The following is a 56,667-nucleotide window of genomic DNA, read 5'->3' on the forward strand; positions in this document are numbered from 1 at the left end:
GGTCTTGGTTCTTGGGGTCCGATTCCGAAAAAAATTTGCGGGGTTCCGCCACAGATTTTCGTGTTGCTAGTCCTAATGACCCTATTAAGATGAGGGTAGTGAAATCACGGACAATCAGAGCAACCGGGGTGGTAGGCGCATGCAAGCAATCGGGCAATCCGCGGAACGCCAGAGCTTCATCGACTTTGTCGTGGCGGGACGGAGATATGCGGTTCGGGTACAGGAGCTGCAAGACATTATCCGGCATGAAGAGATTACCCGCGTTCCGAACGCGGGGGCGCATGTCGAAGGACTCATCGTGTACCTGGGCCGAATCGTCCCCGTTCTTAATCTTCGCGGGCTGTTTCGCCTTCATGGCAGAGAGCGCGGCAGCGAGGGAAGAATCATGGTCGTGCGTCGGTTGGAGCAGACTGCCGGTCTGATGATCGACGACGTGAAGCAGGTGATCGCGTTTTCGGAGATCCAGCCTCCTCCGGATTCGATGAGGGGCGTCGAAGGCCGGTATTTCACCGGCGTCGGAATGTCGGCAGGGGAAGCGGTCGGTCTGCTGAAGCTGGACGAAGTGCTCATCCCGGAACGGGAGCGGATCGGATGAAGGAAGTCGTCAGGGAGAAAGGGAAAACCGTCGTTGTCGACGATGCTCGGATCGATCGGGCGGAGGCGTTGTCTCCGGACGATCTGATGGAGCTGGTAGGAGAGCTCATGGTCGGGCATGCCCGCATCCATCGGGTCATTCTCGAGCAGAAGAAGCGGATGACCGCCGAAGAGACGGCGGCGGAGCTCGACCGGATCGCCGATCATCTGTCCTGCGTCGTTAACGATCTTCAGGAATGCGTGCTGAAGGCGAAAATGCTGCCGGCCAGAGGGTTGTTGAGGCGCGTGGCCGGCGTTGCGGGAAAGCGCGGCGATGAAATCGGGGTAGAGCTGGAAGGCGAGGATACGGAAGTCGACGGGGATATTTTGAAGGAGCTGGAGGCTCCTCTGGCCGATTGGGTCCGCAAGCGATCCGCGGCCAAGAAGCTGAAGCTGTCGATAACGAACGAAGACAATCTGGCCGTCGTTCGGGCGTTCGCCGACGGGATCGGCCTGCCTGCCGAGGCCTCGGAACCGTTAAGAGCCGTCGCCGAGCGCTTGGGCGGGCTTATCGGCTTCGAGTCGCATGCCGGTGAGCGGGAATCCGTCCGGCTGCAGCTTCCGCTGACGAACGCGATGTTCTTCGGTCAGTTAGTGAAGCTGCACGATCAGCTCTTCATGCTTCCGATGAGCGGCATCGAGGGGGTTGCCGAAGTCCGGCACGGAGAGCTCGGCTCGTCCGGTGAAAGGCAGACGTTCCGCTGGGGAGATCGTACGCTTCCCGTCTTCTGGCCGCACCGGCTGCTGCGCATTCCGCGGGTCGCCAGCGCGAAGGAGTCGGTTCCGCTGGTCGTCGCGGGAATCGGGGAACGCAGATTCGCCCTGGCCGTGGACGAACTGTACTGGAGCCAGGAGGTCCGCATGAAGTCGCTGGGCGACTGCGTCGGAAGGGCGCAAGGAATCGCGGGATCGACGATGCTGGCCGGAGGAAAAGTCGCGCTGATTATCGATATGCGCGATCTGGCCGAACTCGTCCTGCCGGAGAGGACATAGTTTTTTCATACCCTGCACATATTTTTTTAACATTTCTATCCTATCATTCCTAATTAACGGATCAATCGCGTTGCAACATCCAAAATAATCGAGGTGCCGACAATGATTATGAAGCAGGAACCGTCGCATTTGGCGGAAATCGTATCGTTCTTTGCCCTTCATCACGGTCTGACCGAGCGGGAGCGGGAGATCGTGTACTGCTTGTCCAAACACGGATACAGCAACAAGCGGTTGGGCAACGAGTTGGGGATTACGGAGAAAACGGTCAAAAATCATATCGCCAAAATCCAGGAGAAGACGAAAGCAAGCTCGACGAGAGAGCTCCTGTCGATGGTGGTGGGGCAATTCATCGTACATTACCGCACAATGGCGGACAAGGCGATGAAGCTGGCGCTCTGAAATTATTAGAGAAGTATGAGTGAAATTAACGGGTTCTTAAAGGTTATCGGATAAGGCTGCTAATAATTATTCTCTAGAATGAGGCTCAAAACCTATTGAAGGAGACTCTCTAGATGTCCAAGCCGACGCCGACAACCTTAAACCTGTTCAGGAAATGGAAAATCCGAAAGCTGTCCACCCGCTTGTCGCTGTCGACGCTGGTAATCGCGTTGGTCATTATCGCGGCGATGTCTCTGGCCCTGTTCATCCCGAACTCCACGCTGTTCAAGAAGCAGATCGACCAAGAGCTGGAGCTCAGGACGCAAGAAATCGCTCTTCGCATGGATGCGGACCTTCAAGGCAAGCTGACGAAGCTGGAGACGCTTGCGGGCATCGGCAGCTATATCGATGCCGATCCGGCCAGGCATATGGAACTGACGACCGCGTTTATGCAAGAGAACCCCGAGTTCCAAGGGTTGGTATTCTCGTTCGATTTCAGCGGGAAAAACGGAATCACGAACACGGGGGACAAAGTCGATTTGTCCAGCCGGGCCTACGTGAAAATTGTGGAGCAGGGGAAGTCCTCGATCTCTGATCCAGTCGTCTCCGCCCTCGACTCCAAGAGCCTCACAGTAGTTCTCGCCGTTCCGCTTATCAAGGATGGCCAGCCGTTCGGTTTCTATGCGAGCGGATACCCGATCGAGGAAGCGACCCGAATTACGGGCGAAGCGAAGATCGGAGATACGGGATACGCGATTCTGCTCGATACGTCGGGCAACGTGGCCAGCCACCCGGACCCTGCGCTCGTCATGAAGAGAACGGTCTACGACATGAATCTCCCCGCCGTTACGGAAGCGTTCGACAATTCCCGGAAGGGCGTTAACGCGAGTTATTCGTACGAATATAACGGAATCAAGAAGATCGGCTTCTCCAGCTCGCTGAAAACCGGCTATGTCGTGCAGCTGTCGGTGCCGGAGCAGGAATTGATGGCGCCGATTACGCAGATGATGCGGACGACGATCGGAGTCGCCGTCATCGTTACGCTGCTTACGCTCATCGTGACTTACTTGTTCGCGAAGAGCGTCGTGAAGCCGATCGTTTACATAACGGGCATTGTGCGGCAGCTCGCCCAAGGCGATCTGAGGCCGCGGCTTAAAGTGAAAACCGAGGACGAGCTCGGCGTTCTGGCCGACAACATGAACGGAATGCTCGATTCCCTATCCGCGATGATCGAACAGGTCAACGACGCATCGGGAAGCGTGGCTTCGTCCGCGGAGGAGATTTCGGCCAGCACGGACGAAGTCGCCAAGGGCAGCGTCGACCAGGCCGATCGCGCGAGAACGATGGCGAACCTGTTCGAGAGTCTGGAAACTTCCATTCAGTCGGTGGCGTCCAACGCCAATCTGGCGAAGGAGTATTCCGAGGAAGCGGTCCAGATCGCGGAGGAAGGCACCGAGATCATTACCCGTTCCATCGGCAAGATGGAGCAGGTGAACGAGCAGATGAAGCATCTGGAACGAGACTCCAGGCAGATCGGAGACATCATCGAAGTGATCGACGGCATCGCGGAACAGACGAATCTGCTCGCGCTGAACGCGGCGATCGAAGCGGCCCGGGCGGGCGACCAAGGGCGCGGCTTCGCGGTCGTCGCCGACGAGGTCCGCAAGCTCGCCGAGCGCAGCGGAGACGCGACGAAGCAGATTACGGAGATTATTAGCGGCATGCAGGGCAGCACGACGAAATGCGTGGAAGCGGTCAGCGAAGGGGTGGAGCATTTCGCACGCACCCGCGAATCGTTCGAGGGCATCGTGCTGAAGGTCAACGAAACTTCGCAGAAGGTCGGCCATATTGCCGATTCCAGCATCGCTCAGACGACGAGCGCCTCCAACGTGCTGATGACGATCGAGTCCGTAGCGTCGATCAGCGAGCAGGCCGCCGCCGCGGCGGAAGAGACCGCGGCCGCGTCGCAGGAGCTGGCTATGCTGGCCGAGAAGCTGTACGATTCGGTGGAGACGTTCAAATATAAGTAAGCGATCAGCTATTTTTCAAGATTTTCTCGGCTGCGCCGGGAACGAGCCGGTTGAGCCACAGGAGCAGCTTTACTTTGCCGATGGGGATTTCCAACCGGTTGTTCCCGTAACAGGTCCAGAATTGGTCGGCGAGCTGATCGGCCGTAATTTTGTTCCGGCCTCTGCCTGCGGTCATGGCGGTATCGACGACGGGCGGGATGACCTCGAACACTCGAATGTTCGTCGACTCCAGCTGGTATCGAAGCGCCTTCGTAAACAAGCGAAGGCCCGCCTTCGTCGCGCAGTACACGGGAGCGGATTTCTTCGGGACGATCGCGAGTCCGGAAGTGACGTTCACGATGGCGGCTTCGTCCCGGCGGGAGAGCAGCGGGAGCAGCCCGGATACGAGCCGGACGGGCGACGTCAGGTTGACGGCGATTTCGCCCGGGATGCGCGGGTCCGGAGCCGGCGTTTTCCCGGAGGCTGCTTGAGCGTCGGCGAAAGAATAATTGAATTGGATGCCGGCGTTGTTGACCAGCACGCTGAGCTCGGGATGTTCGGCGTATAGACGTTCGACGAGCCGATTCGTCTGCTCCTCGTTCCCGAGATCGCAGACGCAGGTCGCCGCGATGCCCGGATATCGGGCCTTCGCCTGAGCGAGCTTCGTCTCGTCCCTGCCGACGAGTATGACTTGATTGCGGTGGCGGACGAAGCGTTCGGTCAAGGCAAGCCCGATGCCCGCTGCCCCGCCGGTGATGAGTACCGTATGGCCTGATAGGCGCATTTGCGCAACTCCCCTTCCTTTTACTCCAATGTAAAAGCGGAAGGGGAGTTTTTCATTAACCTAGGTTAATTTCCTGCGAATTCGGCTCAGAGCTACAGGGGTGATTCCCAAGTAAGAGGCCACGTGATATTGAGGAATGAGAGTCTCGAGCGGGCCATAACGCTCCAGAAACTTCAGATATCTGGCTTCGGCGGAGAGCAGAAGGAATTCGCGTTCCCGCAGCTCCTTCTTCATGTACAGCTGTTCGACGAGGATGCGGCCAAGCCGTTCCCAGCAAGGATGCCTGTCGTAGAGGGCGCGGAAGTCGGAATACCGGACGGTCAGCAGCAGGCTGTCCGCGAGAGCCTGTATGGAGAAATGGGACGGAGAACCCGCCAGCAAGGCGCCGTAAGAAGCGACGAAATCGTGGGCCGAGCAGAAGCTCTTATTGAACTCGCCGCCGTCCGGAGTGGCGTAATACAGGCGGAACAGCCCCTTCGCGCAGAAGGCGATGGCGTCGACGGGTTCGTTTTCCCTGACCCAGTGCGCGTTCTTCGCGACGGTCTGGATCGAGCACAACTTTCGGAAAGCCTCCCATTCGTTCTCCGGAATAGGGGCGATCTGCTGCAGTCTGGCGTAAGCCGATTCCCATATCGAATCCATGTCCGCTCCTCTTTTTGCCCAGCGAGTTGATCGTGTTGTGTTATTCGTCGCGGGAGGCGGGGATTCCTTCATGCGGGCCGGCCGCTTACGTCCGTTCGTCCCGATGCGTCTTCCCCGGGTAGTACATGCGGCTTTCCTCCGGCGTTTCGTTTCTCTTCGCGGTGATTTCGGCGGGCGTAAGCTTGAATACGGCCGTCCGGCTGCCGAGCGAGGAGACGTATTTCTCGACATGGGCTCGGGACAACGGCTGGTCGTAGTAGTCGGGGACGTATTTGTCCAGCATGGCCTGCATGGCATCGGTCGCTTCCTCCAGGTCGGCGACTGGTGCGGCGGTTCCGAAGAGCATGACGCTCATATAAGCGGTATCGGTATGGGCCGGTACGGGAGCCGTGATCGTGCCGAGGTCCTCGCAGACGGTGAAGCAGGCTTGGGCGTTGCGGCGCAGCATATCGACTTTGCGTCCTTCCGCGGCGCCATGGAAGTAGACCGAGCCGTTCGTCCAGACGTAGTTCAGGGGGACGACATAGGGGGAGCCATCGGCCGATAAGCCGAGAAAACCGGTTCTCGCCCCGGACAGGAAGCGGTCGATCGCGTCGGCATCGGTGCACGCCAGCTTAAACATTCGCATCGGAATCATGGTCTGTCGCTCCTTGGGTTAGTTGTGTTACACTCATTGTACGAATCGCCTGACAGGGTTAAAAGGGACAGAAATAATCGTTTTGCAAGGGACAGATGGAGGAAGCGGATGATCGGATTATCGCCGCTGCTGGACAGGGAGAGCGAGGTTCCCGTCTACAAGCAGCTATACCGGTACATACGGCGGCAGATCGAATCGGGTCAATTGAAGGAGAACGACAGGCTTCCGTCGATCCGCCAGCTGTCCGCGCACCTGTTGATCAGCAAGAACACGGTGGAAACCGCATATGAGCAGCTGCTCGCCGAAGGCTACGTGCAGAGCAAGCCGAGAAGCGGGCTGCTCGTGCTCCCGATCCAGCCGATGGCGGAAGCTGCGGACCACTCTCATTCGGCAACGGAGAGCGCTAAGGACTCCGTTGCCGAGACGGCGGGAACGGTCATCGACTTCCAGTACGGAGACGTAGCGCTGGAGAAGTTTCCGCTCGCCGCTTGGAAGAAATGCCTGACGGAAGCGTTGACCGGTAATCGCCGTCAAGTGCTCGGGTACGGGGCGCTGCAAGGGAATGGGGAGCTTCGCCGGGAGATTGCCCGTTATCTGTACGCCGCCCGCGGGATCTTATGTTCTTCGGAGCAGATCTTCCTCGCCGGCGGAACGCAGCAGGCGGTCAGCCTTCTGTGCCAGCTTCTGCTGTCCGCCGAGGCGCCGTTCGGCATGGAGGACCCCGGCTACGACGGCGTGAGAACGGTGCTCGCCAACCACCGGATGCCTCTCGTTCCGATTCCGGCCGACGCGGAAGGGCTTGACGTGGAAGCGTTGAGGAGAAGCGGGGCCAAGGCGGTCTACGTGACTCCCGCCCATCAGTTCCCGCTCGGAGGCGTCATGCCCGTCGGCAAGAGGAGCCGGCTCCTGCAATGGGCGGACGAGGCGGACGGCATCATCTTGGAGGATGACTACAACAGCGAGTTCCGCTACCAGGGCCAGCCCATCCCTCCGTTGAAAGCGATGGACGCCGGGGATCGGGTCGTCTATCTAGGCACGTTCTCGAAGTCGTTCCTGCCTGCGGCGAGATTAAGCTTCCTGGTGCTGCCCGCGCGGCTGTCGGGCGGCTTTCGGGAGCGGCTCGGGACGTACAGTCAGTCGGTGTCGCCGATCATTCAGCAAGCGGCGTTCCTGTTCATGAAGGAAGGTCACTACGACAGGCACGTTCGCAAAATGAGAAAGCTGTATCAGAGCAGGAATAAAACGCTGATCGCCGCGATACAACGGGAGATGGGAGACCGCGTCGAGACGATCGGCCGGAAGGCCGGACTTCATCTGCTGGCGGACGTTCGCGGCAGGGATTGCGCCGAATTGATCGAGAGCGCGGCGCTATGCGGGGTGAAGGTGTATTCGCCAAGGAGCCATTGGATGAATCCGGAGAGCTGCCCGTCCTCGTATGTGATGCTCGGTTTCGGCGGAGTGTCCGAGGAGGCGATCGTCGAAGGAGTCCGACGGCTGAAGAAGGTTTGGTTCATAAGAGACGGAAGTGACGATAAGAGGGAGGAACGGGGTTAATGGGAAAACAATTCGAAGCGCTGCTGCCGGAGCATGAGGCCTTTATCGCGAAGCAGCATATTTTCTTTGTCGGCTCGGCGCCGCTGTCCGAGGAAGGGCATGTCAATCTGTCTCCGAAAGGGTATGACTCTCTGCGCGTGCTGTCTCCGAACCGCGTGGCCTATCTGGATTTGACGGGAAGCGGCAACGAGACGAGCGCGCATATCCGGGAGAACGGAAGAGTCACGATTATGTTTTGCGCGTTCGAAGGGCCGCCGAATATTATGAGGCTGTACGGCAAGGGGACGGTCGTTCTCCCCGGAACCGCCGAGTGGGAGGAACTGTACCCGCTATTTCCCCCGATTCCGGGAGCGCGGCAGATCATTGCGGTGGACTTCGATAAGGTTCAAACGTCGTGCGGATTCGCGGTGCCGTTCATGGCTTACGAGAAGGAGCGGGATACGCTGCGCAAATGGGCGGCGCATCAAGGCGATGACGGCTTGACCGGATACTGGAAGCAGAAAAACGTTCAGAGTCTGGATGGGCTGCCGACACCGCTGGGAGAAGCTTTGGTCAGAGAATAGTCTCTCTTCGGGACGATGCCGGTACTCGCACGAAGGAGTCTAAAGTGCATCGGGGTTGGATATACGGTAGAATGGAGATAAGAAAGCAGATTGGAGCTGTAAACGATGGCGAACGATGAAGTGATCCTGACCAAAGAAGGATTGGACAAATTACAAGCCGAGCTTGATGATCTTAAATACGTGAAGCGCAAGGAGCTGGCCGCCCGCATCAAGCTGGCGATCAGCTACGGCGACTTGAAGGAGAACAGCGAGTATCACTCGGCCAAGGACGATCAGGCGTTCATGGAGACGAGAATTCTCGTGCTGGAGAAGATGCTGCGCAACGCCAAGGTCGTCGGCGAAGGAGACATGGACAATTCCCACGTCCACGTCGGTTCGACCGTTGTGCTGAACGACATCGAATTCGACGAACGGATCGAGTATCGGATCGTAGGCCCGGCCGAGGCGGACGTCAACGAGAGCAAGATTTCGTACGAAAGCCCGCTGGGCAAGGAACTGATCGGCAAACGCGTAGGCGACATCGTCAGCGTGGAGGCGCCGGTCGGCGTCGTCAAGTACGAGCTGCTTGAGATCAAAGCGGGATAAAAACGAGGGGTTGTGCCCTAAGTCGTCTGTCTAGATGACTAAGGGACGGCCCCTCGTTTTTCTGTGCCTCTGTCTTAATCCGCGAAATCAGAAGTTGGGACGGCCCATTTTCCCCGCCTGGAAATCCTTGAACGCTTCCACCAGTTCCTCGCGGCTGTTCATGACGAACGGACCGTGCATGAAGACGGGCTCGTCGATCGGCTCCCCACTCAGGAAAATGATCACTGCATCGTCGCTTAACCCTTCGACGGAAATTTCTCCGCCCTCGTTTCGGAACAGCGCGAAGTCCCCTTCCGTCACCGTCGTTTCTTCGTTGATCTGCACCGTTCCGCGCAGCACCAACGCGCCCGTATTAAAGTTGGCCGGAAGCTCGAAGCTTGCTTTGCCGCCTTTGGTCAGCGCCATATCGAACAGATGGATCGGCGTGAACGTGCTTGCCGGGCCTTTGGTGCCATTGTACTCCCCGGCGATGACGCGCACCTTGCCGCCGTTGTCCGGCAGGTCGACGCAGCCCATTTTGTCCTTCGTCAGCTCCTGATATTTCGGCGGATGCATTTTGTGTTCGCGCGGCAAGTTGACCCATAGCTGAATCATCTGGAACAAGCCTCCGCGTTTCGAAAACTCTTTCTCGTGATATTCCTTGTGGAGCAGGCCGGAGCCGGCGGTCATCCATTGTACGTCCCCGGGACCGATAACGCCATGGCTGCCGTAGTTGTCGTGATGCTCGATATGCCCTTCGTACGCGATCGTCACGGTTTCGAAGCCGCGGTGCGGGTGGGCGCCGATGCCCTTGACCGAATCCGATGGCGGAAACTCGTAAGGGGCGTTATAGTCCATCAAGAGGAAGGGGCTGAACTTCGCTCCGAAATCCTGGCCGGATGGGAAGTAGTTGGACACTCGGAACCCGTCTCCGACCATATGGAACGGCGCCCCCCGATACGTGCCTTGGATGCTGCGGTAAGCTGTCATCATGAATCTCTCCTCTCTCGAATTAAATCTTAAATTAATAAATCTTAATTTTAAGATATATGATCTCGACGATTTCGTCAAGCCCCCCTCGTGACCGCGCCAATAGAGCCGTGACGTGGGCTAATTCGTCGCCAACGTCCCGTGCCAGCGCCCGTAGTACCGCCCCACGAGCCAATCCGCCGCCACCGTACTGTCCATCCGCCGTCAACGTTTGTTGCTTTTTCGTGTGATCGAAGTCACACGGCGCCGGAGGAGCGGTGCCTATACTGGAATCATTCGCATTTACAGAAAGTGAGGAGACAACATGTTAAGTCAACAAAGCATTGCCATCATAAAATCCACGGTTCCGGTGCTGGAGGTTCACGGCACGGCGATTACGAAGCGCTTCTACCAGATGATGTTCGCCGAGAATCCGGAGCTGCTCAATATTTTCAACCACGCCAACCAGAAGCAGGGCAGGCAGCAAACCGCGCTTGCCAACGCCGTCTACGCGGCCGCGCTGCACATCGACAAGCTGGAAGCGATCCTTCCGGTCGTCCGCCAGATTGCGCACAAGCACCGCAGCCTGGGCGTGAAGGCCGAACATTATCCGATCGTCGGCAGGAATCTGCTGGCCGCGATCAAGGACGTGCTCGGAGACGCGGCGACGGAAGAAATCCTGAACGCTTGGGCGGAAGCCTATGGCGTCATTGCCGACGTATTCATCAGCGTGGAAGCGGAGATGTACGAACAGTCGGAGAAGCAGCAAGGAGGATGGGCCGGCTTCCGAACGTTCAAGGTGGCCAAGAAGGTCCGGGAGAGCGACGTCATAACGTCCTTCTATCTTGTGCCGCAGGACAGCCAAGGAATCGCCGAGTACGAGCCGGGGCAGTATATCAGCATCAAGCTGGACATTCCCGGCGAGTCCAACACCCATATTCGCCAGTACAGTCTGTCGGACGCACCCGGCAAGCCGTATTACCGCATATCCGTCAAGCGCGAAGACGCGTTCTGGGATCGTCCGGCCGGCAAAGTATCCTGCTACCTGCACGAGCAAGTCGACGAAGGAAGCACGCTGTTAGTGTCGGCTCCTGCAGGGGATTTCACGCTCGATACGGAGGATGGCCGTCCCGTCGTCCTCATCAGCGGAGGCGTAGGACTGACTCCGATGGTCAGCATGCTGAACACGCTCGCCGAGAGCGGTACGAGCAGACAAGTTACCTTTATCCATGCGGCTCGGAACGGGGATGCGCACGCCATGCGGAAGCAGGTGGAGGAACTGGCCGCTCGTCATCCGAACGTTAGCGTCCATTGGTGCTACGAGCAACCGACGGAGCAGGATCGGGAAGGACGCGTATACGGCAAGGAGGGCTACATCGACTTGCCATGGCTGCAGTCGCTCGTCCCGACCTCCGATGCATGTTTTTATTTCTGCGGGCCTGTGCCGTTCATGAAGACCGTCTATCGGATGCTGAAGGAATGGGGCGTGTCCGACGAGGATGCGCGTTACGAATTTTTCGGTCCGGCCGGCAGCTTGGCTTCCGCCTGAGACCGGAGCACCCGATTGACCGTTTCCCGTCTTAAGCCGACGAACTGCGCGATTTCGTCCTGGGTAAGCAGTTCGGTAAGCGGAACGTCCTTGAAATAGGAGGCAAACCAGTCCCGAAGCTTGCGCAGCTTGTCCGCGGGCGCGACCTCCGTCAACTGGTCGATTCGTTTCTGCATCATTCTTAGCTTATCCTGAAGAAGAAGGGCGATGTCGCGGCATTTGCCGGGATTGGCTTCGAGGTCACGGTACCACGCCGCGGCGGGAAGAACCTCTACTTCGCAAGTGACGAGCGCGATAGCCGTGCCGTAATTCGGGTTCGGACTGATCAATGAATGATGCGGGATGATTTCGTTCGGGACGATGATGTTGACGAGCGTGGGCGTTCCGTCCTCGTGAAGCCTGACGATTTTCAGGAGCCCGCTGACGAGACGATACAGAGATCCCGAATCCCCTTGCCGGAACAGGATCTCGCCTTTATGCAAAATCATGATCGCATGAACTCCTTCGTGCTATTCGGAGCGGAAGCCGTGTCACGGGCTTCTCGCTCTTTTTTGTCCATTATATCAGGTGCGGCGCGATGTGATACAATCGGAGCAAACAAAGAGACGGGAACGATACGCGGATGGAAAAAACAATCGGTTGTCTTCACGCCCACCACTCCAATATCGGGCACATCGACCGGACGTTGGCGGGACTTGGAGCGGAGCTGCTGCACTATGTCGATCCCGGCCTGGTACGCCGGGACTCCCGGGACCCGTCTTTTCGGCGGGAAGATGTCCGCAGGCGCGTCCGGGAACAGGTCGAGTGGATCGGGCACAGCGGCGCGGACGCGATCCTCATCACCTGTACCCAATATATCGCGGCGCTTCAGGAAGATCGTCCTTCGACGCCCGTTCCGGTCGTGGGCATCGATGAGCCTTTCTTCGATTCGGTATGCGGCTTCGAGGGGCCGCAGCTGCTGCTGTTCACGAATCGGGCGACGGTGGAAGGGACGATGGCGCGGCTGCAAGCGTACGCATCCGCAACGGGGCGGCGGCCTGATGTGGATGCGCGGGTATTGGATGGTCTATTCGACCTTGTGATGCGGGGAGAGCAGGAGCGGCATGATCGCGAGCTCTTCGAACGTATTCGGGAGCAAGCGGCATCCGAACCGGGCAAGAGACTGTCCGTTGCCCAATTGTCCATGACTGCCGCGGCGGACAGAGCCGGTTCCGAGCTGGGCGCCCCGATCGGCCATGCACTGGAGAGCCTGGCTGCTCGGATGAAAGAAACGCTCCGAAGGTAAATCATGCTATAATAATGATCAGGCAATTGAGGGGTTCATTCACATTAATCGAAGCGAGGTTTGTTCATGGCTTGGGAAAATAAAATCGCGACTACGCTGCAGTGGACGAAGGAAATTTCCAACAGGGAGCAGAAGGAAGCGGTTGCGGCGAAGATCGCCGAACGCGTGCGGGACGGGGACGTCATCGGCGTCGGTTCGGGCTCGACGTCGTACCTGGCGCTGCTGGCTATCAGCAAGAAGGTGAAGGAGCAGAAGCTGAACGTGCTGGCGATTCCGACGTCCCACGAAGTGTCGCTGACCTGTTCGATCATGGGGCTGCCGACCTCGACTCTGCTGAACGCGAGACCGGACTGGTATTTCGACGGCGCGGACGAGGTCGATCCTAACAAAAACCTGATCAAGGGCCGCGGAGGCGCGATGTTCGCGGAGAAGCTGGTCATGAAGAGCGCTCCCGAGAGCTATATTCTCGTCGACTCCTCGAAGTTCGTCTCTTACCTGGGGGAGAAGTTCGCTGCGCCGATCGAGTTCGATCCCCGCGCGGTGAATTTGGTCGAGACGGAGTTGGCCAAGCTGGGCGTTAAAGACGTGCAGATGCGGATGGCGGTAGCCAAGGACGGCCCGGTCATTACCGAGGCCGGCAACTTGATTTTGGACGTGCGGTTCAACAAAATCGAGGACGGCTACGAGAAAGAGATCAAGTCGATTCCGGGCGTCATCGAATCCGGCCTGTTCATCGGCTACAACCCGGAGATTCTGACGACCTAAAGCCGGAGCAGGGCGAACGAGACCATTGTCGAAGCGAGGAGTCTGTTCATGGGCGCAAGAGAGATTACGGTTCCGACCGATCTGTGCGATACCGCCGGAAGGCTGTCCCCGGATAGCGTCGGCTGGGCGAGGCATCCGATTATTCGTTCCAACGTCGCCGGGAGTCCCCTTCGCAAGAAGAAATGGAACTATTGGTGCGTCACGAGCCCCGAGCTGCTGTTTTCCGTCACGATCTCTCATCTGGATTATGCGGCGGTTCTGTTCGTTTACGCGCTGAATTTGAGGACGCTGCGTTTTCGGGAGAAGACAGTGCTTGCGCCTTTCGGAATCGGCTGTCGGATGCCCGATGAGGTGAACGCTTCGGTTCGTTACGACGGCAAGGAGCTGGCGATATCGTTCGAAGAGCTTGGGAACGCGACGAGAATCAAGGTGGAGGCTCCGAATTTCGGAGGCCGAGGCCGGGCTCTGTCCGCGGATCTGCTCGTTCGCCGACCGGAAGGGCACGAGACCCTGAACGTAGTCGTGCCTTGGAGCAAGACGCGGTATCAGTTCACTTCCAAGCAGGAGGCGCTGCCCGCCCAAGGACAGGTCCGTTGGGAAGAAGAGACGTACGAGCTGTCGGAAGACGAGTCGTTCGGCTGTCTGGACTTCGGCAGAGGCAAGTGGCCTTACCGCGCGAACTGGAACTGGGCGGCGGCTTCCGGCAGATCGACCGGGGGCCGTACGGTGGGCCTGAACCTCGGCGGACAGTGGACGGACGGAACCGGCCAGACGGAGAACGGGTTCGTCGTGGACGGACGACTGTCCAAAATCCATGAAGACATCGTCTGGACGTACGATCGCGGCCGCTACATGGACCCTTGGACGCTTCGGACGGCGGGCTCGAACCGGGTGTCGCTCGTCTTCGAGCCGCTGTTCGAGAGAACAGCGAAGACGAACGCGCTGATTATCCGGTCGGAAGTCCATCAGATGATCGGAACGTTCCGGGGCAGCCTCGTCGCCGACGACGGGGAGACGATCGAGATCGACGGACTCCTCGGCTGGGCGGAGGATCATTCGGCCAGTTGGTGATATTTTCGCAAACGCATGAACCTTATATTCCGACACAGCAAGCCGACTCCGATGAACGACAGGGTCGGCTTATTTGTTTTCACTGGAGGCGTTGAATCGTTCATGAAAAGGAAAATCGCATTCGCAGCGTTGGCGCTATCTCTGATAGCGGCTGCAACGGCGGTCGCCAGCGACTCGCTTAAGTACAAGGACATGCCTGTAAGGAAGTTGATCTGGAACGGGAAACCTGTGCAGAGCAAGGATGTTCCGGTCGTCGTGATGGACGGTCGAGCGATGATCCCTGCGTATTTGTTGCGATCCGTCGGATATTCCGTTACCTCTTCGGGCGATAAGGTTGTTGTGGAGTCGGAGGACAGGGATCGGAAATACTTAAACAATATAGGGATATTGAACTCGTTCAACAAGCTGCTAACGGGGCTGAGAGAGTTGGACGGAGATCTCTTATTGACTGCTGTCGGGCGACAAACGGATGGAGGGGAAATTGGCAAAGAGACTGTAAAAGAGATTAATGAACGGATGAACGCTTTGCAGCAGGAGTATGCGGAAAAATCCAAACGGTTGGATGAACTCATGCCGATCATTGACTATCCGAGCGCCATCCCTAACGGATCTGCTGAAACCATGAATTTATATCGGCAAACGGTCGAGAGTTGGACGAAGTACGCGGCGTCAGGCTCCGAAGAAGATTTGAACGGGTTTCTATCGCTCCTTCGAGAAGCACAGCGAGCGCTTAAGTCTGCTCAACTGGCCGTTGACGATTACGCCAACAAGAACTTTGCAAAACTAGAGCAGTGAGGTCTATCGAAAAAAATACCGTATATGCAACAGACCCGGCTCCGCTCCCCAATTGGACGCAAGCCGGGTTCTTTTTTTACGACCGATTCCGCAAGTAATCCAAAATCATCCGCTGCAAGATTTCAAGCTGCCGTTCCGCTTCGAGATCCGACACGAACGTAAGGATGTTGTTCTGAAGCGACAGCTTCCGTGAGAAAATGCCGAATACGTTAATGATCGTCGTTAACGTCTCGGCGACAGGAACGTCGGAACGGATCGAGCCGTCACGTTGGCCTTCCTGGATGATCTTGCTGTATTCGCGCGACGTTGCCCGGTAAATCTCGTTAAAGCTCTCGATGTCCTCCAGCGGTTCCAGAGAATGCGCCGCGTAGCTCTCGAAATCCTCCATGAACTTGATGTTCGGATTGTCCGGCCGCTTCACGTCGGCGATGAAATAATCCATCAGCCGTTCGATTTTCTCCAGCGCCGTTCCCGGCTCCTCGGTCACCTTCCGGAAAGCTTCGAACGTCAGTTCCGTCCGTTTGGCCGCGACGGCGACGACCAGCTTCTCCTTTTTCGGGAAATACCGGAACAAAGTAGCGATGCCGATATTCGCCTCCTTGGCGACATCCTGCATCGTCGTTTTCTCGATTCCCTTCTGGACGAATACGGTCGTAGCGGCGTCTACGATAGCGATTGCGCGCTGTTCCTTACCGTCGTTTCTCTCCTGCTGATACCTCGATTTCGGATCCATTTCCGCTCAAACCTTCCCTGTCGACTCAAACTCAACGTATGAGTAATTATAAGCGTTCGCCCTCTTCCAGCTCAAGGAGGGTTTGAATTCTTTCTTATCAATGATATAATATGAATCATAGTGATAGTTTAACTATCATTATCTCGAGAGTTCATGAACGAATCGGGAGACGGGAGGCGATCGGCACATCGGAGGCGGTATCGTTCAACGGTTTCGCCGCGAAGGGAAAGCGTTTCCAATATTGGGTTGCGTGCAGACAAGCCATTCACGATTCGAAAATACAAGCAGCATGACAAACAAAGGAGATGCGTAAACATGGGAGTACTGGACAACAAAGTAGCGATCGTAACGGGCGCAGGCAGCGGCATGGGGCGCGAAGAGGCGCTGTTGTTCGCGAGGGAAGGCGCCACCGTCGTCGCTACCGATATCAACGAGACTGCCGTGCAGAATGTCCTCAAGGAGATTGAAGCGGAAGGAGGTCAAGGAATCGCCTTCGCCCATAACGTGTCCTCCGAGGAAGAGTGGAAGCGGGTCGTGGACGCCGTCGTCGGCAAGTACGGCAAAGTGGACGTCCTCGTCAACAACGCGGGCATTTCGCTGGCGGCCGGACTTCTGGAGACGACGATCGAGCAATGGAACAAGGTCATGAACATCAACTTGACCAGCGTGTTTCTCGGCATGAAATATGTCATTCCGCACATGCAGGCGAACAAAGGCGGATCGATTGTCAACATCTCCTCTATTGCCGGTCTGACCGGAAGCAGCGGCGCGGGCGCGTATACGGCGTCGAAAGGCGGCGTGCGCATGCTGACGAAAGCGGCGGCGGTCGACTTCGGCAAGGACAACATCCGCGTCAACTCCGTGCATCCGGGCTTTATTGAGACGCCGATGAGCGCCGAGTTCGTCAACAACGAACAGATGCTGCAATGGTTCCTGATGCAGACCGCGCTGCCGAGAGTCGGCCAAGCGTCCGAAGTCGCGCAAGCGGTGCTGTTCCTGGCTTCCGACGCGTCGTCCTACCTGACCGGAATCGAGCTGCCCGTCGACGGCGGCGTCACCGCAAAATAACGAACCCCGACAGCGAGAGGAGACGATGCAAATGCCAGCGAATAAGCCGAAGCAATGGGACCGCGAAGTGGACGTAGTCGTAATGGGGACAGGGGGAGCGGCGCTCGTGTCCGCGATATTGGCCCACGACCAGGGCGCGAAGGTGCTGATTATCGAGAAAGCGGATCAGATCGGCGGAACGACCGCCTTTTCCGGAGGCGTGCCGTGGATTCCGATGAACCGCTATATGAAGGAAGCGGGCATCGAGGACTCGCGGGAGGAGGCGCTGAAGTACGCCAAGCGTCTGACCGGAGGCAAGGAACCGGACCCCGAGCTGGTCGAGACGTTCATCGACAACGGCTACAAAATGATCGACTATCTGTACGAGCATACGCCGGTCAGATTTTCGATTCCGAAAGGGTATCCCGAGTACTACGCGACTCTGCCCGGGGGCAAGCCGACGGGCGGACGCTCGCTCGATCCGGTGCCGTTCGACATGAACCAGATCGGGGAGTGGGCGTACAAGGTGCGCAACAATCCGGCTTTCCCGCCTCTGACGCTGGAGGAGGGAGGAGCGGTTGGCGGCATAGACTTCGTGAAGATCGCGGAACGGATGGAAAATAACATCGTGACGATGGGACGTTCCTTGATCGCTTCGCTGTTCAAGGCGGCGCTCGATCGCGGCATCGAGACGTTGACCGGAACGCCGGGCAAGGAGCTTGTCCTGAACGACGCGGGCGAAGTGATCGGTCTCGTCGCCGAGCAAGGCGATTCCAAGCTGTACATCGGCGCGCGCAAAGGGGTCATTCTCGCTTCCGGCGGCTTCGAATGGAATAAGGAGCTCGTGAAGGCTTTCTTGAAGGCCGAGGTCACGCATCCGCTCTCTCCGGCGGGCAACGACGGGGACGGCCTTGTCATGGCGATGGAGGCGGGAGCGGCGCTGGCCAACATGAGCGAGGCGTGGTGGTATCCGGCGATGCAGGACCCGACGTTCGAGTACGAGGATCGCGTCCTCAATCAGCTCGGAGGGGGACGCATGGGTCCCAACAGCATCATTGTCAATCGCCATGGGAAACGTTTCGTCCATGAGGGCGTGACGTACAACGATATGCCGAAGGCGTTCTACGAGTATGATCCGGTCGCTTTGGAGTGGCCGAACGAGCCTCCGGTGTGGATGATTTTCGACCAGCAGCTGAAGGATCGCACGATGATCGTGACGATGATGCCGGGCGAAGACGCTCCCGATTGGGTGGACCGAGCGGACAATCTTCGGGATCTGGCCGCCAAGATCGGGGTCGACCCGGACGGGCTGGAGCAGACGGTCGCCAGATGGAACGAGAACGTGCGTCAAGGCGCGGACCCGGACTTCGGCAGAGGGACGACCTTCTTCGAAAACCTCGGCGGCGGAGGAGGCAATTCGGAAGCGAACCTCGGGACGATCGAGCAGGCTCCTTTCTACGCGCTTCCGGTATACGCCGGAACATTGGGTACGAACGGCGGCCCTCGCATCAACGCCGACGGGCAAGTGATCAGCTTGCGGGGCAAACCGATTGCGGGACTGTACGCTGCGGGCAACGCTTCGATGGGCATCATGGGGCAAGCGTACGCCAGCGCGGGCGGGACGCTCGGACCGGGAATGACGATGGGTTACTTGGCGGGAATCGCGGCGGGACGTTCGGTGTCGAGGGAGATTTGAGGTCGGACGAGGATACGCGAGGGAACTGACTGATTGAACTTGGTCGCCAGACGAGGAAGAGTGAGGGGCAATAGACAGATCTGACCTGACCGTCAGACGAGAAAAAGGAGTTGAACCGTTATGCCAAACGGAATTCATACGATAGAGCTTCCTGTCGCGATCGATAGGATATGGGACTTTGTCAGCGATATGAACAAGTGGGCGCCGCTTGTACCAGGTTACATCGAGCACGAAATTCTGAGCGAGCGCCAATCCACATGGGCTTTCAAGGGCGATCTTGGCTTTATGAAGAAAACGGTCAAGCTGAAGATCGACATCAAGGAGTGGCTCGAGCCGACGAAAGTAACGTTCGACCTGTCGGGACTGTCCGACAACTTCGGGGGCAACGGGTATTTCGAGGCGGAGGCTGTGAACGCCAATACGACTAAAATGACCGGTTACCTGGACATTACGGCTAAAGGCGCGATGGGACCGATGGTCAACTCGATTCTCAAGTCGTTCGTGCCGAAGACGGCTCAGGAGCTCTCCGAAGCGATCGCCGGACGGATCGAGGAAATCGAGAACGTCAGAGCATAAACGAAAGGCGCCGTTCCGGCAGGGGACGGCGCTTTTCGTGTGGGGAAGGGAGGGCGGCGAACAGCTAACGTTCCGCCAGACCGTCGAAGCGCCCCGCCCCTACCCTTTTAGCCAGAGTCACGCCTCGTAGTGGACGAGATACGGCTGAAGCGCCGTATTGTAGTAGCCGACGCTGTACTCGGCGACGTCGCCCGAAGGCTCGCGGGAGTAGCGGGAGCGTCTCAGCAGATGCGTGCCCGGCTCCAGCTTCAGCAGCTCGGCGACGCGGGCGGGAGCGATCGCGATCTCGAAATGGTCGCGAAATTTCGCCAGCGCGATCTCCTGCTCCTCCAGCAAGCCGTACAACGATTGCTCATCCGAATCAAAGGCCGCTACGTCGCCCGTGCGCGAAGTCAAATAGTGCGTGTAATGGATATACGGCACATCGTCGAGGAAGTACAAGCGTTCGATGCATACGCACCGGTCCCCGAACAGCCGATAAGGCTCTGAGCCTTCTTCGTTGCGAACCGTCTCAGCCTGGAGCAGCCGCTTGCGAATGCGGTGGCCGTCCTCGACGAGAATTTCGGTGAAGCTTTTCTGCTTGGACAGCCTGGAGGTGGACGTGTTGCGCAGCACCTTCGTGCCTTTGCCGCTGCCTTTCTCCAGATAGCCTTCTTGCACGAGCTCCTGAATTGCGTTGCGCACCGTAATTTTGCTGACCTCGAATTCCTGCTCCAGCTGAGGCTCCGAAGGGATCAGTTCCCCGAGCGGATAGACGCCGTGCAGAATGCGGTCCTTAATCATATTTTTGATTTGTTGGTATAGCGGTTTCCGATCCCGTGACAAGGCCATAGCGGAATATCCTACCTCTCTACGTCGCCTGCCGCTTGCGTCATCGCGCGCACGATTTCCCGTTCCGATGCCATCGGCGTATCCCCGACGGTCGTATGGGCCAGCATGGCTGCCGCTGCCGCGTAACGAACCGTGTGATCCGGAGCGAAGCCGGACAGCTCTCCGTGCAGAATTCCGCTCGCGTAGGCGTCTCCAGCCCCAATTCTATCATAAACGGCGAAGGTCAGCGTATCCGAATAGTTGAACCTTCCGTCCTTGTACAGGTAGCCGCGCAAAGAATGCGTGTTGTCCCCGTTCACGGAACGATGCGTTCCCGCCGCCGCGGAGATGCCATAGCGGCTTGCGACCTGCGGGACCAGCTCCTCGAGCTGCTCTTCGCGCGTCGTTCCGGTTGCAGGCAGTCCCAACACGTACATTGCATCCTTCTCGTTCATCAGCACGATGTCCGCCAGCCCCAGCATTTTCTCGTAAAAAGGCTTCGCCTTCCCGTATCCGTCCTCGCCCCAGAGCGAGGGGCGATAATTGCAGTCGAAAGCGACCAGTCCGCCCCGCGCCTTCATCGCTTCTGCGAAATTAAGCATATGGCTTCTTACCGCGTCGTTCATGGCCAGCGTAATGCCGCAGAAGTGAGCGACGTCGAGCTGTTCGGCGATGCCGGCGAAATCGTAGGCGTCTTCCGGAGCCGTATTGAAGCTGCTCTCCAGCCGGTTCGTGTAGGTGACTCGGCTCGGCCGCGCGCCGAAGCCGTTTTCGAGAAAATACATGCCGATATAGCTGCCGCCCCGTGCTGCGAACGACTGGGCGATGCCCAGCTTGCGCAGATTGGCCGCCGCCGCGTCGCCCAGCGGATTGTCCGGAAGGCGGGTAACCAAGTACCCGTCGTGTCCGAAGCGAGCCAGCGCGGAGATCACGTTCACGCCCGTGCCGGAGAAGGAATAACCGAGCGTGCTCGCTTGGGACAGCAGATCGTATCCGGGCGCCTGCAGGCGCATCATCACTTCTCCGAAAGCCGCGATTCGCTTACCCATTGGCTCCGTCCACCAGTCTCTTCGTGATGGCCAGCAGCTCCTTCACGTCGGCGACGTTTGTCTTTCCCGTCTCCTTGTCGATAATCGAGGAGTACACGTGGGGAATCACATGGGGCACTCCGGCGTCCAGGCAAATTTGCAAAATCTGCTCGTAGTTGTCCATCTCGATGCCGCCGGTCGGCTCAAGGGCGAATCCTTCCTCGCCGCACGCGACTGCGACGGCTTTCAGCTCTTCCACCCGGCTAAGTCCGTTCATCGGAAAATACTTCAGCGCGTTGCCGCCCATATCCCTCACGAGAGCGATGGCGGACTTGACCGGAATGATCGCATGCTCCGATTGGGCCGCGCTGAACGGGCCTGTGGAGATGCTGACATAGCCGGGACGGCCGGTCGGCGAGACGAGCGCGTTAATCCAGCTGTCGCGTCCGCCCAGATTGGCGCGGGTCGCGCCTACGGCCGGGAACACCTGGTTGATGTGGCTGCCCGCATAGCTCTTGGCGATCTCCACGACGACCGCCGCCTGGCGGTTGTCTCCCGCGCCCAGACCGATCGATACGGCGTCGTCGATCGCTTCTCCGTACTGCTTCATCGCCGCAGCCGCCTCTTCGGCATTAGGATAAGCCTTGGACAGCACGCCGACGAGGACGTGGCCTTCGGCTGCGTCGAATACTTCCTTGGCGTTCTCGATATCTTTGGCCAGCACGTTCAGAGCGACGCGGTCGTTGTACAAGCGTTTGGATAAGTTGGACATTTTAAAGACCTCCCGTAAGTTCTCGAATTCTGGATGCGATAACCTCGATATCGTCGCCTTGAAGCGGACGGGGATCGATATCGAAATAGCCTTGCTTCACGCCGTAGTCCCTCGTGTAGACGGCGATATCGCCGCCTTGCAGCCCGGCGACGACTTGTCCGGCGTTCGTGCCCGACGCGGTCGGATCGATCTTCACCCGGGCGCGGAAAATCGCTCTTCCCGCCTCGTCCTGAACGATGGACACCTGCACGCCCGGAACGTCGTTCAGCGGCATGAGCGTCTGCAGCGCGGCTTTCTCCCGCTCGCTGTTGTCCTTCTTGTCGACGTATTCGTCCAGCGCCTGCAGCAAGCCGAAGGAAGACTCCTTCCCGACCTTCATGCTCCGGCCGATGCCGTGAAGCTGGACCTTCAGCCATTCGATATATTGCCGCTTGCCGCCTACGATGCCGGACGTCGGTCCTTCGATCGCCTTGGAGCCGCTGTAGATGGCAAGATCCGAATAGCGCACATACTTCTGCAGATCTTCTTCGGCCGCCGCGTCCACGATCAGCGGAACGCCGCGGCGCTGCGCGACTTCCCAGGCTTCCTCGACGGAGATCATGTTTTTTTGCACGCAGTGGTGCGATTTCACGTACAGAATGGCCGCGGTGTTCGGCCCGATCGCATCTTCGATGTGGAAAGCCTTGCCTTCGTTGGCGTATCCGACCTCGACCAGCTTGCCTCCGCCCAGATACACCATCGTCTCCACCGGAGCGCCGTATTGAACGTTATGCCCCTTCAGAATGATGATTTCGTTCATGGCGATCGGTTCCTGGTGCAGGCGTTCGCTCAGCCGGCGATTGCCTTTCGTGACGACGGCGGCCACGGACAGCGCGATGCCGCTGGAGGCCGAGTTGACGACGACGGCCGCTTCGGAGCCCAGAATGCGCGCGATATAATCCCCGGCCTTGTCGACGAGATCGGCGATCTCGACGTACTGCTGGCCGCCGCGCTTCATCGCCTCCATAACCGTGTCGGTCGGCGCGGACACGCCGAGAATGCTCATGCGCCCGCTGGCGTTGATCACCCTTTTAAGCCCGTACTTCGCATTTAATGAACTTGTCACCGGCAATCACTCCCCTTGGTTCGATAATCTTATGAGCGTTTCGTTCTTCTCCCTCGGAATCGATCAGCGTCGCAGGTTTGTCCTCGACCGAGAACAGAGTCAGATTGGCCGGATCGCCGACCTGAATTCGTCCGAGCTCGGGCTTGCCGAGCCAGCTCGCGGCGCGGACCGTCACGGACGCGATAACTTCCTCCAGAGAGTAACCCAAATGCAGAAACTTGGACAGCACGTTCGCCAGGCTGTACACAGGCCCGTTCTGCCGATTGCCTCTGTAGATGTCCGTGCTGATCGTATGCGGGCGGATTCCCGCTCTCCCGGCGGCTTCGGCCGTTCGGAACGAGAAGCTGGCCGTGCCGTGCCCGATATCGAGCCTTACGCCTCTGGCCAACGCGTCTTTCAGCGCCTGGATCGGCTGCCCGCTTTCGTCGAACAACCCGTTTTTCTTCCCGTGAAAACAATGAGTGACGACGTCTCCCGCCGACAAGAGACCCATGATCTCGCGAATATCCGGCGGACCCGAGCCGATGTGGACCATGAGCGGCAATCCGGTTTCGTCGGACAGCTTGCGGGCCAGCCAGAGCGGCTCCAGACCGCTGTCCCCGACGACGCTGCGGCTGATTCGCGCCTTGAAGCCGACGATCGAATCCGGATATTCGGAGGCGGTGCGAGCGGCGAGAGCCGGATCGATCCACTCCAGCCTCGACAGCTCGTCGATTCTGGACAAGCCGATGCGCGAGACGTTCAGGAACGCGAACAGCCGGGTCGCCGCTCGTTCTCCGCTGGCGATCAGCTCTCCGATCCGATCGGCCCCGCAGCTTCCGGCGTCGACGATCGCCGCGACGCCGTGCTTGACGCCGATCTCGTCGATGTCGTCTCCGTACGGATCGAATTCCGGGAAGGCGTGGACGTGCAAGTCGATCCAGCCGCTGGACACGTAAGTTTTTCCTTCGTAATCCGTACCTGCTATGTCCGAATCCGCCGACGGCGTTCCTCCCGGAGAAACATCCGCGATAATCCCGTTTTCTACGGCAATATCGACAAGAGAACCGTCCGTCAGCCGAAGATTGCGCAAAACTAGCTTCTGCAAATGATATCACCCGATTTCTGTTCAAGATGTCTCTTTAAACAATATAACGTTATAATGTTTAATTGGTCAATATCAAAGCCAACGGATGGTTTGCTCAAGCTTCGGGAAAAGTAACGGGGACAAGAGACAAAAGGGAGGCCTTTTTACTTATGAAGAGATTGGCAATCATCGCGATTCTGCTGCTTCTGGCCGCTTGCGGCAATCAAGGCCACGACATGAAGCAGCAAATGAAACAGCAGTCCAAAAGCCAGCCGCAGCTTCAGGTCAGCGCGACGGATACAGAAGTTCCGGTCAACAAATACGTCGTCCAGAGCAACGAGTCCATCCAGGACATTGCCAGCAAGTACCATGTCAGCATCGAAGATTTCCTCCGGGCCAATCCCGACTTGCTTAAGCTTGTAGGAGGCGGCGGGGGCAATTACGGGAACCCGAACCAAGGCGCCGGACAGGGCTGGGGAGACACGGGCCAGGGGCAGACGGGCGCACCGCGGACGGGAACGCCGCAGACTGGAGCTCCGCAGAGCGGGACGGGCAATCCGGGAGCGGGCTTGAACGAACCTCTTCCTAACAACAGGGAAGTGACGATTCCGTCCAGTGATTCGATGACAGGTTATGAGCTCGAAGTGCTGAACCTGACTAACGCGGAGCGTCAGAAAGCCGGCCTTAAGCCTTTTTCCGGCGATTACTCGAACTTGAACCGATCGGCGAGAGCCAAGTCGGAGGATATGGCGAAAAACAACTATTTCTCCCACACGTCTCCGACGTACGGCGATCCGTTCGCTATGATGCGCAATTTCGGCGTGCAGTATCAGTCCGCGGGGGAAAATATCGCCAAGGGGCAGCCGTCTCCGCAGCAAGTCGTCCAAGCCTGGATGAATTCTCCGGGACATCGCGCCAACATTATGAATGCTTCCTATACCCATATGGGAGTCGGATACGTGGCGAATAACGGTCAGCCGTGCTGGACGCAGCAGTTCGTTTCCAAATAACGTTCGTCCACGGAGGATACCCGGCAGACCGTTCAGGTCCCGGGTATCCTTTCTTCGCGTCGGCGGGTCAGCTTTGCTCTACCAGCATGTCCATCAGATGCCGGGCGCTCTTGGAGAGATGGCGGTCCCGCAGCCAGACGACGCCGATGTCGCTGTGGAAACGCGCGTCCTCGATCTCGATTAGCGTGATGCTCGGAGGCTCGAACGAGTTCATAACCGACTTGGGCAGAATCGCCGCTCCGATTCCCGCAGCGACGAGCGAGATGGCGATGGCAACGCTGGAGCATTCGCTGACGATTCTGGGCTCCAGGCCGAGCTGCTTGAATTGCTGGAACACCTGGTTGTGCATTCCGGTCGTCCGATCCGTCTTCAAGGTGAGAAAAGGAAAACGGGCCAGCTCCGCCATCGTCATCGCCCGTCTGTCCGGCGGGCGCCATTCGGTCGGAAGCAACGCGACGAAAGGATCGGACGGCAAGGGGAGCGCCGAATAGTGCTGCGACTGAAAGTCGGATTGGAACGGGAGGCGCGTGACGATGAATTCGAGATCGCGATTTTCCAGCAGCTCCCCGAGCAAGAAATGATCTCCCTCCTGAATCTTGAAGGTGACCTGCGGATACTTCTCCGTGAATCTGCGGAGGACGGGGGGCAGGAGCGAGACGCAGGAGACGACCGCCCCGATCGACAGGACGCCCTGCACGCCCTCTCCCAGCTCCTGGACGTAGGTGATCGTATCTTCGAATTGCTTCATCAGGGCAAGCGCGCGGTCGCGCAGCATTTCTCCGGCTTGGGTGAGCTGCAGCCGCTTGCCGTTGCGGTCGAACAGCACGACGCCGAGCTCCTGCTCGATCAGCTTGAGCTGGCGGCTGAGCGGAGGCTGCTCCATATTGAGCTGCTTGGCCGCGCGGGTAATCTGACCTTCGTGCGCAATCGCGAGAAAATAACGAAGCTGGCGCATGTCCATGTCGAAAACCTCCATACTTTAAAGGTATGCATCACCGATAAAACAGATATTATCAATATACATCCGCCTCTGGTATCATTCAAATATAAAGCGCGTTCAATCAAGGAGGAATATTCGGACATGGTTCACGCAATCCCGGTACAACGGACGAACGCACCCAAGGAGAAGCCGGAAGCTTCGACGCTCGTCTTCGGCAAGCATTTCACGGATCATATGTTCATCATGGAGTACGACGCCGGCCAAGGGTGGCACGATCCCCGCATCGTCCCTTACCAGCCGATCTCGCTCGACCCGGCCGCGAAGGTGTTTCACTACGGCCAGACCGTTTTCGAAGGCATGAAAGCCTATAAGACGCCGGACGGCCCGGTGCTGCTGTTCCGGCCTTTCAAAAACCTGCAGAGACTTAACCGATCCAACGCCCGCCTCAGCATCCCGCCGATCGACGAGGATTTGGCGATGGCCGCGTTGAAGGAGCTTCTCAAGGTCGACGAGGACTGGATCCCGACCGATGAAGGCACGTCGCTGTACATCCGCCCTTTCATCATTTCGACGCATGCTACGCTTGGCGTATCTCCGTCGGAAAGCTACTATTTCATGATCATTCTGTCTCCCGTGGGCTCGTATTACGCGGAAGGCATCAACCCGGTCACCATCTACGTGGAGTCGGAATACGTACGCGCGGTGACGGGCGGTGTAGGCAACGCCAAGACGGGCGGCAACTATGCGGCAGGGCTTAAGGCGCAGGAGGAAGCTTCCGGCAAAGGCTATTCGCAGGTGCTGTGGCTGGACGGCGTGCACCGCAAATATATCGAAGAAGTCGGCAGCATGAACGTCTTCTTCAAAATCGCCGGCAAAGTCGTCACGCCTGCGCTGAACGGAAGCATTCTCGACGGCGTCACGCGGGATTCCGTCATTCAGGTGCTGAAGCATTGGGGCATCGAGGTCGAGGAGCGGACGCTCTCCATCGATGAACTGGTCGAGGCTTACCGCAAGGGTACGCTGGAGGAAGCGTTCGGCACCGGAACGGCCGCCGTCATCTCGCCGATCGGGGAGCTGAACTGGCAGGGAGACAAGCTGACGCTGAACGGCGGACGCACGGGCCCGCTGTCTTCCAGAGTGTACGACTTTATGACCGGCATCCAAAGAGGGGCGGTTGAAGATCCGTTCGGCTGGGTCGTAAAGCTGGATTAGGCGGCACGCGATAAATCTCTTGAAATTATTGCGACTATAGACTTATAATTGATATCGATGCGTGACGTAAATAGGTAACGATATTCAATTATTCTAGTCATATATACATCGAGGAGACGCATACACGAAAAGGCAAACCCTTCGAAAGAGGGGGACGCAAAGCTATGGGCCTAAAGAACTCTCCAGTTCAATGGCTGCCAGGCCGCCGAATGGAGCGTTAAGACACCATCCCATTCGGGAGGGTGTCTTTTTTGTTGTCGCGAGGTGTTGAGCTTGAACAAGCAAATATCCGAAGCCGAGCTGAAGAGGTTGATCCATCAGCTGGACATCGGCGGCGAGGACGCGGACGGGGAGGAAGACGCCTCGGCCGCGCCCGGCGAGAGGGACGAGAACGGACAACTCGTCAAGCAGGACGGTTCGATCCGGATTCGCAACCAGCAAATCCACGTTCAGGATCCGATCGCAGGGGGAGAATATGCCGTCATCTATCCGATGAGCCCGGTCAGACTGTTCGTCAACGAGCAGGAAGTCGTCTGGGAGGCCCCGGTGCGGGCTTCGGACCGGATTTCCTGGAAGGTGGAAGAGCAGCCGTTATTCGAGATAACCATTTCCGAGGACAAGCTGCTGGCCCATCTGCGGCTGTTCGCGACGGAGCGCTATGCGTCAAGGCTCGTCGACGCCGGACCCGATCGGAGGGTCATCGTGCGCGCGGAGGACGACGAGAGCATCGTGCTGAAGACGGTGCAGCTCGCCGACGTGGTGGCGAAGCTCGAGGAGATGTCGATCAAGTCCCGGATCGAATTCGCCGCCATTCAGCGAGAGCTGCTGGAGCCTACCTACGAGCCGATTGTCGTGGCCAGCGGCAAGGCGCCGGCGGATGGCGAGGACGCCAGGCTTGAAATCTATTTCGACCAGCAGGTGCGCAGCGAGTTCTTCGAAGTGGACGGCGCGATCGATTTCCGCAACCATCTCCGCATTCCGACCGTGCAGAAGGGCGATCTGATGGCGCGGAAAATTCCGATGGTGGACGGAACCGCCGGATACGATGTGCTGGGCAACGTCACGCTGCCGAAGCCGCCCAAGGATCTGTTCATTCTGGCCAAGCCGAACGTGGAGCTGACGGCGGACGGAAGAGTGATTGCGAGAAAGCAGGGAAGGCCAAGAATCACGGGCGGGAAAATCAAGACGCTGGACGTCTCGACCTCGTACGTCGTTTCGGGCAACGTGGACATCTCGACCGGCAACATCGTTTTTTCAGGGGATGTGATCGTCTGCGGCGACGTTACCGACAACATGATCGTCGAGTCGCTCGGCAACGTATACGTCTACGGCCATGTGTTCAATTCGACGATTACGGCGACGGGAAGCATCAACGTGCGGGGCAACGTCATTTCGAGCCGGCTCTACTCCGGTTATTTCGGCGTGTTGTTCAACCGTCTCTATCATACGTCGAAGCAATTGTGCGATTCGATAGAGAAGCTGCTCGCGGCCTCCAAGCTGCTGGAGGAGGCGCTCGAAGCGAAACGGCAGCCGGTGCGGTTCGGCCAGATCGTGCAGCTTCTGCTCGAGACGAAGATGAGGGATATTTTGCCGGCGATCAAGGAGCTGCAGTTCGTCATCTCGAACATTCGCAATATCCGGCAGACGGAATACGAGAAGCTGAAGGAAATCTCGGAAATGTTCACGAAGCCGACGAAGCTGATCGAATCGGCGACCCGGGAGTTCGTTCAAGGCTTCCTCGCCCTGCTTCAGGACACTCACGGGGAAGTGGCCCGGATGCAGGAGGAGCAGGTGGAGATCAGCATCAACCAATGTCAGGGCGGCGAGCTGAAATCCAACGGGGACATCGTCATCCATCGCGACGGCGTGCTGCTCTGCGAGCTGTTCTCCGCCCGGAACATCGTCTTCCTCTCGGAGCAGGGGATCTGTCGGGGCTCGCGTCTTGACGCCGGCGACAGCATCCGGGCGTCGATCGTCGGCGGACAGACCGGGGCCATCTCCGTGCTGAAGGCCAGGCGCAAGGTGCAAATCCGCAAAATGTACTCGGGAAGAATTTGTGTCGGGAAGTACTGCAAGGACGTCTTCGAGCCGATCGAGCAGACGATCTTCGACGTTCAAGCCTTGAAGAGATATTCCGAACCGGACGACAAGCGTGCAACATAATGACAAGCAGATGGTGGGATAAAACATGCTGGCAGGTCAACTGAAGACATACGTCGGAATGAGGGTCAACCGCAATATCTACAACGGCAGCGGAACGTTGATTGTTCCCGTCTCCCGGGTGCTTACGGATCGCGACGTCAATCTGCTTGCGAGGCAGGGGATCGCCTTGAGCGAGCAGGATGTGGAGGCCGTGTCGGTCGTCCATCTGGTCGATTCGGCGGTTCGGGAGGTGCGGGAGCTGTTCGAATACGCCAAGCAGACGGACCGGATTCCGTTCGCGCGCGTCCGGGAGCAGATCGTTCCGCTCATCCTCGAGCTGAGCAATCACCCGAACTTGAATCAGATTTTTCGTTATCTGGAAGTCCATGACGAGTATGTCTATCGCCATAGCGTCGCGGTGGGGATACTGTCGAAGTTGATCGGCAAGACCAAAGGATTCGACGACGGGGAGCTGCTGGAGCTCACGATCGCGGGCTTCCTTCACGATATCGGAAAATCACGGGTGCCGGGAGCAATTCTGAACAAGCCGGGGCGGCTGACGGAAGAGGAGTTTCGCATCGTGAAGGAGCATACGGTGTTCGGCTACGAGATTTTGAAAAAGTCGGACGGCGTCCCCGAGCGCTACGCTTACGTGGCGCTGCAGCACCACGAGCGCGAGGACGGGAGCGGCTACCCGCTCGGTCTCCGGGGAGGCTCGATCGACGTGTTCAGCAAGATCGTCGCCGTAGCCGACGTGTTCCACGCGATGATGTCCAAGCGGGTATACAAGAGCCCTCTCCCGCTCTTCCAGGTGCTGAAGGAGCTGGCGGACAACGTCTACGGCTCGCTCGAGCCCGGGATCACGATCGCCTTCCTCAAGCGGATCATGGACATGCTGATCGGCAACCGGGCGGTGCTGACGGACGGGCGCGAAGGCAGAATCGTCATGGTGAATGCGGGCGATCCCGTTCGCCCCGTCGTCGAGGTGGACGGGCAGTATATCGATCTGAGCGTGGAGCGTTCGATCGAGCTGGACAGAATCATCTAGTAGAGCGCCCCCGAAGTAACGTAACCAATCTAGGCTGACTCAGGCTTGCTGAGTCGGGTTGGAGCATCGAAGGGGACGTCAGAGTAGCTGCAACCGCGCTGAGTCGGGTTGGAGCAGCGAATGAGCTGGTAGAGTCGCTGCAACCGTGCTGAGTCGGGTTGGAGCATCGAACGAGCTGGTAGAGTAGCTGCAGCCGCGCTGAGTCGGGTTGGAGCGACGAATGAGCTGGTAGAGTAGCTGCAACCGCGCGGAGTCGGGTTGGAGCATCGAAGGGGACGTCAGAGTAGCTGCAACCGCGCTGAGTCGGGTTGGAGCGGCGAATGAGCTGGTAGAGTAGCTGCAACCGCGCTGTGTCGGGTTGGAGCGACGAAAGGGCCGGTAGAGTAGCTGCAACCGTGCTGAGTCGGGTTGGAGCATCGAATGGGGCGTCAGAGTAGCTGCAACCGCGCTGAGTGTGGTTGGAGAGTAAGATTGCATCGGCTTCGAGCGCAATCGCATTTTACTTCTGGAATGCTCTACTAGGGCGTGTGCGCAACCCACTCAGAGGCATCTATCGCCGCCTTTTCGCCCCCCCTGCTGCGTCTCTTTTGCTTGACGTACTTCCGGTACGCCTTCACAAAAGTTCCTTGCATGGAACGAAAATTCGGCAACATCTGTTATCCTCGGAGGTTGCAGACACGCCCTAGGCTTCGGTCACAGCTTCAGCCACCAGACGCCCGCGCATTCGGGCAGGCGGGAGAGCTTGTCGGCCGCGACCCGGTCGGCGAGTTCGTCCCCGAAGAAGAAGCGGGTCAGCCGTTCGGCTTGGCCGGCGTCGTCGAACTCGTAGTCGGTCCGAATCCAGCGATGGGAGAAGCCGTACGCATCCGTCAGCTTGCGATAGTAGGGAAGCAGAAACTCCGGCGGAGTCGGGATTTCATATCCGGTGCCCATCGTCTCGAAGAGGATGACCGTGCCTCCCGGACGAAGGACGCGCTTGATTTCACCGATGACTTGCTCCAGGTTTCGCTCCCAATCGGGAACGTTGACGCTGGCGAGATAGCAGACGCTCCAGCCCGCGACGATCAGATCGGCGCTGCCGCCCTGCAGCGGAAGCTCGCGGTGGTCGGCGACCCGGACCGACCAATTGTCGAGGCCGGCAGCCCGGAGTCGTTCGGCTGTGACGCGGAGCATCGCCTCCGCGGCATCCAGGGCGACCAATGAGTTGGCAACCGGGGCAAGCGCGGCCGACAACCTCCCGGTTCCGGCTCCCAAGTCGACGACGTCCAGTCCTCTGACGGGGACGATTTCCTCGATAACGGACAGCAGGTCGGGCTGCCTGGCGATCATTTCGTGATATTGCGCGGCTTCTTCGCGATAAATGGCCTCATGATTCGGCATAGCTATTTTCCTCCTTATAGGCGATTAAGACGTGCAGGCGCTCGTTCAGGGAGTGGAGATCGGCGGTATACCCGTGTTCCGCGAACCAACGGGACAGGGCGCGGGCGGAAGGATAACCGGAGCGGACTTGGGCGTGCTCCTCGGCGTCCATCAGATCGGCGATCGCGATGCGCCCGGGCGGTTTCAGCACCCGGTCCATCTCTTCCAGAGCGAGCCCCTGCTGGTCTCCGGTCAGATGATGGAACGCGAAGCTGGAGACGACGAAGTCGAACTGCTCCCGAACGTACGGAAGCGCGAGGAAGTTGCCGAGCCTCGTCTCCATGGCCGGGTGCTTCGCCTGGCACAGCCGGAGCATCTCGCGGGACTGGTCGACGCCGGACATCGCGCACCCCAGCTCCAGAAACTTGCCCGCCAGATTGCCTGTTCCCGTTCCGATGTCGAGTCCCCGCTCTCCCTTGGCCGGACGGATGAGCCGGACGATCCGCTCCAGCGCTTCCCCGTAATCCGCGTAATTCCCCTCGCTCGCGGCCACCCGCTCGTCGTGGGTCGGCGCCAGTCGGTTGAAGTCCCATCGGTCCTTCCAATTGACCCGTTGTTCCCTGAGCCGCTTCGAGGCGCTGGCCAGTCCGAAAATATGCTCGAGCGGCAGCGAGCGTTCGTTCTTCAGCAGCTCGATCATACGGTCGGTCGTTTCCACGATTTGCTTGATCTGCAGCCACTCCGACATCAGAATCGACCGCTGGAGCTCCAGGTAATACTGGAGCTCCTCCATGCCGTCGGCTTCCCATTTTTCCAGCGCCTGCTTGATGTCGGACAGGGACATGCCCGATTCTCGCAAAGACACGATCGTTTGCAGCCGCCATATATCTTGCTCCGAGAACGTGCGGTAACGGTTGGCTTCCTGCTTGGCGGGCGACAGCAGGCCCTTTTTCTCATAAAAGCGAATGGCCCGCGGAGTGATGCCCAGCTTGTCCGCCGCTTCTTTGATATTCACGCCGATTCCCCCTTGGCTTCTATTCTAAACGTTGTCCCAACGTCAAAGTAAAGGGGGAATCAGACCTAAGATGTTGCAAGTTGTTAAGCGGCGCTACGGGCGGGTCGCCGCGATCGCGCACGCGTAGGAGACGAGCAGGAGAAGGGCCAGCGCTCCGAAGGCGATCAAGGCGCTCCCGGCGTGGAGCAGGCGAAGCGAGACGAGCGGACCGAGCGTGGCGCCGAGGAACAGAATAAACGAGTACATCGCCATCGCGGCGCCTCGCGCCGATCCGGCCTGCTGGCCCGCGAGGGAGACGAGCGTCGGGATGAGCACGGAGATGCCGGCGACGAAAACGACGCTGGAGACGACGAGGGCGGCCAAGCTCGCGGATAAGCCGATCGCCGCCAAGCCGACTGACGCTCCGAGCAGCGCGGCCTTCAGCATGCGCGGCAGCCCGAAGCGGGCGGCGAGCGCCCCGGTGAACGGGGAGAGCGCCATGCCGACGATGCCGGCGGCCCGCACGAGCATGATCCCGTCGGCGTCCAGGCTGTAGGGCGGAGCGGCTAAGACGCTTCCCAAGGCCGCGTACATGCCCACGAAGACGAGGAACAGGGTCAGGGCGATGAAGAAGAGCAGCGCGAGTCTCTTGTTGCGAAGCAGGGCTCCGATCTGGCGATAGATAGGGAGCCTCTCCGATTCGCCTCCTCCGCGGCCGCTCGCCGGAGCGAACAGCCCGAGCAGAGCCGCCGAGATCAGATAGGCGGCTCCGAGCACGTAGAACGCGTACGGCCAGCCCGGCGCCGGGAGCATCAGACTGCCGAATACTTGGCCGACGATGCCCGCGAGCAGGAAGCCGGTGCTGAGAAAGCCGACGGTTGCGATCCGTTTGTCCGCCGGGTAAACCTCGGCGATATAGGTCAGCGCGTTGGGCGCAAAGGTCGCAGCGACAAACCCCTGCGCCGCCCGCATGGCGATGACGCCGGGCAGGCTGTCCATCAGGCCGATCAAGGGCGTGACGAGACCCAGAATGGCAAGTCCGGCCACCATGATCCGCCAAGTGCCGTAACGCGCCGCCAGCGGGGCAAGGAGGAGGAAGCCGGCGGCGTAAGCGAAGGAGAAGCCGCTGCTGGTCCATGCCGCGAGCTCGGCGGAGACGGCGAAAGTTTCCGCGAACATGGCATTCATCGGCAGGGCGACGTACAGGCTGGAGACGACGGCGACGCCGCACCAGACGAGCACCGCGGTGGCGACCGGAAGCCGGTACAGGGAGAGGGCTTGCGCTTCGGCGGCTGATTTGGGCATGCGGGAAGCTCCTTTCGGGTTCGTGTTCCGGGCGATTGTCATTTTTTATATGACGGAAACGATGACCCTGATCACTACAAACCAAAAAAATCCAAAAATATAATGGGGAGGCAAGTCCAAATCGATTCAAGGGAGCGATCAAGGGAATGGGCAATTCGACAGTCGCGCTCGTCACCGGCGGCAATCAGGGAATCGGCTTCGAGATTTGCCGGCAGCTGGGGCGGAAGGGGATCACGGTAATCATAGGCGCCCGGGATGCGGGCAAAGGCGAACGGGCGGCGGACAAGCTGGCTGAGGAAGGAATACGGTCGCATTCGGTTCAACTCGACGTAACCGACCAGCAAACGGTCGAGAAGGCCCGGGAATTCGTGGAGGCCGAGTTCGGCAAATTGGACGTGCTGGTCAACAACGCGGGTATCTTCCTGCCGGAGGGGCTGCCGAGCGAGACGGACGTGAACCGGCTCAAGGAAATCTACGAGACGAACGTGTTCGGCGTGTTCCGGGTCACGCAGGCGATGCTTCCCCTTCTTCGCAAGTCCGAGGCCGGGCGGATCGTGAACATGTCCAGCTCGCTCGGCTCGCTGAGCCTGAACGGAGATCCGGATTTCGAACTGGCTTCCTTTCTCGTTCTGGGCTACAACTCCTCGAAGACAGCGGTCAACGCGCTTACGGTATTCTTCGCGAACGAGCTGCGAGGCACGAACATTCTCGTCAATTCGGCCGACCCCGGCTACTGCGCGACGAATATGACGAATTACGCGGGAGGCCGGTCTGCCGAGGAGGGAGCGCGGGCCGCGGTCAGGCTGGCGACGCTGTCCGACGGCGAAGCTACAGGCGGATTCTTCGACGAGAAGGGCAGGGTAGCTTGGTAGTATGGCAGCCAGAGAGTTGGAAACCGGAAACTAGAGACCTTAGAGACCTAGAAGCTGGAGGCGTGCCGCCTTGCCATCTTGCGCGAAACCGCGGGGGCGTGTAAGGTAACGTTAACGAACGGTTGACGATGGCAAGGAGGCGGCATGAACATCGATATTTACGGAGCGCTTACCGCCCTGGCGATTGCGGCGGCTCTGCTGGCCGCGGCCTCGATCGTGTGGACGAGCTGGCGCAACGGCATTACGCCGATGCCTTCGTCGTTTCTCGTACGGAGAGCGGTAGTCGAGGAATTGAACCGAACGGGGCAAGGAGGCCTGCTCGTGGAGGCGGGATCGGGATGGGGGACGCTCGGCATCCATCTCGGAAGGCGCTGCAAAGGTTGGAGAGTAGAGGGAGTGGAAAATTCGCCGCTCCCGCTTGCCGCGTCGAAGATTGCGGCCTGGCTGGCGGCGCGGAAGCGGAGGAGAGCGGGCGATGCGGATGGGTTTGCCGTCTCGTTCCGCAAGGGAGATATCTACGACGTCTCCTACCGGGAGGCGAGAGCCGTCGTCTGCTATCTGTACCCGGGAGCGATGAAGCGCCTCTCCCCGCTGCTGGCGGAGCAGCTGAGTCCCGGCGCATTCGTCGTCAGCGTCTGCTTCGCGCTCCCGGACTGGCAGCCGGAGCGGGTCATCACATGCGCGGATCTGTATCGGACTCGAATCTACGTATATAAGTGCGCGATGTCGAGTCTGCTTCCCGAGAGGCTGCGTGATCAAAAGCGAACTTTTTGAACTACCTATCGAAATAGGGAGCCGCCCCTCGGGTCTGAATCGACCGGGGAACGGCTCCCTATTCGTTATTTAATCGCCGAGGCTTTGTACACGCCGGAATCGATCATCTCTTCGACCGTCACGAGCTCGTAGCCTTTCGCCCGCAGGTCTTCGATGATCTTGGGCAGCAGCTTGACCGTGTGCTCGAGCGCGTTCTTGCGTCCTCCGAAGGAGTGCATCAGAATAATTCCGCCGTCGCCGGTATTGGCCATGACGTTCTTGTACATATCCTCGACAGAGCTTCCCGCCCAGTCTTTCGTATCCACGGTCCAAGCGACGTGCTTCATGCGGTCGTCGTGGATCGTTGCCAGCACGTCCTTCGACACGGCGCCATAAGGGGCCCGCATCAAGCGCGGGGTCGTGCCGGTCGCCTCTTCGATGATCTGCTGGGCTTTGTCGATCTGCTCGGCCCGCTGCTTGACGGACAGCTTCGTCAGGTCGCCGTGGGACCAGGAATGGTTGCCGACGGCGTGGCCTTCCTCGACGATGCGCTTGGCGATGTCCGGATATTTCTTGACTTGGGTGCCGACGAGGAAGAAAGTCGCTTTGGCGTCGTAGTCCTTCAAAATATCGAGGATACGCACCGTATAGTTGTTGTCCGGACCGTCGTCGAACGTCAAGGCGACGCGGGGACGCGGCTTGGTGTCTTCCTTCGGCTTATCCGGCGAAGGGAGCGGTTTGCCGCCTTGCTTCGGGGGCTGGACGGCCGTCTCCGCATCCGGCGACGTCGTCCCCGGCGTAGCCTCCGCGAGAATCGCCGTCTCTTCGCCGGGCTTCGCCTCGGGAGCGATCGCCGCCGCATCGGCGGAGCCGCTGCCGGTCAGACCGACGGCCTGCCACTCCCGGAACGGGGAGCATCCGGCAAGAGCCGCCCACAGCATCGCAATACAGAGCGCGCTAAGACAAGCGCGCCCGGAAATTAGTCGTTTTCCCCACATGGCCTTATCCTCCACATTTCCTCATCCCAACCACAAAAGAGGGGCGCTCGGGGATGGCCGGCGCGACTGGGATCCCCATCCCCGAGCGCGCCGACCGATTACGCTGTCCGTTCTCTTTGGTTATCTTATTAGACGTAAGAGAGGGGGAAAAGTTAGAGGATTTCGGCGCGATTTTTAAAACTTTTTGTCGGAAGCTCGTCCTCAGAAGCGAGAGTTCGTCCCGAGAGGCTTCGTGATCAAAAGCGGACTTTTTGAACAACTTCTAGAAGAAGGTTCGGAACAGCTTCCTTTTTCGTTCCGGCAGCGAGGCCGGTTGGACGGGAGTTTGGACGGAAGGCAGGCGAAGCTCTTCGCTCCTGGCCGCCGCCGTCATCGCGGCCGCCCGGCTCTCCAGCGTCTCGACGGCCGCGGCGAGCTGAACGAGGGTGCGGCGGAGCTCGTCCAACTCGGCGCGGTGCTGGCGCACCTGGGCGGAGACGACTTCGTCCGCCTTCTGTTCGAGGGAGCGCTCGACCTCGAAGATGCGCAGCAGCAGCTCCCGCTTGCCTTCGGAGAAAGGCTCGGCGACGGGAGAGGCCGCGCTTGCCGGAGCGGGAGGCTCGGGAAGGGAAATCTGTTCCAGCGTGCGTCCTCCCTCGATCTCGCTCTTAATATATTCAAGCAGGCCGAACTCGCGCTGAGAGAACACATAGTGTCCCAGCGGATCTTTACGGAAGGAAGAGGGATAATGGGATGCCCAGCGCTTGACGGTCGTCTGGCTCACTCCGAGACGTTCCGCCGCTTCTCTCGTTTTCAGGTTACGCATCGCATTCGCTCCAATCGCAATGTTCTTTTTTAACCCTATTCGAGATTCGTTCGCATCCCCCTGCGGGGGTGACAAAGGTAGTGGTTATTCGCCAAACAAAGTGCAAAATCGCGGAGGGGCCGGATTATACGAGGGTCGATGTCATGGTACAATAGAGGCAAACGTTCGATTTGGAGGCACAACCTCATGGCAACCGATCCACTCTCTCAATTCGAGAAAAAGGTCATCATCCGCACTATCGAGCGCCGGGACTTCGCCAAAATCATCGAGCTTCAGAGCAGCTGTTTTCCGAATATGTCGCCTTGGCTGCCGGAGCAGTTGGAGAGTCACGTGCGCATTTTTCCCGAGGGGCAAATCTGCGTCGAGCTCGACGGAGAGATCATCGGCTCCTGTTCCAGCCTGATCGTGAACTTCGACGATTACTTCGAGCAGCATACGTATACCGAGATTACGGACAAGGGATATATTCGCAATCATAATCCGCGAGGGCGCAACCTGTACGGGATGGAGGTTATGGTGCACCCCGACTACAGGCGCATGAAGATCGGCAGACGACTCTACGAGGCGCGCAAGCGGCTGGCCGAGCATCTGAACCTGAAGAGCATCATCGTCGGCGGGCGCATTCCCGGCTACCACCATTACAGCGACCGCATGACGCCCAAGGAGTATGCGGAAGAGGTGCTGCAGCAGAACATCTACGATCCGGTGCTGACGTTCCAGATGATGAACGGGTTTACGCTGAAACGGATCATTACCGGCTACTTGTCCGACGACGCCGATTCCAAGAACTATGCCGCGCTGCTGGAATGGAATAATATCGAATACAAGCCGAGCATCGACAAGCTGCATTATAAAATGTCGTTCCCGGTCCGCATCTGCGTCGTCCAGTACATGATGAAGAAGATCGATTCTTTCGAAGAGTTCGCCACCCAATGCGAGCACTACGTGGACGTGGCCTCCGACTATAAATCGGATTTCGCCGTCTTCCCGGAAAACTTCACGATGCAGCTGCTCTCCTTCCTGGAGGAGCGGTCTCCGAGCCTGGCGATCCGCAAGCTGAGCACGTTCACCTCCCAATACATGGAGCTGTTCTCCGATCTGGCGGTCAAGTACAACGTCAACATCGTCGGCGGCTCGCATTTTATCGAGAGCGGCAACCGGATGTACAACGTCGCGCATCTGTTTCGCCGGGACGGCACGATCGAACAGCAGTACAAGCTGCATATCTCCCCCAACGAGCGAAAATGGTGGGGCATCAACGGAGGCTCCGAGATCGGCGTGTTCGATACGGACTGCGGCAAGGTGTCGATCCAGCTCAGCGGCGACATCGAGTATCCGGAGCTTTCCCGGATCATGGCGGAGCAGGGGGCGCGGATTATTTTCGTGCCGTTCTGTACGGAGGACAGGCAGACGTTCCTGAAGGTCAAATATTGCGCGCAAGCGAGAGCGATCGAGAACCAGGCGTTCGTCGTGACGGCGGGGACGGTCGGGAATCTGACGCACGTGGACAACGTGGACATCCAGTACGCCCAATCGGGCATCTACGCGCCGGCGGACTTCTCCTTCCCGCGGGACGGAATCGCCGGGGAATGCAGCGAGAACACGGAGACGGTCATCATGGCCGAAGTCGACATGGAAGTGCTGGAACGATACCGGAAGTCGCAGGACACGCTGTCGTTCCAGGATCGCAGGACGGACCTCTATTCCTTGAAAATTCGAACATAGACCGCAAAGGAGCATTCAAGAGCATCCATGAAAAAGCTGACCATCGCCACGACCCAATACGGGTTGAAGGACATTACGTCCGAAGAGCAGTTCTGGGCCGGCATCGCGGACAAAGTCCGGAAAGCGGCCGCTGAGGGAGCGGAGATGATCGTGTTCCCCGAATACGTGACGGCGCATCTGCTCAGTCTGAAGCCGCCGATGCTGCATGATGAGGCTTGCGCCTACTTGGACGGGCAGTCCGAACGATACGAGCGGTTTTTCCGCGAGCTGAGCGGCGAGGCGGGGATCGCGATTTTGGCAGGGACGCATATTTGCCGGGCGGACAGGACGTGGGGCGGAGAAGAAGCCGGGCTTGCGGGCGCTGTCGCCGGGGGCGATGGAAGCGCCGGCGCGAGCGGGGGGAGCGATGGGCCGAACGCGGAGAAGAACTCGGGAGCGGGCGTTGGTTCCGGTTCTGGTTCGGGTTTGAGCGAAGCTTCGGATTCGAGCAAGGAATACGTCAACGAGGCGTTCCTGTTTTTCCCCGACGGGAGGCTCGAGAGGCAGCGCAAAGTCCACCTCACGCCGGAGGAGCAGATCCGCTGGCCGCTCGTGCCGGGAGAAAGCCTTAACGTGTTCGATACGCAGTGGGGCAAGATGGCGATTCTGACCTGTTACGACGTCGAATTCCCCGAGCTGGCGAGAGTCGCGGCGCTCCGGGGCGTGGAGACGATTCTGTGCCCGTCCTACACCGACAGCGCGCACGGATATCATCGGGTACGGTTCTGCGCCCAGGCGCGGGCGGTCGAGAACCAGCTCTTCGTCGTGCTGAGCGGGCTCGTCGGCGCGTTGTCCGAGGACCGTCCGCAAGTCGACACGGGCTACTGCCAGGCAGGCGCCTTCGCGCCGTGCGACTTCCCGTTCGATCCGGACGGCGTTCTGGAGACGGGCAAGAAAAACGTCGACGCGACGATCCTCGTAGAGCTGGACTACTACCAGCTGCACGAGAACCGCGCGCGGGGGGCGGTCGCGCCTTTCTACGACCGGAGGTCTGAGATTTACAGGCAGGAGATGAAGAAGCTGCGGTATTAGATGAGTTGGGGAAAGTGCGTTACAACGGCGTTAATATGCTTTAGGGGCATTTCCTAAGAATAAATAAAGCTCTCCGCTTGGAGAGCTTTATTTATTGGAGGGGGGAAAGTATATCGATTTAAGATGGTCTGAAAAGTATCGTCAATCGACCGTTTAATACAAATAAAAACAATTTTCCTTTATTTATCCATGTTACTTTTGTATAATAGCAAATAAAAAAGAGGGTTGTTCTTTTCGTGCGGGCACTGCCTCGTCACTAAAGAATCTACCTCTTTATATCAGGTTTATGGTTTCACAACTTATTCTTTTTTATTATATGCGTTTACTTTAATGCTGTCAATGCTCCCTAGGAGCCTTCAGGGTGGTTGGAATTTAATCTGAACTTGGTTCTATCCATACGGTAGGAGGCGTTGCAAATGCTCACTGGCAGTAATGACAGGATGCTGGCTCACAGAAAAGTTAATGAGGAATTTATGTTTTTTTATCAGCGCTGGCAGGAGTTGCTTGATCATCGTACATTGGGAATGTATAGATATAACATTCTTAATTCTTGCGCAGCCTGTTTGGAATTGGTCGATGTCATTGACAAGACCTTGGCGGGTCTTTTAACTTCTCGCCAGAACGTAGATGATTGTAAGGCTGAGACTTTAGCAATCTTGAAGCAGGACAACATCCTGGAAAAATACAACAAGCCTTTATATAACGCATTATTGCGAATAGTTTCTTCAAAAATAGAGTCGAAGCAAAAGAATGAGTTATCAGATGATAAGAACAACGCCTTTTACATATCCATAAACCGACTTAAATATCAGTTGACGACACCCGGCAGGATACTGCAAGAAAATTACCTGGATTATCTGATTCGAGAAATAAAGTTTGGTATCGATAACGGTAATATTCCTTTGTTGGATAGACATATTTCTGCACTCGTAAGTCAGTGTATTAATAATGGATGGTCCGCTAAGGGACTATTTATGCTGTCCAGATGTTTTGAAGGAGAAGCGACACTAGAAGAAAAGTGGAATGACTTTTCGGGCAAATTGACGACGCAGGCGAGAGAACTATTCGAAGTGTACTTTGGAATTAATATAGAAACACGTCAGGGGATAACTGCTGAAGTTGTCAGAAGCATTATCCAGTCATTAGCCATGATAATACGAAGGGGGAGCGAGATTATAGACGGCGATCCTGCGAGATCGAATTTATACAACAAACTTGACTCTTCTAGGCATTACATTGTTGTTTCAGTGGATGCGACGGATTTATATTCGGCGACCCTGTCGGCAATCAACCAGTTGAATAAGCAACTCAGTGTTGCAACTTTTTATAATACGATCAATCCATGGATTGCAAATTCGCCTCAAATCGTTACCTTTTGCCCGAGCACGCAGTTAGCGGAGGCTTTAAAAATTACAGATGTGTTTAGGACGTATGACTACGTAGATAGTACTAACAATGTTTTTGAGGACACCAAGAATATCCTGATCAATCCGGAAAAAGCACACATCATGGCACGACTGCATGCCGCATTTTCTTATACTAACCTGAGCAGAACATCGCTATTTCAAGAAACAAAATATATTTCTCTTTGGATAGCGATCGAGTCTGTCATGCGAACAGGGCAGTATCCTGATATTATTTCGCATATCAAATGCGTTCTTCCCGAAACACTTTCTGTTCGATACGTTTATAGGATTATTCGCAACTTTTCAGAGGATTGTATAAGATGTGGATTCAAGCAAGAGCCTGCATTAGCCGTCAACATGGAATCGACGGATAAAAAACAATTAATCGCAATACTTATTACAATTTTTCGTGACCCAGATCTCTACAATATTTTAGAGCAAAATTGTCAAATCAATAAATTACTTAATTATCGTTGTACAGAGATTCATGCTTTACTCAACAACACTCAACTGATTATTAGTAAGTTTGAATCTTACACGACCAAAATTCGGTGGCATATTCAAAGGCTCTATCGAATTAGAAACGAAATCACCCATTCTGCATTTTTTGATGACAGGTCTTTGACAATTTATATCGAGCATTTATATACCTATCTGGCGCAATTGGTTAGTGAAGTGGTCTATTATGTAGAGCATAAGCAGGTAAAATCAGTGGAAGAAGCTTTCTCCATAATCCTTGAAAACTACAACACATATTTAGATTTGCTAAAGACAGGGTACTTCGTGCCGCAGGATGTACTGCCAAACGGAGTCGTCGAGATTATTAGCTAATTTATTGAGCAGGTCTAACGTGTATCCGAAAATGTCATATATCCTATGCAGTCGAAACCCTCAGTCTTTTCTATTTCTCCCCCGACATAACCGGAGGAAACCAAAGCGTCCGAAGGTTGACCCACCCTTGGGAGTTAAAAGTAACGCCGCGGACGGTGGGGAGGTAGGCGGTCGGCAGCGGCTTCTCCGACAGAATGTGCAGGTGGCGTTCGCGGATGAGCAGCGATTCGATCTTGTCCAGGCTGCGGTGCCGGACCGCCGGGTCCGGCTCCCTGAGCGCGCGGGATAACAGCCGTTCGATGTCGATGCGCGTATGGGCGTCGACATGCTCGGCCATCGTCCGGTACAGGTCGTAGAGCCGCAGCTCCTGATCCTGGTCGCGCAGCAGCGAGAACAGAATCAGATCCGATTCCAGCCGGATCGCGCCTTTGAACTCCTCCGGCGAGACGGCCGCCACCTCGCAGTCGTAGCCGTGCCGGCTGAGCGCTTCGGCCAGAGCCTCGGCATCGTCCCTGTACGGCAAGATCGTTGCGATCCGCAGGCGCACCGGGTCCTGAGCGGATGGGATCGGTGAGGATTCCTCGCTCTCTGTCGCAGCCTTATCGCTTATGCTTTTCTCGTTTTCGCCACTCTCTCCAATCTTCTTAAGGCAACCAAACAAATGCTCCCGAAGCGCCGGATCGGTCAACGGTCCGGCTTTCTGCGTGTTGCAGGTGACGAACTTGCGCACTGTCGTCTCCGAATGAATCCGGCTCCAGCCCGAGTCTCCGGCGGCCGCGTTCGGGATGACGTGGAACGGGGACACCTGATCCGGCTGATCCGCCTGATCAGCGCTGCCCGCTCTCTCTCCGCCGCTCTCCTCCGCCATCGCTTCAGCCGCCCACGGCACATGAACGATCTCGACCCGGTCGAGATGCGCCCTCCCCTGAAAACAAGGCCCGAAAGCCTCCATCACGCACACCGTCCCGTTCATCTGCGTCACCTTGAACGGTCCCGTTCCGACCGGCTCCGTGCCGAAACGGTAGCTTCCGAGCTGGTTCAAGTCCTTCGGCACGACCGCCGCTCGGCTCGTGCACAGGAACGGGAGGAACAGCTCGTTAGGCTCCTCCAGCTCAAAGCGCACGACCGTCGGATTAAGCGCGCGCACCGACTTGATCTGCTTGTAGATAAAGCTGTACAGCGTTCTGCGCGGAGACCGGACCAGCCGTTCGAACGTATATACGACGTCGTCGGCGTTCAGCACCTTCCCGTGATGGAACAGCACTTCCTTGCGCAAGTAGAACGTCCACAGGGTGCGCGTCTCGTCCGTCTCCCAGGCGTGGGCGATGCTAGGCTTGATATCGTCCCCCGAATCCGAGCGGCGCACGAGCCCGTCGAACACGTGGCTGGCGACGAACGACTCGGCCAGCAGATTCATGTACAGAGGATCGACCGTATGGAGCGGCTGGCGGATCGGAATGCGAAGCGTATCGATCTGCCGGTCCTTGCTCGTCTCGACGTGGTGCCCGAAGTAGGAGAGCAGCCGGCCCTGCAGATGCTCCTGCAGCGCGGAGGAGTTCCGGTGAATCTGGATCTGGCCGATCGCGCGGGCGACGTCCTTGCGGTTGATCGCCTGCAGCATCGCCTGCGCCGCGATGTCTTCCGCTTGCGCGAGGAAGCTCAGCGTCGAGCGTCTTCCCCTGCCGCGCGACGATTCCCAGGCGATCCAGCCGTTCCGGCTCATCGCGCGGACGATGTTGGCGGCGTTGCGCGGCGTGCAGTCGAGCAGCTTGGCGATCTCGTCCAGCGTCGTCGACGCCGAATCCCCGCCCCCGAACCGGGAATGCAGCAGCAGAAATTGTTGATGCAGCTTCATCGATCGCGTCCCCTTTCCATCCTCCGCCTGTCCTGACCGCTCATTAAAATAGGAAATTTTCCAACGATTAGTTTCTATTTATCTTCCTATTTTAACACCTACAATAGGCATTAGATACGAGAAAACGGAGGGATCGCCTTGTCTGCATCTCGCAAACCCCTGCTCGGAAGCTCCATGATCGCGCTGCTCGGCGCTTTCGCGCTGGCCGCCGTCCATCAATATTTGTTTTTCGACCATGATCCGGGAGTTTCGTTCCCGTTGTTCATCGCGCTTCTCTACGTCTACCTGTTCCACGATTGGAAAGACCGGCTGAAGGAGACGACCGGGTTCGGCTGGTTTCTGTTCGCGGTGATAGTGCTGCTTTCTCTGACTTACGGCCTGTTTCACAATCCGATCTTTCGAGCGCTTAATCTGCTGGCGATTCCGAGTCTGGTTTTCGTCCATCTCGCCGTGCTGCGCGGTGCGAATCGAATCCCATGGTGGGACGTCGGCATCGTCGGAGAGGCGCTCGCCCATCTGATTCCCCGCAGCCTGCTTCAGATTCCCCGGCTGTTCCGGGTGCTGCGGATCTCGCTGTTCAGAAGGCTGGACAGCGAGCGCCAGAAAACCGCGACCAAGGTCGCCATCGGCCTCGTTTTCGCCACCCCGCTGCTGCTCGTCGTCATTCCTTTGCTGGCTTCGGCGGACGGCGCGTTTAACCGGCTGCTGAGCGGCGTTCCGGGGTGGATCAGCCGTTTCTCCCTGGGCGAGCTGTTCGGAAGAGTGCTGTGGATTCTCGTATTCGGCATCCTGTTCGCGATCTATTTCTGGAGCTTCGCTAAGCCGCCAAGACGCCGAAAAGCCGCATCGCAAGCGGACGTCATGCCGCTCCTCAAGCCGAGCATCGATTCCGTCGTGCTGACGACCCTGCTGCTGGCGGTCAACGCGGTCTACGTGCTGTTCGTGGCCATTCAGTTCACCTATCTGTTCGGGGCGTGGGACGGTCTGCTTCCGGACGGAACGACTTACGCGGAGTATGCCCGCAGAGGCTTCGGCGAGCTGGTGGCCGTATCGGCGATTAATTTCGCGCTGCTGATCGTCTCGCTGACGTTCTCGGGGACGAGGAGGGGCCTTCTCAATACGCTGCTGTACATCCTGGTCGTCTGCTCGGGCGTCATGCTGTACTCCGCCTACATCCGGCTGGCCATGTACGAGGAAGCTTACGGATATACGTACATCCGCTTTCTGGTTCATGCCTTCATGATCTATCTGGCGTTCCTGCTGCTGATCGCGGCGCTGCGCATTCGCACCTCGCTCGTGCCGATGGCGAAATGCTTTATCGTCCTGAGTCTGGCTGCGTACACGCTGGTCAACTATGTCGGCATGGACCGGCTCATCGCCGAGAACAACCTCTCGCGCTTCGAGGAGACGGGGCGAATCGACCGGTATTACTTGAACAAACTGTCGGCCGACGCGATTCCGACTCTTGTCGATTTCGCCGTGAAGCGCGAGGACGCGGAGATGAAGTCGCTGCTGAAAGCCGACCTCGGCGAGCTGAACCGCCAAAGCCGGGATTGGCGTTCCTTTAATCTGTCTGTGTATTCGGCCAAGAAGGCCGTGCAAACGATGAACCAACCCTAGGGCGTGTATGCAAACCCACTCAGAGGCATCTATCACCGCCTTTTCGCCCCCTGCTGCGTCACTTTTGCTTGACGTACCCCCGGTACGCCTTCACAAAAGTTCCTTGCATGGAACGAAAATTCGGCAACATCTGCTGTCCTCGGAGTATGCATACACGCCCTAGATCACCCCATTCGGGGAAAAAGGAGACGAGGAACTTGGGCTACATATCGGAATTGCGTGAAGTTGTCGGGACGCGCCCGTTGATCATGGCCGGCGCTTGCGTGCTGGTGTTCGACAAGGACGGGCGCTTGCTGCTGCAAAGACGCTCGGACAGCGGCGATTGGGGAACGATCGGCGGAGCGCTGGAGCCCGGAGAATCGCTCGAGGAAGCGGCGGCGCGGGAGCTCTGGGAAGAGGCGGGACTGACCGCGAAGCGGTTTCGTCTGATCGATTTATTTTCCGGCAAGGACATGTACTACCGTTATCCTCACGGGGACGAGGTCTATAACGTGATGGCCGTGTTCGAGGCGATCGAGGCCGAAGGAACGCCCGAAGTGAACGACGGCGAAGGATTGGAACTCGGATATTTCGATCTGAACGAACCGGTCGCGGAGCTGAACCCGTTTACGGGACTCGTCCTCGCCAAGCTCGGATATCCGGCTCAAGCCGCGCGAAAGGAGGCATAATCGCCATGTACGTGGAAATGTGTATAATGAGGACATCGAGCGCAAGGAAGGATGAGAAGATGCTGGCGGTAACCGAATACAGCGTGGAGCTGGTGAAGGACCCTTTCCGGATTTTGCCGGGGAAGCGTTATGAGTTCGTGATCGAGCTTGATCTCGACGAGGAGGACGAATTGTATTCCGCGAACGGGATCGAGATCAAAGCCGTCTACAAGGTGGACGGAGAGCAGGCGGGCGTCGTGAGCTACGGACTGTACGAGAAGTCGACGGGGCGCTACATCGACGCCGAGCTGGAGGACGAGGAAGAGGCCGCGCTGGCTGAATTTTGCCAGGCTCATTATGCGGAAGGCGAAGATTAAGCGAGACATCACGAAGCGGCGGACACCGGCATTTGCGAACCGGCTTCGCCGCTCTTTCTTTTTTGAAATTTAATGCAGTGTTCGCGTAGACGCGAACGGACGGAACGGTTAAGATCGTAGGTACGCGCACAGAAACTGGAAAATTGGGAGGGTGATGACACTGTCGTTCGTGATTCGCCTGAAATGGTTTTTCAAGGAAAGATGGGGCAGCTATTCTCTGGCCATCGGATTAATGACGCTGGTCAGCCTGCTGTCGATGATTCCTCCCCGGCTGATCGGGAACAAGATCGACGTGATGGAGAAGGGGACGCTGACCGCCGCGGAATTGAGCCAGACCGTTCTGACGCTCGTAGGCCTTGCCCTGATCACATACGTCTTCGTCTACATATGGATTACGAACCTGTTCGGCAATTCGGTGCTGATCGAGAAGCTGCTTCGAACCCGGCTGCTCCGGCATTTGACCCGGATGCGCCCTTCGTTCTTCCAACGCCACAGCACGGGACAGCTGATGGCGCTGGCGACCAACGACGTGTCGGCGATCGGACAGACGGCCGGATACGGCGTTATGACGCTCGTCAATACGCTGGTCGGCATCTCGGTCGTCATCGTGATGATGCTCAGCTTCATCAGCGCCAAGCTGATGCTTGCCGCGCTGATTCCGCTGCCGCTGCTCGTGGTGATCATCAGCAAGCTTGGAGGCGTTGTGCGGGGAAGGTTCATGGCGGCGCAGGAATCGTTCGGCCGCATGAACGATCACGTCCTGGAAGCGATCTCGGGCATCCGGGTTATCCGTTCCTATGTGCAGGAGAAGGACGACTTGGGGGCATTCGACCGGCTGACGACCGACGTGATGGATAAAAATCGCAGAGTCGCGATCTTGAACGCTCTGTTCCATCCTTTGATCTCTTTTATCGTGGGCGCGAGCTTCGCGATCGGAGTCGGCTACGGGGCTCACCTGGTTTTCCGGGGGGAAATCTCGTTCGGCCAGCTCGTGACCTTCAATATTTATCTGGGGATGCTGATCTGGCCGATGATCGCCTTCGGCGAGTTTATCAATGTGCTGCAGAGAGGCAGCGCTTCGGCGGGGCGGCTGGACGACGTGCTGGCCGAACGAGCGGACGTGAAGGACGCGGCGGACCCGATCGAACTTGGCGTTCCTGAGTCGATCGAAATGAAGGCGCTGTCTTTCACATATCCGAGCGCTTCAGTTCCCAGTCTGATCGACGTCTCCGTGCGACTGGAGCGCGGGCAGACGCTGGGCGTCGTTGGCAAAACCGGCAGCGGCAAGAGCACCTTGCTGAAGCAGCTTCTCCGGCAATATCCGCTGTCTCCGGGCATGCTGTTCGTATCGGATGTGCCGGCGGAAAACATCGCGCTGGAGAGAATGAAGACCTGGATGGCCTACGTCCCGCAGGAGCACCTGCTTCTCTCCAAGACGATCCGCGACAATATCGCGCTCGGGAAGCCGGACGCGACTCCAGAAGACGTCGCCCGCGCGGTCGAGATGGCGTCCTTCTCGGCCGACATCGCCCAACTGCCGCAAGGGCTGGAGACGTTGATCGGCGAGAACGGCGTCATGCTGTCCGGCGGCCAGAAGCAGCGCCTGTCCATCGCCCGCGCGCTGCTCGTTGACGCGGAGGTGCTGCTGCTGGACGATTCCTTGTCGGCGGTGGACGCAAGGACGGAGAGCCGCATCGTGGCGAATATCCGGCGCGAGCGCGCCGGCAAGACGACGCTGATTACGACGCATCGTCTGTCCGCCGTCAGCCACGCCGACTGGATCGTCGTGCTGGACGAAGGGCGCATTAAGGAAGAAGGCACGCACGAGCAGTTGATGCTGCTGGGCGGATGGTACAGGCAGCAGTGGGATCGTCAGCAGATGGAAGCCGGCTTGGAAGAATAAGAGGACAATCAGGATCGGAGGTCCGTATGAATTCCCAACGATCAACGGGGAGCAGGCTGCTCTCTTATGCGCTTGGTTACAAATACCGGATTATCGGCGCTCTGGCGGTTTTGCTCTGCGCGGTAGGCGCGGAGCTGGCCGGGCCGTTCATCATTAAGGAGATTGTCGACGGGCATTTGACGCCTCCGACGGGCAATCTCGGTCCCGTACTGACCTTGCTCGCATTGTACATGGGTTTGGTTTTGCTGTCGGGCGTCTTGAATTTCTCGCAATCTTATCTGCTGCAGACGACGGCGCTCCGCATTATCAAAAATATGAGAATGGACGTCATGCGGCACATTCAGCGCATCCCTCTCCGCTATTTCGATAATACGCCTGCGGGGCAGATCGTCTCGCGCGTCGCCAACGACACGGAGGCGATCCGGGAGCTGTTCATGAGCTTCATGGCGACGTTCGTCGTCAGCTTCGTTCATTTGCTCGGCATCTACATCGCCTTGTTCATACTGGATGCGCAGCTTGCGTTGTACACGCTGGCTCTGCCGCCTGTGTTCGTGGTCATTATGTACTTTCATCTGAAGTTTTCCAAGAAATACGTCTCGATCATGCGCGCGCGGCTCAGCGATATGAACGCGATGATCAACGAGTCGATCGTCGTTATGCCGATCCTTCAGGCTTTCCGCCGGGAGAAGGCGACGCTGGAGGAGTTCGAGCGGCTGAACGAGGATCGTTACGTGGCTCAAGTGAAGCAGTTTCGGATCTTCTCTCTCTCTTCGCGGAATATCGTCGGAACGATCGGCAGCTTGCTTACCGCGTTCGTCATCTGGCACTTCGGCAATCTTTCGGTTGCCGGAGCCGCGGTTTCGTTTGGCGTGCTGTACGCGTTCATCGACTATCTGGGGCGCATATTCAACCCGATTATCGGGATTTTCGACCAACTCATGAACGCGCAGCGGGCATTCGTCTCCGCGGATAAAGTGTTTGCCATCCTCGATATGGAGGGCAAGGAGGTCGAGGAGGCTTCGGGAGGGGCCAAGCCGGAAGGGGAAGTGAAGTTCGAGAACGTGACGTTCGCTTACAACGACGACGATCATGTGCTGAAGAACATTTCCTTTACCGCCCGCCAAGGGGAGACGGTCGCGCTCGTCGGTCACACGGGATCGGGCAAAAGCTCGATCATCAATTTGCTGCTGGGCTTCTACGAGCCGGGCGCGGGGCGGATTACGATCGACGGCGTCGACATCTCGACTCTGTCGAAGCAGCAGCTTCGCAAGCACATGGGCATCGTGCTGCAGGACCCGTACCTGTTCGCGGGGGACATCAAGTTCAACGTCAGCCTGTACAACAAGGACATTTCGCTGGAGCGGGTCAAGCAAGCGCTGGCCGACGTCGGCGCGGCTTCGTTCGTCGAGCAGCTTCCGCGCGGCTGCGACGAGCCGGTCGTCGAGCGCGGGAGCACGCTGTCGTCCGGCCAGCGGCAGCTCATCTCCTTCGCGCGGGCGCTGGCGTTCGACCCGTCCATTCTTATTCTCGACGAAGCGACTGCCAGCATCGACAGCGAGACGGAGGGCTTGATCCAGCGCGCGCTCAAAGTCGTCAGCGAAGGCCGGACGACGCTCGTCATCGCGCACCGGCTGTCGACGATCCGCGACGCCAGCCAGATTCTCGTGCTGCACCGCGGCGAGATTGTCGAGCGCGGCACCCACGACGAGCTCATGGCGCTTCGCGGCCGCTACTTCAAGATGTACCAGCTTCAGACGGGGGAGAAAGCTTCTTTGCCGGCTTGAACGGCCGCATAGCCGGCAAGCTCGACGAAGCCGCTGCCGCAGACGGCGCGTCCGCTAGTCAGGTCGGTGCCCGATACGCGGCACGCGCCTTCCCAGATTGCCCGCAGCGGGCCGATGATTGGCATTTCCTGCTGCGGGAACGCGGCGGAGACGCGCAAGTCGAGGCGCAGATCGGGCGCGCGAATCCGCCATTCAACCGGGTAGATCAGCCCGGTTCGCAAGCTTCTCCAGGAACGCAGCGGCTTGATGTCCACGTTCTTCGTCGTATAGGCGCGGTCGTTCAGGATCAGGATCGCTTGCGCTGACCGGGCGTCGTCTGAACCGCGGGACGGATGCGGCGCGCCCGGGCGCTGCTGAGCATCGGGCTTGTGGAACTCGCTTGCAAGCAGTTCGCGACCGTCGTCCAGCTGCAAGCCGAACCAATTCCAGCCCTCTCCCTTGAGCAGATCGTAATTGCGCCCCCACTGATGGTCGAACCACCCCGAGCCGGTCAGCGGCTCGTCTCCCTCGGAATGACGAACGCATCCGCTTACGCGGTAGCGCGTGCACGAATAGTAATACAGACCGTTCAGAGTTCCCTCGCCGTCGATCAAGGAATGAGGCTTATCCGGCGCGAATTCGAGCTCGATCGTCCCTTCGGGATCGTCGATGCGCAGCGAGAAGTCCGCCTTCGCGTCATCTTCGAAAGCGAGCTTGGCCTGTCCGTAACGCACGACTGTAGGTCTTGAAGTGACGGAGACATCTTTCATCCACTGGTGAGGAGAGGGGAGCTTGCCCTGAAGCAGCTGCCCGTACTGATTCATCGTATACCGGTCTCCCGGCCTAAACAGGAAGTACATCGGGAGATACATTCCGGTCATCTGGTAGAACAGAGGACGGTCCAAGTACGACCTGGCGATAAACTGAGGTTTATCCAACCGGATTAGCGAGTAGATCAAATAATGACCTTTGCCGACCGGCAGCTCTCCTACGCGGAAGAAAGCGGTCATCAAGGCATACCGGCTTCCGCCCTTCCCCGACAAGATCGCATAGCAGTACCACCACTCCAGATTCGATTCCGGATGCGGGGCCGCGTCCCGGGGGATCGCCAACTCTTTTCTCCATTCGCTCATGAGGAGCCTATCCACCTGCCTTGGCCTTTGCCCGTAGGCTAATGCTACAGCGTATGCGCAAAGGCGCAATCGGCGACTGCGGAGAAAGTCAGAGATCATCGGAACAGCGGTCAACGCCAGCCCCCAAGCCTTACCGGCTCAGTTCCCGCTGCATGAGCCTGTAGCTCTCGATGATGTACTCCCGAAATTCCTGAGCGGCGAGGGACAGGTAGTGTCGCTTCGACCAAGCGATCCAGGTCGTTCTCCTGAAGTCGATGTTGTCGATCCGAAGTTTCTTCAGCTGTGCACGGGATCGAGTCTTGAACGCAAGCTCCGGCAGGAACGCAACCCCCAGCCCTTGCCCGACCAGGCGGGAGATGCCTTCCGGCTCGTCCACCTCGAACGTAATGTTAGGCTGGAAATTCGCCTGCAGGCACAACTCGTCCATCAAATCCCGGAAGGAAAACCCGCAGTTCATGCTGATGAACGGCTCGTTCGCAAGCTCTTCCAGAGCCACGCTGTCTCGGCCGGACAGCCTGTGGTCGGGACTCGCGGCGATCCACACTTTCTCCGTCATCAACTCCTGCCACTCCAAGTCCGGTCTGTCATCCCGAATGGAGCTGACGCACAGATCGATATCCCCGTCCTCCAGTCTCTTGATCACCTCGGCCGTCGGTCCGAGCGTCTGGCGGAAGTGAACGGAGGGGTGACGTTGAATGAACGTGCCGATCAGCTCGGGGAGCACGCTCGTAATCGATACGCCCAGCTTGATGCTGCCCCGGTTCAACCCCGCCATCTCGCGAATTTGCCGCTCTCCTTCCTCCAGCTCCCGGAAAGCCCGATCCACTCTCTCCAGATAGATTCTGCCGAACTGGTTCAGCCGGATTTGCCGGCCTTGCCGATCGAACAGCGGTACGCCGACCGCTTCCTCCAATCTGGCGATCGTCTTGCTCAGCGAAGGCTGGGCGATCTGCAGCCGCTCCGCCGCCTGCGTCATATGCTCGAGCCGAGCAACGGTTTGAAAATATTTCAACTGAAGCCATTCCATCGTCGGATGAGCCCCCTTTCTCCATATAAATAGCCTGTAGTCTATTAATCTATAGTTAATTATGTATTATACATCGATTAATTCGCTTTCTATAATAGGCTTTGTGAAAAAATCCGTTTCGGGAAAGAGGTCAATCATGAATCAACAGCCAGGCAACGACAGCATCTGGAACCAGCCGAAGGCGGTATGGGCGATCGGGTTCGCTTCCATCATCGCTTTCATGGGGCTGGGCCTCGTCGATCCTATTCTTCCGGCGATCGCAGAGAAGCTCGACGCTTCGGCGAGCCAGGTGACTTTATTGTTTACCAGCTACAATCTCGTGATGGCGATCGCCATGCTGATCACGGGCGCGATCTCGTCCAGGCTCGGCATCAAATGGACGCTGATGTGCGGGATCGTCATCATCGCGCTGTTCTCGGCGCTTGGCGGCAGCTCCGGCGGCATCTGGGAGCTCGTATGGCTCCGGGGCGGCTGGGGGCTGGGCAACGCGCTATTCGTGGCCACGGCGCTGTCGGCGATCGTCTCATTCTCCCGCTCGGGCGTAGCCAAGGCGATCATTCTGTACGAGGCCGCTATCGGGCTCGGAATTTCCGTAGGGCCGCTGCTTGGCGGCAGTCTCGGCTCCATCTCCTGGAGAGGGCCGTTCTTCGGTGTGGCGTGTTTGATGGGGCTTGCGTTTCTGCTGCTCTTGTTTATGATGCCCTCCCGCAATCCGGCCGCGGCATCGTCCATGACGACCGCTCCGGCACAGGCGCCTGCCCGAAAGACGTCCATTCTGGACCCGTTCCGCGCGCTGAAACATCCGGCGCTGCTCATTCTGGGCATCGCGGCGCTTCTGTACAACTTCGGCTTTTTCACGCTGCTCGCGTATTCCCCGTTCGTCATGCATCTGGACGAGCACGGCTTGGGTTACGTTTTCCTCGGCTGGGGGCTGCTGCTGGCGGTTACTTCCGTGTTTATGGCGCCCGTGCTGGAGAGAAAGCTGGGCACGATCAACGCCATGTGCCTGATGCTGACCCTGTTCGCTCTCACCCTTGTCGCGATGGGAATCTGGACTTCGACGAGGGAAGTCGTCATCGTCGCGGTCATACTGGCCGGCGGCTTCCTCGGCAACAACAATACGCTCATCACGACGGCCGTCATGCAGGCCGCGCCGGTCGAGCGCTCGACCGCTTCCGCGGCGTACAGCTTCCTGCGTTTTCTCGGAGGGGCGGCGGCGCCTTATTTCGCGGGCAAGCTGGCCGAGTGGTACAACCCGCATATCCCTTTTTACGTCGGCGGCGCCTTCGTCCTCGTATCGGTTCTGTTCATTCTGGCGACGCGGAAGCACTTGCGCCGCATCGACTCATCCGTATCCGCTCATTAACTTTCTCCAGACGTTCGACCCCGGACGAAGCCGGATGTGCTAGGCAAGCCAAAGAATGGTACACTAGAGGAGGAGTACCCATTTTGGCTCGAGAGCCTAGGAGGGAATACGAAGCATGAACGCATTTGAATGGTATAATCCGACCAAGCTGGTCTTCGGAGCGGACAAGGTCGGACAGTTGGGGGAATTGATCGAACCCTACGGAAAGCGGATCTTGCTCGTATACGGCGGAGGAAGCATCAAGAAAACCGGACTGTACGACGATGTGATGTTCCAGCTCCGGGAAATTGGGGCGACGGTCCACGAGCTTTCCGGAGTCGAGCCGAACCCGCGTCTCTCCACGGTGAACCGGGGCATAGATATTTGCCGGACGGAGGACATCGAGTTTATCCTTGCGGTCGGAGGCGGAAGCGTGCTGGATGCATCGAAGGCGATCGCGGCGGGCGCCGTGTACAACGGCGACGTATGGGATTTCACGATCCGCAAGGCGGTCATTCAAGATGCGCTGCCGCTCGGGACTGTGCTGACGCTCGCGGCTACGGGCTCCGAAATGAACGGCAACGCCGTTATCACGAACTGGGAGACGAAGCAGAAAAGGGGACTCGGCAGCAAGCTGGTCTACCCTCGCTTTTCCATATTGGATCCGAAGCTGACCTATACGGTACCCCGCGATCAGACGGTGAACGGGATCGTCGATATTATGTCGCACGTGTTCGAGCAGTATTTTACACTGACGACCGACATTCCGCTTCAGGAGCGGCTTGCCGAATCCGTTCTGCTGACCGTCATCGAGAATGGGGAGAAAGCGCTGGAGGACGGGACGGACTACGACGCCCGAGCGAACCTGCTGCTGGCGGGTACATACGCGCTGAACGGCACGCTGCCGAACGGAGTGACGACGGATTGGGCGACGCACGGCATCGAACATGAGGTGAGCGCTGTCTACGACATCGCGCACGGGGCCGGGCTGGCGATTTTGTTCCCGAACTGGATGAAATACGTGTACAAGGAGCGGATAAGCAAATTCGTACAGTACGCGGTGCGTATCTGGCAGATCGATCCGGCGGGAAAGAGTGACGACGAGATCGCGCTGGCAGGCATCGAGGCGACGAGAGCGTATTTCACACGGATCGGCGCTCCGGCGACGCTCGGGGAGGTCGGCATCAGCGACGAGCATCTGGAGCGGATGGCGGAAGAAGCGACGCGGTTCGGGCCGATCGGCTCGTTTAAGCTGCTGTCGCAGGACGACGTTCTGAGCATACTGAAAGCAAGCTTGTAATCTCAATAAGACGGAGGCGTTCCGCGGCGCGGCCGGGGGACGTCTCTTCGATATGTGGAGGAAGCAAAGATGGCGCTGACATTGGACGAAGTGATGGGCAAGCTGGAGGAAATGGGAACGGAGCAGACGAAGAAAACGTTCCTGAGACACGGGGCGAGCGAGCCTCTGTTCGGCGTGAAAGTGGGAGATCTGAAGAAGCTGGTCAAAGACGTGAAAAAGGATCAGCAGCTGGCCCGCGACCTCTACGAGACGGGCAACTACGATGCGATGTATTTGGCGGGACTGACCGTCGATCCGCGGACGGCGACCCGAGAGATGCTGCAGCAGTGGGTACGTAAGGCTTATTGGCACGCTGTCGCCGAATATACCGTTGCCGGGGTAGCCGCCGAGAGTCCGTTCGCGCTGGAGCTGGCCAGAGAGTGGATCGATTCGCCGGAGGAGCTGATCGCGACCTGCGGGTGGAGCACGTACGCCAACTATGTCTCCATCACGCCCGACGAGCGCTTGGATCTGGAGGAGATAAAGGCCTATTTGCATCGCATTGGAAACGTCATTCACGAGGAGCGCAACTGGGTTCGGTATACAATGAATGGCTTCGTCATTGCGGCAGGCTGCTACGTGGCGCCGCTGAGCGAGGAAGCGGAACGCGTCGCCGGTAAGATCGGCCAAGTGCAGGTGAACGTCGGACAGACGGCGTGCAAGGTGCCGCTCGCCACCGATTATATCGTCAAAGTGCTGGAAGCGGGCAAAACCGGAAGGAAAAGAAAAACCTGTATTTGTTAACGTCCGAGCCGAAAAAACAACGGATAATCCGTCAATTGTCGAATATATAGAAGGAAAAGGCAGACCGTTTGTTGAATGCGTTTACATTCGAAGTTGGCGGAGGGTGTTGTGTCGATGCGGCAAAGATTTGTGAATACCCCGATGATGTACGCATTCGGGATGCTGGCCATGATGATTCCGAGCCAGGCGTTCAGTACGTTTTACAGCTATTATTATGTGGATAAGCTTGGCCTTGGCCTTGGACTGGCGACGCTGGCCCGCACGATTTTTATGATCTGGGATGCGGTTAACCAGCCGCTGTTCGGCTACTGGTCCGATCGGACCAAATCCAAGTATGGACGCCGGAGACCGTGGATTTTCATCGCAATTCCGTTTTTTGCGCTGGCGTTCATCATGGTGTTTTCTCCTCCGGAGAGCCT

At 58.1% G+C, this 56,667-nt stretch carries 53 protein-coding genes and 1 riboswitch (1 of these 54 cut by a window edge); of the genes, 33 read left to right on the forward strand and 20 right to left on the reverse strand.

The annotated features are described in order from the left end of the window. Positions 1-139 precede the first annotated feature (139 nt). The 4 genes from B0G52_RS16180 (at position 140) to B0G52_RS16195 (ending at position 4,034) form a co-directional block, all read left to right on the forward strand. Complete coding sequence (locus B0G52_RS16180) at positions 140-595, forward strand: chemotaxis protein CheW (RefSeq protein ID WP_094046121.1); 456 nt, start codon at positions 140-142, stop codon at positions 593-595. Then, the gene (locus tag B0G52_RS16185; RefSeq protein WP_094046123.1) at positions 592-1,626 is read left to right on the forward strand and encodes a chemotaxis protein CheW; all 1,035 of its coding nucleotides are present in this window, start codon (positions 592-594) and stop codon (positions 1,624-1,626) included. Before B0G52_RS16180 ends, B0G52_RS16185 begins: the two co-directional genes overlap by 4 nt. A gap of 102 nt (positions 1,627-1,728) precedes the next feature. Beyond that, positions 1,729-2,025 (forward strand): helix-turn-helix transcriptional regulator, encoded by a 297-nt coding sequence (locus B0G52_RS36445; protein ID WP_094046125.1) that lies wholly within the window; start codon positions 1,729-1,731, stop codon positions 2,023-2,025. 113 nt (positions 2,026-2,138) lie between these two features. Continuing rightward, on the forward strand, positions 2,139-4,034 hold the full coding sequence (locus B0G52_RS16195) for a methyl-accepting chemotaxis protein (RefSeq protein WP_094046127.1): 1,896 nt from the start codon (positions 2,139-2,141) through the stop codon (positions 4,032-4,034). Between the two features lie 4 nt (positions 4,035-4,038). Here B0G52_RS16195 and B0G52_RS16200 read toward each other — a convergent pair whose 3' ends face one another. From B0G52_RS16200 to B0G52_RS16210, 3 genes are all read right to left on the reverse strand, one after another. After that, positions 4,039-4,797 (reverse strand): SDR family oxidoreductase, encoded by a 759-nt coding sequence (locus B0G52_RS16200; RefSeq protein ID WP_094046129.1) that lies wholly within the window; start codon positions 4,795-4,797, stop codon positions 4,039-4,041. Between the two features lie 60 nt (positions 4,798-4,857). Next, positions 4,858-5,439 carry a Crp/Fnr family transcriptional regulator gene (locus B0G52_RS16205; RefSeq protein ID WP_158223735.1) on the reverse strand — a complete coding sequence of 194 codons (582 nt, stop codon included), beginning with the start codon at positions 5,437-5,439 and terminating at the stop codon, positions 4,858-4,860. A gap of 85 nt (positions 5,440-5,524) precedes the next feature. Continuing rightward, positions 5,525-6,076 (reverse strand): pyridoxamine 5'-phosphate oxidase family protein, encoded by a 552-nt coding sequence (locus tag B0G52_RS16210; protein WP_094046133.1) that lies wholly within the window; start codon positions 6,074-6,076, stop codon positions 5,525-5,527. A gap of 108 nt (positions 6,077-6,184) precedes the next feature. Here B0G52_RS16210 and pdxR point away from each other — a divergent pair, with 108 nt between their 5' ends. The 3 genes from pdxR to greA all read left to right on the forward strand — a co-directional run bounded on the left by pdxR (position 6,185) and on the right by greA (position 8,778). After that, entirely contained in the window at positions 6,185-7,630 is a 1,446-nt protein-coding gene (pdxR, locus tag B0G52_RS16215; RefSeq protein ID WP_094046135.1) for a MocR-like pyridoxine biosynthesis transcription factor PdxR, read from the forward strand. Continuing rightward, a complete protein-coding gene (locus tag B0G52_RS16220) occupies positions 7,630-8,193 on the forward strand; it encodes a pyridoxamine 5'-phosphate oxidase family protein (protein WP_094046137.1) in 564 nt (187 codons plus the stop codon). Before pdxR ends, B0G52_RS16220 begins: the two co-directional genes overlap by 1 nt. A 105-nt stretch (positions 8,194-8,298) precedes the next feature. After that, a complete protein-coding gene (gene greA, locus B0G52_RS16225) occupies positions 8,299-8,778 on the forward strand; it encodes a transcription elongation factor GreA (RefSeq protein ID WP_094046139.1) in 480 nt (159 codons plus the stop codon). An 87-nt stretch (positions 8,779-8,865) separates the two neighbouring features. On the opposite strand, the gene B0G52_RS16230 is transcribed toward greA, so the two are convergent. Next, complete coding sequence (locus tag B0G52_RS16230) at positions 8,866-9,750, reverse strand: pirin family protein (protein WP_233162724.1); 885 nt, start codon at positions 9,748-9,750, stop codon at positions 8,866-8,868. Positions 9,751-10,051: 301 nt separating this feature from the next. Between B0G52_RS16230 and hmpA the strand changes: the two genes are divergently transcribed. After that, positions 10,052-11,275, forward strand: coding sequence for an NO-inducible flavohemoprotein (gene hmpA, locus B0G52_RS16235; protein ID WP_094046143.1), 1,224 nt, complete (start codon positions 10,052-10,054; stop codon positions 11,273-11,275). On the opposite strand, the gene B0G52_RS16240 is transcribed toward hmpA, so the two are convergent. Further along, positions 11,233-11,763: a Crp/Fnr family transcriptional regulator gene (locus B0G52_RS16240; RefSeq protein ID WP_094046145.1), complete on the reverse strand. Its 531-nt coding sequence runs from the start codon at positions 11,761-11,763 to the stop codon at positions 11,233-11,235. The genes hmpA and B0G52_RS16240 overlap by 43 nt on opposite strands. A 134-nt stretch (positions 11,764-11,897) precedes the next feature. Between B0G52_RS16240 and B0G52_RS16245 the strand changes: the two genes are divergently transcribed. From B0G52_RS16245 to B0G52_RS16260, 4 genes are all read left to right on the forward strand, one after another. After that, the gene (locus B0G52_RS16245) at positions 11,898-12,560 is read left to right on the forward strand and encodes an aspartate/glutamate racemase family protein (protein ID WP_094046147.1); all 663 of its coding nucleotides are present in this window, start codon (positions 11,898-11,900) and stop codon (positions 12,558-12,560) included. A gap of 66 nt (positions 12,561-12,626) precedes the next feature. Next, complete coding sequence (gene rpiA, locus B0G52_RS16250) at positions 12,627-13,325, forward strand: ribose 5-phosphate isomerase A (protein WP_094046149.1); 699 nt, start codon at positions 12,627-12,629, stop codon at positions 13,323-13,325. 48 nt (positions 13,326-13,373) lie between these two features. Further along, positions 13,374-14,396, forward strand: a complete 1,023-nt coding sequence (locus B0G52_RS16255) for a DUF2804 domain-containing protein (RefSeq protein ID WP_094046151.1) — start codon at positions 13,374-13,376, stop codon at positions 14,394-14,396. A 102-nt stretch (positions 14,397-14,498) separates the two neighbouring features. Beyond that, complete coding sequence (locus tag B0G52_RS16260) at positions 14,499-15,191, forward strand: hypothetical protein (protein ID WP_094046153.1); 693 nt, start codon at positions 14,499-14,501, stop codon at positions 15,189-15,191. A gap of 76 nt (positions 15,192-15,267) precedes the next feature. On the opposite strand, the gene B0G52_RS16265 is transcribed toward B0G52_RS16260, so the two are convergent. After that, positions 15,268-15,924 (reverse strand): TetR/AcrR family transcriptional regulator, encoded by a 657-nt coding sequence (locus B0G52_RS16265; protein WP_094046155.1) that lies wholly within the window; start codon positions 15,922-15,924, stop codon positions 15,268-15,270. Between the two features lie 315 nt (positions 15,925-16,239). Between B0G52_RS16265 and B0G52_RS16270 the strand changes: the two genes are divergently transcribed. The 3 genes from B0G52_RS16270 (at position 16,240) to B0G52_RS16280 (ending at position 19,243) form a co-directional block, all read left to right on the forward strand. Continuing rightward, positions 16,240-16,992, forward strand: a complete 753-nt coding sequence (locus B0G52_RS16270) for an SDR family NAD(P)-dependent oxidoreductase (RefSeq protein WP_094046157.1) — start codon at positions 16,240-16,242, stop codon at positions 16,990-16,992. A 31-nt stretch (positions 16,993-17,023) separates the two neighbouring features. After that, a complete protein-coding gene (locus B0G52_RS16275; RefSeq protein ID WP_158223736.1) occupies positions 17,024-18,667 on the forward strand; it encodes an FAD-binding protein in 1,644 nt (547 codons plus the stop codon). A gap of 120 nt (positions 18,668-18,787) precedes the next feature. Continuing rightward, a complete protein-coding gene (locus tag B0G52_RS16280) occupies positions 18,788-19,243 on the forward strand; it encodes an SRPBCC family protein (protein WP_094046161.1) in 456 nt (151 codons plus the stop codon). Positions 19,244-19,360: 117 nt separating this feature from the next. Here B0G52_RS16280 and B0G52_RS16285 read toward each other — a convergent pair whose 3' ends face one another. The 5 genes from B0G52_RS16285 to B0G52_RS16305 are packed head-to-tail and all read right to left on the reverse strand — an operon-like array spanning position 19,361 to position 24,045. Beyond that, positions 19,361-20,074 carry a GntR family transcriptional regulator gene (locus B0G52_RS16285; RefSeq protein ID WP_094046163.1) on the reverse strand — a complete coding sequence of 238 codons (714 nt, stop codon included), beginning with the start codon at positions 20,072-20,074 and terminating at the stop codon, positions 19,361-19,363. 11 nt (positions 20,075-20,085) lie between these two features. After that, on the reverse strand, positions 20,086-21,102 hold the full coding sequence (locus B0G52_RS16290; RefSeq protein WP_094046165.1) for a sugar kinase: 1,017 nt from the start codon (positions 21,100-21,102) through the stop codon (positions 20,086-20,088). Then, positions 21,095-21,853: a 2-dehydro-3-deoxy-phosphogluconate aldolase gene (gene dagF / locus B0G52_RS16295; protein ID WP_094046167.1), complete on the reverse strand. Its 759-nt coding sequence runs from the start codon at positions 21,851-21,853 to the stop codon at positions 21,095-21,097. Before dagF ends, B0G52_RS16290 begins: the two co-directional genes overlap by 8 nt. A gap of 1 nt (position 21,854) precedes the next feature. Continuing rightward, positions 21,855-22,958, reverse strand: a complete 1,104-nt coding sequence (locus B0G52_RS16300; protein ID WP_094046169.1) for a DgaE family pyridoxal phosphate-dependent ammonia lyase — start codon at positions 22,956-22,958, stop codon at positions 21,855-21,857. Then, on the reverse strand, positions 22,924-24,045 hold the full coding sequence (locus B0G52_RS16305; protein WP_094046171.1) for an amidohydrolase/deacetylase family metallohydrolase: 1,122 nt from the start codon (positions 24,043-24,045) through the stop codon (positions 22,924-22,926). The genes B0G52_RS16300 and B0G52_RS16305 overlap by 35 nt, the downstream gene beginning before the upstream one ends. Before the next feature lie 149 nt (positions 24,046-24,194). Here B0G52_RS16305 and B0G52_RS16310 point away from each other — a divergent pair, with 149 nt between their 5' ends. Continuing rightward, entirely contained in the window at positions 24,195-25,034 is an 840-nt protein-coding gene (locus tag B0G52_RS16310; protein ID WP_094046173.1) for a CAP domain-containing protein, read from the forward strand. Positions 25,035-25,101: 67 nt separating this feature from the next. Here the strand turns inward: B0G52_RS16310 and B0G52_RS16315 are convergent, their stop codons facing one another. Next, positions 25,102-25,995, reverse strand: a complete 894-nt coding sequence (locus B0G52_RS16315) for a LysR family transcriptional regulator (RefSeq protein ID WP_094046174.1) — start codon at positions 25,993-25,995, stop codon at positions 25,102-25,104. A gap of 120 nt (positions 25,996-26,115) precedes the next feature. Between B0G52_RS16315 and B0G52_RS16320 the strand changes: the two genes are divergently transcribed. The 3 genes from B0G52_RS16320 (at position 26,116) to B0G52_RS16330 (ending at position 30,376) form a co-directional block, all read left to right on the forward strand. Continuing rightward, positions 26,116-27,186 (forward strand): branched-chain amino acid aminotransferase, encoded by a 1,071-nt coding sequence (locus B0G52_RS16320; protein WP_094046176.1) that lies wholly within the window; start codon positions 26,116-26,118, stop codon positions 27,184-27,186. A gap of 121 nt (positions 27,187-27,307) precedes the next feature. Next, positions 27,308-27,396: riboswitch (cyclic di-GMP riboswitch) on the forward strand. A 63-nt stretch (positions 27,397-27,459) separates the two neighbouring features. Further along, a complete protein-coding gene (locus tag B0G52_RS16325; RefSeq protein ID WP_143762573.1) occupies positions 27,460-29,349 on the forward strand; it encodes a flagellar assembly protein A in 1,890 nt (629 codons plus the stop codon). Positions 29,350-29,374: 25 nt separating this feature from the next. Then, on the forward strand, positions 29,375-30,376 hold the full coding sequence (locus B0G52_RS16330; protein WP_094046180.1) for an HD-GYP domain-containing protein: 1,002 nt from the start codon (positions 29,375-29,377) through the stop codon (positions 30,374-30,376). Between the two features lie 693 nt (positions 30,377-31,069). On the opposite strand, the gene B0G52_RS16335 is transcribed toward B0G52_RS16330, so the two are convergent. From B0G52_RS16335 to B0G52_RS16345, 3 genes are all read right to left on the reverse strand, one after another. Further along, positions 31,070-31,756 (reverse strand): class I SAM-dependent methyltransferase, encoded by a 687-nt coding sequence (locus B0G52_RS16335; protein WP_094046182.1) that lies wholly within the window; start codon positions 31,754-31,756, stop codon positions 31,070-31,072. Next, the gene (locus tag B0G52_RS16340; RefSeq protein ID WP_094046184.1) at positions 31,743-32,750 is read right to left on the reverse strand and encodes a MerR family transcriptional regulator; all 1,008 of its coding nucleotides are present in this window, start codon (positions 32,748-32,750) and stop codon (positions 31,743-31,745) included. Before B0G52_RS16340 ends, B0G52_RS16335 begins: the two co-directional genes overlap by 14 nt. A gap of 93 nt (positions 32,751-32,843) precedes the next feature. Beyond that, on the reverse strand, positions 32,844-34,034 hold the full coding sequence (locus B0G52_RS16345; protein WP_094046186.1) for an MFS transporter: 1,191 nt from the start codon (positions 34,032-34,034) through the stop codon (positions 32,844-32,846). A gap of 146 nt (positions 34,035-34,180) precedes the next feature. On the opposite strand from B0G52_RS16345, the gene B0G52_RS16350 reads away from it, so the two are divergent. Continuing rightward, on the forward strand, positions 34,181-34,906 hold the full coding sequence (locus B0G52_RS16350; protein ID WP_094046188.1) for an SDR family oxidoreductase: 726 nt from the start codon (positions 34,181-34,183) through the stop codon (positions 34,904-34,906). Positions 34,907-35,050: 144 nt separating this feature from the next. Further along, positions 35,051-35,680 carry a class I SAM-dependent methyltransferase gene (locus tag B0G52_RS16355; RefSeq protein ID WP_094046190.1) on the forward strand — a complete coding sequence of 210 codons (630 nt, stop codon included), beginning with the start codon at positions 35,051-35,053 and terminating at the stop codon, positions 35,678-35,680. A gap of 65 nt (positions 35,681-35,745) precedes the next feature. On the opposite strand, the gene B0G52_RS16360 is transcribed toward B0G52_RS16355, so the two are convergent. After that, positions 35,746-36,657, reverse strand: a complete 912-nt coding sequence (locus B0G52_RS16360) for a polysaccharide deacetylase family protein (protein WP_094046192.1) — start codon at positions 36,655-36,657, stop codon at positions 35,746-35,748. Between the two features lie 262 nt (positions 36,658-36,919). Continuing rightward, positions 36,920-37,462 carry a MerR family transcriptional regulator gene (locus B0G52_RS16370; protein ID WP_094046196.1) on the reverse strand — a complete coding sequence of 181 codons (543 nt, stop codon included), beginning with the start codon at positions 37,460-37,462 and terminating at the stop codon, positions 36,920-36,922. A gap of 186 nt (positions 37,463-37,648) precedes the next feature. Here B0G52_RS16370 and B0G52_RS16375 point away from each other — a divergent pair, with 186 nt between their 5' ends. From B0G52_RS16375 to B0G52_RS16385, 3 genes are all read left to right on the forward strand, one after another. After that, a complete protein-coding gene (locus B0G52_RS16375) occupies positions 37,649-39,187 on the forward strand; it encodes a bifunctional GNAT family N-acetyltransferase/carbon-nitrogen hydrolase family protein (RefSeq protein ID WP_094046198.1) in 1,539 nt (512 codons plus the stop codon). 27 nt (positions 39,188-39,214) lie between these two features. Next, the gene (locus B0G52_RS16380; protein WP_094046200.1) at positions 39,215-40,258 is read left to right on the forward strand and encodes a nitrilase-related carbon-nitrogen hydrolase; all 1,044 of its coding nucleotides are present in this window, start codon (positions 39,215-39,217) and stop codon (positions 40,256-40,258) included. Positions 40,259-40,674: 416 nt separating this feature from the next. Continuing rightward, positions 40,675-42,495, forward strand: a complete 1,821-nt coding sequence (locus B0G52_RS16385; RefSeq protein ID WP_094046202.1) for a hypothetical protein — start codon at positions 40,675-40,677, stop codon at positions 42,493-42,495. 70 nt (positions 42,496-42,565) lie between these two features. Here B0G52_RS16385 and B0G52_RS16390 read toward each other — a convergent pair whose 3' ends face one another. Continuing rightward, complete coding sequence (locus tag B0G52_RS16390) at positions 42,566-44,350, reverse strand: ABC transporter substrate-binding protein (RefSeq protein WP_094046204.1); 1,785 nt, start codon at positions 44,348-44,350, stop codon at positions 42,566-42,568. A gap of 138 nt (positions 44,351-44,488) precedes the next feature. Between B0G52_RS16390 and B0G52_RS16395 the strand changes: the two genes are divergently transcribed. The 5 genes from B0G52_RS16395 (at position 44,489) to B0G52_RS16415 (ending at position 50,681) form a co-directional block, all read left to right on the forward strand. After that, the gene (locus B0G52_RS16395; RefSeq protein WP_233162726.1) at positions 44,489-45,970 is read left to right on the forward strand and encodes a DUF4153 domain-containing protein; all 1,482 of its coding nucleotides are present in this window, start codon (positions 44,489-44,491) and stop codon (positions 45,968-45,970) included. Positions 45,971-46,167: 197 nt separating this feature from the next. Continuing rightward, positions 46,168-46,638: an NUDIX hydrolase gene (locus B0G52_RS16400; RefSeq protein ID WP_094046206.1), complete on the forward strand. Its 471-nt coding sequence runs from the start codon at positions 46,168-46,170 to the stop codon at positions 46,636-46,638. Positions 46,639-46,643: 5 nt separating this feature from the next. Next, entirely contained in the window at positions 46,644-46,994 is a 351-nt protein-coding gene (locus tag B0G52_RS16405) for a DUF6509 family protein (protein WP_369827074.1), read from the forward strand. A gap of 154 nt (positions 46,995-47,148) precedes the next feature. Further along, complete coding sequence (locus B0G52_RS16410; protein ID WP_198960669.1) at positions 47,149-48,897, forward strand: ABC transporter ATP-binding protein; 1,749 nt, start codon at positions 47,149-47,151, stop codon at positions 48,895-48,897. A 26-nt stretch (positions 48,898-48,923) separates the two neighbouring features. After that, entirely contained in the window at positions 48,924-50,681 is a 1,758-nt protein-coding gene (locus B0G52_RS16415) for an ABC transporter ATP-binding protein (RefSeq protein WP_094046208.1), read from the forward strand. Here the strand turns inward: B0G52_RS16415 and B0G52_RS16420 are convergent. Next, positions 50,648-51,793 carry a lipocalin family protein gene (locus B0G52_RS16420; protein WP_158223737.1) on the reverse strand — a complete coding sequence of 382 codons (1,146 nt, stop codon included), beginning with the start codon at positions 51,791-51,793 and terminating at the stop codon, positions 50,648-50,650. The two genes, B0G52_RS16415 and B0G52_RS16420, sit on opposite strands and share 34 nt — an antisense overlap. Positions 51,794-51,923: 130 nt before the next feature. Next, entirely contained in the window at positions 51,924-52,820 is an 897-nt protein-coding gene (locus B0G52_RS16425; protein ID WP_094046212.1) for a LysR family transcriptional regulator, read from the reverse strand. A gap of 136 nt (positions 52,821-52,956) precedes the next feature. On the opposite strand from B0G52_RS16425, the gene B0G52_RS16430 reads away from it, so the two are divergent. The 4 genes from B0G52_RS16430 to B0G52_RS16445 form a co-directional block, all read left to right on the forward strand. After that, complete coding sequence (locus B0G52_RS16430) at positions 52,957-54,186, forward strand: MFS transporter (RefSeq protein ID WP_094046214.1); 1,230 nt, start codon at positions 52,957-52,959, stop codon at positions 54,184-54,186. Positions 54,187-54,301: 115 nt separating this feature from the next. Next, on the forward strand, positions 54,302-55,465 hold the full coding sequence (locus B0G52_RS16435; RefSeq protein ID WP_094046216.1) for an iron-containing alcohol dehydrogenase: 1,164 nt from the start codon (positions 54,302-54,304) through the stop codon (positions 55,463-55,465). A 75-nt stretch (positions 55,466-55,540) separates the two neighbouring features. Continuing rightward, positions 55,541-56,248, forward strand: coding sequence for a DNA alkylation repair protein (locus B0G52_RS16440; protein WP_094046466.1), 708 nt, complete (start codon positions 55,541-55,543; stop codon positions 56,246-56,248). A gap of 114 nt (positions 56,249-56,362) precedes the next feature. Next, positions 56,363-56,667 carry the 5' end (the start) of an MFS transporter gene (locus B0G52_RS16445; protein ID WP_094046218.1) on the forward strand. Its footprint extends 982 nt past the window's final position, so 305 of the gene's 1,287 nt are visible here — the first part of the coding sequence; the start codon lies at positions 56,363-56,365; its stop codon lies off the right edge, out of view.

The sequence above is a fragment of the Cohnella sp. SGD-V74 genome, from assembly GCF_003001675.1.
GTDB lineage: Bacteria > Bacillota > Bacilli > Paenibacillales > Paenibacillaceae > Cohnella.

Coding starts and splice junctions, on each gene's coding strand:
- B0G52_RS16180 (WP_094046121.1), top strand. CDS start 140: ATGCAAGCAATCGGGCAATCCGCGGAACGCCAGAGCTTCATCGACTTT.
- B0G52_RS16410 (WP_198960669.1), top strand. CDS start 47,149: ATGACACTGTCGTTCGTGATTCGCCTGAAATGGTTTTTCAAGGAAAGA.
- B0G52_RS16275 (WP_158223736.1), top strand. CDS start 17,024: ATGCCAGCGAATAAGCCGAAGCAATGGGACCGCGAAGTGGACGTAGTC.
- B0G52_RS16205 (WP_158223735.1), bottom strand. CDS start 5,439: ATGGATTCGATATGGGAATCGGCTTACGCCAGACTGCAGCAGATCGCC.
- B0G52_RS16285 (WP_094046163.1), bottom strand. CDS start 20,074: ATGGCCTTGTCACGGGATCGGAAACCGCTATACCAACAAATCAAAAAT.
- B0G52_RS16435 (WP_094046216.1), top strand. CDS start 54,302: ATGAACGCATTTGAATGGTATAATCCGACCAAGCTGGTCTTCGGAGCG.
- B0G52_RS16350 (WP_094046188.1), top strand. CDS start 34,181: ATGGGCAATTCGACAGTCGCGCTCGTCACCGGCGGCAATCAGGGAATC.
- B0G52_RS16345 (WP_094046186.1), bottom strand. CDS start 34,034: ATGCCCAAATCAGCCGCCGAAGCGCAAGCCCTCTCCCTGTACCGGCTT.
- B0G52_RS16290 (WP_094046165.1), bottom strand. CDS start 21,102: ATGGGTAAGCGAATCGCGGCTTTCGGAGAAGTGATGATGCGCCTGCAG.
- B0G52_RS16185 (WP_094046123.1), top strand. CDS start 592: ATGAAGGAAGTCGTCAGGGAGAAAGGGAAAACCGTCGTTGTCGACGAT.
- B0G52_RS16265 (WP_094046155.1), bottom strand. CDS start 15,924: ATGGATCCGAAATCGAGGTATCAGCAGGAGAGAAACGACGGTAAGGAA.
- B0G52_RS16375 (WP_094046198.1), top strand. CDS start 37,649: ATGGCAACCGATCCACTCTCTCAATTCGAGAAAAAGGTCATCATCCGC.
- B0G52_RS16320 (WP_094046176.1), top strand. CDS start 26,116: ATGGTTCACGCAATCCCGGTACAACGGACGAACGCACCCAAGGAGAAG.
- pdxR (WP_094046135.1), top strand. CDS start 6,185: ATGATCGGATTATCGCCGCTGCTGGACAGGGAGAGCGAGGTTCCCGTC.
- B0G52_RS16385 (WP_094046202.1), top strand. CDS start 40,675: ATGCTCACTGGCAGTAATGACAGGATGCTGGCTCACAGAAAAGTTAAT.
- B0G52_RS16200 (WP_094046129.1), bottom strand. CDS start 4,797: ATGCGCCTATCAGGCCATACGGTACTCATCACCGGCGGGGCAGCGGGC.
- B0G52_RS16195 (WP_094046127.1), top strand. CDS start 2,139: ATGTCCAAGCCGACGCCGACAACCTTAAACCTGTTCAGGAAATGGAAA.
- greA (WP_094046139.1), top strand. CDS start 8,299: ATGGCGAACGATGAAGTGATCCTGACCAAAGAAGGATTGGACAAATTA.
- B0G52_RS16230 (WP_233162724.1), bottom strand. CDS start 9,750: ATGATGACAGCTTACCGCAGCATCCAAGGCACGTATCGGGGGGCGCCG.
- B0G52_RS16280 (WP_094046161.1), top strand. CDS start 18,788: ATGCCAAACGGAATTCATACGATAGAGCTTCCTGTCGCGATCGATAGG.
- B0G52_RS16210 (WP_094046133.1), bottom strand. CDS start 6,076: ATGATTCCGATGCGAATGTTTAAGCTGGCGTGCACCGATGCCGACGCG.
- B0G52_RS16425 (WP_094046212.1), bottom strand. CDS start 52,820: ATGGAATGGCTTCAGTTGAAATATTTTCAAACCGTTGCTCGGCTCGAG.
- B0G52_RS16245 (WP_094046147.1), top strand. CDS start 11,898: ATGGAAAAAACAATCGGTTGTCTTCACGCCCACCACTCCAATATCGGG.
- B0G52_RS16415 (WP_094046208.1), top strand. CDS start 48,924: ATGAATTCCCAACGATCAACGGGGAGCAGGCTGCTCTCTTATGCGCTT.
- B0G52_RS16355 (WP_094046190.1), top strand. CDS start 35,051: ATGAACATCGATATTTACGGAGCGCTTACCGCCCTGGCGATTGCGGCG.
- B0G52_RS16260 (WP_094046153.1), top strand. CDS start 14,499: ATGAAAAGGAAAATCGCATTCGCAGCGTTGGCGCTATCTCTGATAGCG.
- B0G52_RS16315 (WP_094046174.1), bottom strand. CDS start 25,995: ATGGACATGCGCCAGCTTCGTTATTTTCTCGCGATTGCGCACGAAGGT.
- hmpA (WP_094046143.1), top strand. CDS start 10,052: ATGTTAAGTCAACAAAGCATTGCCATCATAAAATCCACGGTTCCGGTG.
- B0G52_RS36445 (WP_094046125.1), top strand. CDS start 1,729: ATGATTATGAAGCAGGAACCGTCGCATTTGGCGGAAATCGTATCGTTC.
- B0G52_RS16255 (WP_094046151.1), top strand. CDS start 13,374: ATGGGCGCAAGAGAGATTACGGTTCCGACCGATCTGTGCGATACCGCC.
- B0G52_RS16420 (WP_158223737.1), bottom strand. CDS start 51,793: ATGAGCGAATGGAGAAAAGAGTTGGCGATCCCCCGGGACGCGGCCCCG.
- B0G52_RS16405 (WP_369827074.1), top strand. CDS start 46,644: ATGTACGTGGAAATGTGTATAATGAGGACATCGAGCGCAAGGAAGGAT.
- rpiA (WP_094046149.1), top strand. CDS start 12,627: ATGGCTTGGGAAAATAAAATCGCGACTACGCTGCAGTGGACGAAGGAA.
- B0G52_RS16430 (WP_094046214.1), top strand. CDS start 52,957: ATGAATCAACAGCCAGGCAACGACAGCATCTGGAACCAGCCGAAGGCG.
- B0G52_RS16270 (WP_094046157.1), top strand. CDS start 16,240: ATGGGAGTACTGGACAACAAAGTAGCGATCGTAACGGGCGCAGGCAGC.
- B0G52_RS16310 (WP_094046173.1), top strand. CDS start 24,195: ATGAAGAGATTGGCAATCATCGCGATTCTGCTGCTTCTGGCCGCTTGC.
- B0G52_RS16335 (WP_094046182.1), bottom strand. CDS start 31,756: ATGCCGAATCATGAGGCCATTTATCGCGAAGAAGCCGCGCAATATCAC.
- B0G52_RS16380 (WP_094046200.1), top strand. CDS start 39,215: ATGAAAAAGCTGACCATCGCCACGACCCAATACGGGTTGAAGGACATT.
- B0G52_RS16370 (WP_094046196.1), bottom strand. CDS start 37,462: ATGCGTAACCTGAAAACGAGAGAAGCGGCGGAACGTCTCGGAGTGAGC.
- B0G52_RS16360 (WP_094046192.1), bottom strand. CDS start 36,657: ATGTGGGGAAAACGACTAATTTCCGGGCGCGCTTGTCTTAGCGCGCTC.
- B0G52_RS16330 (WP_094046180.1), top strand. CDS start 29,375: ATGCTGGCAGGTCAACTGAAGACATACGTCGGAATGAGGGTCAACCGC.
- B0G52_RS16390 (WP_094046204.1), bottom strand. CDS start 44,350: ATGAAGCTGCATCAACAATTTCTGCTGCTGCATTCCCGGTTCGGGGGC.
- dagF (WP_094046167.1), bottom strand. CDS start 21,853: ATGTCCAACTTATCCAAACGCTTGTACAACGACCGCGTCGCTCTGAAC.
- B0G52_RS16220 (WP_094046137.1), top strand. CDS start 7,630: ATGGGAAAACAATTCGAAGCGCTGCTGCCGGAGCATGAGGCCTTTATC.
- B0G52_RS16240 (WP_094046145.1), bottom strand. CDS start 11,763: ATGATTTTGCATAAAGGCGAGATCCTGTTCCGGCAAGGGGATTCGGGA.